Origin of the sequence: Brachyspira pulli, assembly GCF_036997785.1 — a bacterium.
In the GTDB taxonomy this organism is placed as follows: Bacteria; Spirochaetota; Brachyspiria; order Brachyspirales; family Brachyspiraceae; genus Brachyspira; species Brachyspira pulli.
On record NZ_JAWLQI010000015.1, the window covers coordinates 1 to 55883 of the forward strand.

Sequence of the window (55883 nt, forward strand, 5' to 3'; positions counted from 1 at the left end):
AGTACTTCCTTCGGTCGCTTACAGTGGGCGTTTGATAATGTTGAGCGTTTCCGTGCGGGAAGCCGATACGAAGCGGCGAGTTAAAGAACATATTATTAAATAGATTTGTAATAATAAAAATACAAATAAGAGGTTATTTTATGGAAAATAAAGAAAACATTGATATCATTAAAATGTCTGAGGAAAGTACTGTTGTAGCTAAATATATACCTGTAGAAAGAACAAGAACTAAATATCAAACAGAAGAAGAACTTGAAGAAGGTTTTATCAAACAGCTTACCGAACAAGGCTATGAATATATAAATATAAAAAATGAAAATGATTTGATTAAAAACCTTAGAAAGCAATTAGAAAAATTAAATAATTATACTTTTTTTGATACTGAATGGGAAAATTTTTTTAATACTACTATAGCGAATGGCAACGAAGATATAATAAATAAAACTGAAAGAATACAAGAGAATTATATTCAAGCTATAACTTTAGAAAACGGATACACTAAAAATATTAAACTTATAGATAAAGATGATATATATAATAATAATTTACAAGTTATTAATCAATATAAAGAAGAAAGTTCAGAGAAAAAAGCCAGATACGATGTTACTATTTTAATAAACGGCTTGCCTATGGTTCATATTGAGCTGAAAATAAGAGGCGTTAATATAAGAGAGGCATTCAATCAAATAAACAGATACGGGGAAGAAAATTTCTGGGCAGGTTTAGGGCTTTATCAATATGTACAATTATTCGTTATATCAAATGGTACTAATACAAAATATTATTCAAACACTACAAGATATAGACATATAAAGAATAGTGAACGTCAAGTAAAAACTTCAAATACTTTTGAGTTTACAAGTTTTTGGGCTGATGCTAGAAATAAAATTATTCCAGACTTGGTTGATTTTACTAAAACTTTCTTTTCAAAATTTACTCTATTAAATATATTAACTAAATATTGTGTATTTACTTCAGACAAAGCACTTTTAGTTATGCGTCCTTATCAGATTGCAGCAGCAGAGAATATTATAAACAAGATTAAAATATCAGAAAATCATAAAATAAGATCCAAAAAAGAATCAGGCGGTTATATTTGGCATACCACAGGAAGCGGAAAAACTCTTACAAGTTTTAAAACTGCAACTTTAGCTAGATCGCTTCATTTTGTAGATAAAGTGCTTTTTGTGGTTGATAGAAAAGACCTTGATTATCAAACTATGAAAGAATATGATAAATTTCAAAAAGGTGCCGCCAACAGTAACACTTCTACAAAAATATTGAAAGAGCAATTAGAAAAAGATGATGTAAAAATAATTATTACTACCATTCAGAAATTATCAAGGTTCATTCAGAAAAATGAAAATCATGAAGTTTATAAAAAGCATATTGTTATGATTTTTGATGAATGTCATCGTTCTCAATTTGGCGAGATGAATGAGAAAATAAAAAAGGCTTTTAAAAATTATAATATATTCGGATTTACCGGCACGCCTATTTTCAAAAAAGAAAAAGACGATGAAAAATATCCGAATCTAAAAACCACTGAAAATGCTTTCGGAGAAAAACTTCACACATATACTATAGTTGACGCCATTCGTGATAAAAATGTTTTGCCTTTTAGAATAGATTATATTAATACTGTGAAAGAAGCTAAAGATTTTGAAGATAAAAAAGTAAAAGGCATAAATACAGATGATGTACTTTTAAATGATGAAAGAATAAGATTAATAGTAAAATACATAATAGAACATTTTGATCAGAAAACTTACAGAAATTCCAATAATGCCGCTTATAGTCATGATATTATTGTAAATGTAGAGGATATGGCTAAATCAAAGCATAATACTGTTAAAGAAAAGAAAGAAAAAAGAGAAGTTAAAGGATTCAATTCCATTTTTGCTGTATCTTCAATAAAAGCAGCCAAGAAATATTATAAAGAGTTTCAAAAACAAATAAGAGAAACTTCAGGCAATTTAAAAGTGGCTACAATATTTAGTTTTGTACAAAATGATAACAATGATAATTATGATGACACAATTCAAGAAGAAAATTTTGAACCTAAAAATCTTGATGAAGATTCAAGAGAGTTTCTTGAAAGTGCTATAAAAGATTATAACCAAATATTCAAAACAAATTATGATACATCTGATGAGAAATTTGAAAATTATTACAAAGATGTTTCATTGCAGATGAAAAATAATCAAATCGATATTTTAATAGTAGTAAATATGTTTTTAACTGGTTTTGACGCCCCTACTTTAAATACTTTATGGGTTGATAAGAGACTACAAATGCATGGTCTTATACAAGCCTTTTCAAGAACGAACAGAATTTTGAACTCTGTTAAAACTTTCGGAAATATAGTTTCTTTCATGAACTTAGAAGAAAATACAAACAAAGCTCTTTCTGTTTTCGGTGATAAAGATGCCAACTCTATAGCATTGCTTAAAACTTATAAAGATTATTTTAACGGCTACGATGAAAATGGTGAGCATGTTTTAGGATACACAGAAATTGTTGATTTACTTAAAACTAAATTCCCTATTAATGAAGCTATTGTTACAGAAGAAGACAAAAAATTATTTATTAAATTATTTGGTGATTTATTAAAAATAAGAAACACTCTTTCTGCTTTCGATAGTTTTAGAGAAGACAGAGAAAAAATACTGTCTGATATAGATTTTCAAGATTACAGCGGAAAATATTCTGATTTATATACAGAGATAACTCAAAGCAAAAACAATGATAAAAATAATCCTGAAATAGAAAATATTCAAGATGATGTTGTATTTGAAATAGAACTCATTAAACAAGTTGAAGTAAATATTGATTATATACTTCTAATAGTGGCAAGATATAAAAATGAAAATAAAGACAAAGATACTATAATAGAACATGTTAGAAAATTAATTAATGCTGGTATTGAATTAAGAAGTAAAAGAGAATTGATTGAAAACTTCATTAATCAAATGAATGCTTCCGACACAGATATTCAAGAAGAATTCTATCAATACGTAAAAGAAGAAAAAGAAAAAGATTTAATACAAATAATTAAAGATGAAAATTTAAAAGAAAAAGAAACAAACGATTTTATAACTAGCTGTTTTGAATATGGAGAAATAAGAACTTCAGGAACAGACATTGATAAAATACTTCCTCCAATATCAAGATTCAGCAAGCAGGGAAATAAAATTGAGAAAAAACAAATTGTTGTAGAAAAATTGCTGTCTTTCTTTGAAAAGTATTCAGGTTTAATATAAATATTTTAAATACATAAAAAAATTATACTATTACAAATATATAAATATTGTAATAGTATAATTATAGTAAATATATTAACTATTTATTTTTCTGTTTATGCTCTTTTATAATATCTTCTTTCTTATCAATCAATTCTTTTAATTCATCATAATATACATTTTCAAGCTTTTTTATAAAATCTTTTAATTTTGTATATTTTATAGATTCTGTATAAACTTCATTAATATCACATTCTTCAAGCATAGATAAAAGTCTTTTTTTATGATTTCCTCTAGCAAGAAAATAAATATTAAGTATTGATTTAACATTTTTTAAAGAATAAGCATTTTCAAATATATTATCAATAAAACAAGTTTTATTTATTTTCCAATCCCCTATTGACTGATTAAAACTTTCACAGCCGGAAAACATACTTCCCATATTTTTAACATTGCACACATTCCAATTATTTAAACTCTGATTAAATTTCTTCGCATTAAAAAACATACGATTCATATATAAAACATTAGAGGTATCCCAATTATCTAAAGGCTGATTAAAACTATAAGCATTCTCAAACATAGAAAGCATATTTTCTATATTTTTTACATTCCATTTGTTAATATCCTGATTAAAATTTTCTGCCTCAAAAAACATACATCTCATATTTGTAACATTTGAAGTATCCCAATTATTTAAAGGCTGATTAAAACTTTTACATTTACAAAACATACCGCTCATATCTTTTACTTTACTTACATTCCAATTATTAATATCTTGATTAAAATTGAAATCTTCCTCAAACATATTTCGCATATTTTCAACGTTAGAAGTATTCCAATTATTTAATGGCTGATTAAAACTTTCTGCACCTTTAAACATACTATTCATATCTGTAACATTAGAAACATTCCAATCATTCAAATTTTGATTAAACTTCTTACATCCTCCAAACATACTATACATTTTATTAACATTACTTACATTCCAGTTATTCAAAGGCTGATTGAAATTTTTAGCTTCAAAAAACATACAGCTCATATTTTCAACACTAGATACATTCCAATTGTTTAAATCCTGATTAAATACCTTACATCCATTAAACATTCCATACATATTTTTAACATTGCCTACATTCCAATTATTTAATGGCTGATCAAAAGATACTGCACCATAAAACATAAAACTCATATTTTCAACATTAGATACATTCCAGTTATTTAAATCTTGATTAAACTTTTTACAACCCCAAAATATACTATTCATATCTTTAACATTAGATACATTCCAATCACCTATATACTGATTAAATTCTTCAGTATTGAAAAACATACAAGCCATATTTTCAACTTTGGATACATTCCATTTTGATACATCGTTATTAAATTTTCTGCAATTAAAAAACATATCATGCATATCTAAAACATTAGAAGTATCCCAATTTTCAATACCATTAAATTTTTTTCTTGCAGATTCTTTAAATAAAGAGCTCATATCATTTATTAAACTCGTATCTATATCGCCTAAATTAATATTTTCATCATCTGTTAATATTTTTAATTCTTCTTTTGTTCTTGGTTTATACATATTTATACCTTTTAATTAAACATACCTGTTATATTGCAGTCTTTTTTTATATTCCATCTGCTTATATTTTTATTGAATGATTTTGCACCACTAAACATATATTGCATATTTTCTGCATTAGAAACATTCCAATTTGAAATATCATGATTAAAATTTTCAGCAAAAGCAAACATTGAATTCATATATTTTACTTTAGATACATTCCATTTACTAATATCACAATTAAATTCAAATGCTTCTTCAAACATATTTGACATATCTTCAACATTTGAAACGTCCCAATTTGAAATATCATTATTAAATTCATAACAATTTCTAAACATATAACGCATGTTTCTTACTTTAATTACATTCCAATTATTTAAAGATTTATTAAATGTTTCACAATCATAAAATAAAGCATTCATATTTTCAACATTAGACACATTCCAAGAATTTAAAGATTGATTGAAGTTAATACAGCTTTCAAATATATAACTCATATCTATAACATTTGAAACATTCCATTTATTTAATGGCTGATTAAAAACTTGACAATAAGAAAATAAATGCGACATATTTTTTATATTTGAAGTATCCCAATTATTTATATTATTATTAAAATTTTCAGAAGACGAAAACATATAACTTATATCTATTACATTAGAAATATTCCAATTTTCTAAGCCTTCAAAATTTTTTCTTTTAGAACATTCAAATAAATGACTCATATCTGTTATAAGAATTGTATCTATATCGCCTAAATAAATATTGTCGTCTTGTACTAATTCTTTTAATTCTTCTTTAGTTTGAGGTTTATATTTCATTATTATGTTCCATAATTAATTTATTATATTTTATATCGTTTAAGACAATTTTAAAAGTATAATTTTAAATAAATACCAAATACTGTACCACATGAAAAGTTAATATAAAAATAAAAAATTATTTTTCTAACGCACGGTGAATGTATTTTAATAATAAACTAAATTAGAATTCATATTAAATTTATATTTTAATATCATTCTGCGTGCGGTAATAACACAATAAATTTAAACAAAATTTGGGCGGGTACTAAAATTTCTGATAAAGCAATAAGTATCATAAAACTACAATTACAAATTTAAAACAAAAAAGTATAAAGGGCGGGACTTCAAAATAATTTTGTAATATTAATTATTAAGAAAACATATCAGCGAGTCTAAAATCCCAAATCATTAAAATAAGTAATGTGTAAATAAATCTATCCTGAACTTCTTTATTATTTTCATTATAAAAATGAATATTTATTTTCACTTTATCTTTGTAATCAATTTCATTATTGGCATCTATTTTTATTTCAAAACAATCTCCATTTTTTAAATTATAACTTTCAACTACCCCATAATCTAAATAACTAGGATTCATTGAATACCTAGCACCGAAAGCCTTAAAAGTACCATAAGATATTTCAATATTTTGTAATTTATTTATTTCATTTTCCAAATTATTTTTATCTAATTTTATTATAGTTAATTGATTGATTGGCTGAACTAATTCATAATCTTCTAATTGACGCTTCCATTTATTTATAGTTTCATCGTCCATTTCTGCTGGGCTTGCTAAACTTATAAAGCCGTCATCGTTAATTTTAATTTCTTCATCATTGCAATTTGAATAACTTCCATCACCTGAATATATAAAAGTTGTTACAAACACATTATCTTTATCATACAAATTCCATATAAGAGAAGAAGAAAATTTATTCATTATAGGATTATCAATAAACACTTCTTTGAAAAAATTATAATTATATTTCTTTTCATACATCAATAATTTTGTTAAACTTAGAGAAAGTTTTTTTATTACTTTTGGTATTTCTTTTTTGATATATTTAATTTCTTCTTTTGCAGTTTCTGTAAAATCTCTAGGTACTGCTTTTAACTCCTTATTATTTTTTATATCAAATATATTTACAGAATAATCTGCATTCAAAATTAATTTATAATTATCATTAATAATTTTTTCTCCTCTTGAATCGAATCCCAAATTTGAACTAAACTTTAATTCTAAATCATCAATATCAAGTCCTATTTCCTTTGATATCTTATTTATTAAATTAAAAGCATTTTCTCTCAATTCTGATTTTTTAGTTTTTGAATAAATATCATATAATAACTTAATACTATATTCAGTTGTTTTTACTGATGATAAAATTATCAAAAAGAAATTAGAGTCTTTCTCTTTCTTGTATATTTCTCTTAAAGCTTCCTCCCCGCCATACAAACCATAAACAACAGCAGCAGCTTCTTTATATGTTTCTATATAAATATTTTTAGCAAAAGTCAAAAAACTTTCTCTGTCAAGTAAACCAATTATAGAATTAATTTCAAGCAAATAATAAATATCTCTTTTTAACTCTAAATATTTTAAGTATATATATTTTATAACTTTTATATCAACTATTCTTGATTTATCTTTTATTAATACATTACAATTTTCTATATAAGAAACTTTCTTCTCATCTTTTTTATTTAATTTAATAGTTTCTTCATATTTTTCAATACTGTCAAATATTTCATAATTAACAGCTTCTTTCAAATCATTATAATAAATATTCTCTAATTTTCTTTTAGCGAATTGAACTTTTTTATTTTTTATTTCCGAAGCTATTTTATGAATCTCTTTTATATTCTCCTCTATTTTATTAATTATAATTTTATTATCATTATCAAAAGCATATAAATATAAAATCCATTTCAGAGTTAATTTATCTATATTTTTAGAAATAACATCAGACCAATCGCCTAAATACTCAAGAGATTCAATATTCCAATCATCTAAAGAATCATAATGCTGAAAACCGCTTTTAAATAACATTCCAATCATATTTTCTACTTTATCGACTTTCCAAGTACTCAAACTCTGATTAAAACTTTCTGCATCATAAAATAAACATTGCATAGATACTACATTAGAAGTGTCCCATTTATCCAAAGGCTGATTAAATTTTTTAGCTTTATCAAAAACATAGTCCATTTCTATAATTTGAGATGTATTCCAAGTATTTAATGGCTGATTAAATTCATAGCAAAATTTAAACATACTTGATATATATTTCAAATTAGAAGTATCCCATTTATCTAAAGGCTGATTAAAACTATAACAATCTTCAAACATACTATGTGCATATTCTAATTTAGAAACATCCCAATTATTAATATTTTGATTAAAATTTATACAATGCTTAAACATACTAGCAGTACTTATTAAACTAGAAGTATTCCATTTATCTAAAGGCTGATTGAAATCCCAGCATTCTTCAAACATACTATTTGCATATTCTAATTTTGAAATATTCCAATTATTAATATTTTGATTGAAATTTCTACAATTCATAAACATACCAGTTACACTTATTACATTGGAAGTGTTCCAATTATCTAATGGCTGATTGAAATTTGAACAATGAGCAAATGTGTAAACCATTTCTTTTACTTTAGATACATTCCAAGAATTTAAATTTTGATTAAATTTTTTACAATATTTAAACATCCCTTTTATATTTTCAGCGTTAGATAGATTCCATTTAGAAATATCTTCATTAAAATTTACACACTCACTAAACATATAACTAAAATCTATAACATTGCTTACATTCCATTTATCTATACCAGAAAAATCTTCTCTTTTTGTTGATGAAAATAATCTGCTCATATCCGTTATTAAACTTGTATCTATATCACCTAAATAAATACTTTCATCTTCTACCAATTTTTTTAATTCTTCTTTTGTTTGAGGTTTATATTTCATTATTATGTTTCCTTATTGTTTTTTATTATTCTATATTCTTATATATATTTTTCAATTTAAAAAACTATATAATAAATAAATTTTGTATAAAATTTTTAATACAATGACAAAGTTTAATTATTGTATGGTATTTCAATTATAATATTTGTCTTTTTGCAACTTTGACGAAGTCGCGGAAAAAAAAGTTAATATAATTTTTTTATTTTTATAATTGTGGCTTGCCCACCGCGAAGTGTATACGTCTGTAAAAAGAACAATAAAAAATTGACAAACTTAATAAGTTTCAGTATATATAACATATTTAATAATAAACTAAATCATTTTATTTTTGATTTCTGTTTATATTCATTTAAAATATTTTTTTTATTTTCAATAAGTTCTTTTAATTCTTCATAATAAATATTTTCTAATTTCTTTATAAAATCTTTTAATTTATTATATTTTAAAACTTCTTTATACACTTCTTTTATATTGCAGTTTTCAAGCATAGAAAGCAATTGTTTTTTATAATTACCTTTAGCAATAAAATAAATTTTCAATATTGATTTCATATCATTATAAGAACTTGAAAAAATATCTTTAATATCACAATATTTATTAATATTCCAATTTTCTATTGACTGATTAAAACTTTCTGCTGCAAAAAACATATCATTCATATACTTAACTTCGCTTACATTCCAAGAATTTATATTCTGATTGAAACTCGAAGCATAATAAAACATAACTTCCATATTTATAACTTTTGAAGTATTCCAATTATTTAAAGGCTGATTAAATTTATTAGCTTTTGAAAACATACCTAACATATCGGTAACATTTGAAGTATCCCATTTCTCAATACCTTCAAAATCTTTTCTCAAACTTTCATGAAAAAGATTGCTCATATCAGTGATTAAACTTGTATCTATATCCCCTAAATAAATATTATTATCTTCTACTAATTCTTTTAATTCAGTTTTATTTTTTGGTTTATACATAAAAAATCCTATTGATAATTTATATTAAAATCTAATATCATAAACATAATTAAAGTATAAAGAAATTTATTATCTGATTTTTCTATATTTTCAAATTTCATATTTACTTTATCTTTATTATTAATTCCAGAATAAGAATCTATAACTATTTTTATACCATTATCAAATTCATAACTATCAACAACAGTATTATCCATATAATTTGCTTTCATTTTATATATAGTACCGAAAGTTTTAAAACTTCCATAAGATATTTCTGTATTTTCTAAAATTTCTATATACTTTTTTAGATTATTTTTATCTAATTCAAAAATACTAAATTGATGTATAGGCTGTACTATTTCATAATCGAATAATTGATTCTTCCATTTTTTTATTGTATCTTTGTTCATATCATATATATTTGCCAAACTAATAAAAGCATCATTATTAATTTTAACTTCTTCATCATCACAATTTGAATAACTTCCGTCACCTGAATATATAAAAGTTGTTACAAACACATTATCTTTATCATACAAATTCCATATAAATGAAGAAGCAAATTTATTCATAAAAACATTTTTAATAAATACTTCATTAAAAAAATTATAATCATATTTATATTCAAATAATAAATATTTTCTTAAAGATAAATATACACTTTGCAAAGAGGTTCCTATTTCTTTTTTTAAATAATTTATTTCTTCTTTTAACTTTTTATCTAAATTATTTGGTATTATTTTTAATCTTTTATTATCTTTTATATTAAATAAACTCAAAGAGTAATCATCATTTAAAATTAATTTATATTCTTCATTTAATATTTTTTCTCTTTTTGAGTTAAATCCAAAATTAAATAAAAATTTAAAAGCATAATCATCTATAGATAAATTATGTTCATTTGCTAAATCTTTTAATGTTTCCTCTATAGAATCATTTTTTTGTTTTATTTGTATATTATATAATTTTCTAATAACATATTTAGTTTTTTTATTTAAAAGTAATAAATTAATAAATAAATTTGAATCTCTTTTATGTATATTTTTTAATGCCTCATTTCCTCCATAAATTCCATAAACAATAGCTGTAATATTATTATTTACATTTACATATAAATCTTTAACATAACTTAAAAAGGTTTCTTTATCCAATAAATTAATAATAAAATCTATTTCTATTACATTATACAATTCATCTCTTAATTCCAAATATTTTGCATAAATATATTTTATAACTTTAATATTAACTAATCTTGATTTATCTTTTATTAAAACATTATTATCTTTAATAAAATTAAGTTTTTTATCATAGTTTTTATTATAATTTTGCAAAGCATAATTTTCTGCTTCTTCTATACTTTTAAAAATTTTATAATTGGCTATATATTTTAATTCATTATAATATATATTTTCTAATCTTCTTTTAAAGAAATTAATTTTTTTATTATTTGTTTTTATTTTATATATTTCTAAAATGTTATCTTTTATTATATTTTTAGATAAAACATTATTATTAAAAACATGCAAATATAATTTCCATTTTAAACTTAAACTATTAAAATCTATACCTTCAAAAATATTCAACATAGTTTCAACTTTATCAATATTCCAATCATCTAAAGACTGATTAAAATTTTCACAATTAGAAAACATACCAATCATATCTTTTACATTAGAAACGTCCCAATCATTTAAAGGCTGATTAAAATTTTTAGCCCTTGAAAACATATAACTCATATTTTCTACTTTAGATACATTCCAACTATTAATATTTTTATTAAATTCATAACATTGAAAAAACATACCAAACATAGTAACAACTTTAGAAGTGTTCCATTTATATAAATCCTGATTGAAAACATAAGCTCCTCTAAACATCTCATGCATATTTGTAACATTGGAAACGTCCCAATCATTCAAAGGCTGATTGAAACTTTTTGTATTGTTAAACATTTCTGCCATATTTTTAACTTTAGATACATTCCAGCAATTAATATTTTCATTGAAATACTCACAACAGAAAAACATATAGCTCATATTAATAACATTGGAAGTGTCCCATTTATCTATACCTTTAAAATTTTTTCTTTTAGTTCCATTCACAAGTCTAAATAAATCGGACATATCAGTTATTAAACTTGTATCTATATCGCCTAAATAAATACTTTCATTTTTTAATAATGTAATTAATTCTTCTTTTGTTTGAGGTTTATATTTCATTATTATGTTTCCTTATTATTTTTTATTATTCTATATTCTTTTGCATATTTTGCAATTTTATTAACAAATCCCACCCTCTATATTTAAAACTTTTATCTGTTATTTTTACTTTATATTTCTTAAAAATGAATACTGCAATTACAAAACCCACCCAAATTTTATTTAACTATATAATTACTTCACCGCACGTAGAATAAAACTATAAAATATATATTAATTATGAATTATAATTTTATTATATTTGAAATTTCGTTCACCGTGCGTAGAGTAAATTTTTAGATTTAAAAAAATCTTGGGCGGGTGCTGAAATTTATAATAAAACTATAAATATAATAACAGCTTAATTACATAAAAAACTGTAAAGAATAAAGGGCGGGAATTGTAAATAAATTTAAAAATATAACTCATAAAAAATCCCTTGATTAATATATAATTAGCTATATAATATTTGCAATAAAAAATCGGTATTGTATAAAGGTTACAAAATGACATCAGAAAACAAGCATATAATAATAAGCGGAGAATTAGCATTAATTTTAGTCGTAATTATAAATAGTTTCGGAGTTGTATTAATGCTTTATTCAGGTTCAGGAATATCTGCTATATCAAGTGTACCTTATGCTTTTTCTGAGGTTATAAAGAACATATCTCTTGGAACTTTTACTTATATTTTTCAAACTCTACTCGTATTAGTACTTATGATATTAAGAAAAAAATTTGTCGGAGAATATTTATTTAGTTTTGTTGTAGGGTTTTGTTTCGGTAAATTTGTAGATATACATGCCGCTTGGATAAATCATTTACCATTAACAATAACAAGCAGGATTATATATTTTATAATAAGCTATTTTATATTAGCATTTGGAATAGCCTTATCAAATAGATGCGGACTTCCTATAATACCTACAGATTTATTTCCAAGAGAATTATCCAACATAATAAAAGTACCTTATGCTAAAGTAAAAATAATATTTGATGTAACTTGTTTATTGACAACAGCAATACTTACATTTGTATTTTTAGGACATATAAAAGGTCTTGGAATAGGTACTGTACTTGCTGCTTTTACAATGGGTAAAGCTATTTCTTTTATAGGTAAACTTCTTGACAAAAAAATAGAATTTATACCATATATAAAAAAATTATTACATAGAAAAAATAATGCATAATTTTTATTTATATAGTGAAAATTTTTAAGTTTGTCAACCGATGCACTTTATATATAATTATCAACTTTTTTGCAGCACACGCTCTGCGGACTTCGTCAAAGTAGCAAAAAACGCAATTTCTAGAATTTTATATTTGAAAAATACTTATTAAATATAGGATATAACCTAAATTTATATTAAAAATGCAGTCTTTCGCGAAGCGTATCCGAGCCTGTCGAGGATATAAGGTTCTTTGTGCCAATAAAAGAACTTGGGTGCGGGGCAAAGCCCCAGATATAAAAATATAAATTTATTTTTGACAAAATATAGTTGTTTAGATATATATAATATTAATTAAATAAATTCTCCAAAATCAAAATACTTCCATACATAAACCTGTTCAATAAATATTTATTATTTTCATTTTCACCATTAATTGAAACTTTAATATCAATTTCATCAGTATAATTTGTATTTCTATCAAATTGAGCATCTATATATAATGATAAACCGCTGTTATTGTCAAAATACTCATAACCATTTACAAATTGATAATCATGAGAAATCTCTTTAAAAGAAAATTTATTTATAGAATTTTGTAATTTAGATAATGTTATATTAATATCATTATATTTATAAAATTCTTTTTCTAAATTATCAATAATTTGAAGCTGTTTAATAGGCTGTGATATTTCATAATCATATAAATGTTTAATCCATTTTTCTATTAAATCATTATTCATTTCTAAAGGAGAAGCCAAACTTACAAAATTATTTTCATTTAATGTTACATAATTATCATCAGAATCAATATAACTTCCATCGCCTAAATATCTAAAAGTTGTTATAAAATTATTATTTTCATCATATAGATTCCAAATCAATTCTATAGAATAACAACTCAAAAATGAATTATAAATATAAATATTTCTCCAAAATAAATAATTATATTTTCTTCCATTCATAATAAGTAATAATATTTTTTCTCTTTCTCTCTTTATTACATTCTTTATTTCTTTTTTTATAAAACTGATTTCAGATTTTAATTCCTTAGAAAAAATTTTAGGAATAGTTTTTAATATTTTATCTTTTTCAATTATATCAATATCCATATTAGAATTAACAGATATTTTATATTCTTTATCTTCTATATGTATAATTCTCTCACCATTTTTATCGAGTCCAAAATCAGGGATAAGTAAATCACTTAATTCTTCCCTGCTTACTTTCAATTTATCTGCTATTGTATCAAGAGCAAAATTTGAAGCATTTATCACACTTTCAATTTTTGATTTTCTTGACATTTCATCTAATAAACTTAATGCATATTTACCGTCATTTAAAGCAAGTATATAAATATAATAAGAACGAGGATAAAATTCTTTTCCTTGAATACTTTTGGCATAATCTTTAATAATATTTCCATTACCATATATACCGCATATTATTCTTGAAGCAATTTTACTCCTGTCGCTTTCAAATATTTTATATGCTGCCTCTCTAAAACTATCAATATCTAGTAAATTTATTATATTGTCTATAATCTTTAATCTTCTTACATTATCTTTAATTTTTAAATAACTGCCATAAATAAACCTTATAATCTTTATGTCAATTCTTTTATTTTTATCTTTTGTCAAAACATTATAATCATCTTTAATAAATTTTAAACTTTTATCAAAAGATTCTTCATAATTATTGGCAACATAATTTTCAACTTCTGCTATATTCTTAAAAATAATTTCATTATTAGATTCTATATTTTCTCTATATTCTATTAAACTTTTAAGTTCATCATAATATTCTTTTTCTAACCTTATTCTAAATGATATAATTTTTCTATTGTTAGAGGTCATTATTGATTTGTATATATCTATTATATTAATGTCTTTTATTTTATCAAAATCTTCAAAATATAAAAGAACTCTTAAATTAATAGGCATATTTTTTATATCAATATCCTTATTAAAAACATCATAAGCTTCTTTTATATTGTCAAGATTCCATTTATCAGGATATTTATTAAAATTTGAAGCTCCTAAAAACATATAATTAATTTTCTTTAAATTTTCAGTATTCCAAGAATTTAAATCATTATTGAAATATATAGCATTATTAAACATTAAACTCATATCTGTAACTTTTGAAGTATCCCAAGTTTCAATACCTTCAAAATTTTTTCTTTCACTATTTCTGAATAATTCACTCATATTTGTAATATTACTTGTATCAATATCAGATAAACAAATACTTTCATCATCTGTTAATTTTTTTAATTCTTCTTTTGTTTGAGGTTTGTATTTCATAATAATATATCCTTATGTTATTTTATATTTTTTAATATTTTCAAATTTTTATTATACTAAATAAATTATATCATTTACCTTTTGCAGCTTTGGTAAAAGCTGATATAATCTTTAATTAGTTCATTTTACTGCTATATAGGTTTCTTAATTTAATTAACCAATAACTTTATTAAAAAATTATTAGCTAATTAAAATTTAATAAAAATTAATCTTTATACCAAGAAGGCTTATTATTTTCCATTGCTGAGTTATCAAACATATCTCTCATACGATTAGGCTCTACTTTGGATACATTCCAAGATTCTAAATTCTGATTAAAACTTTCAGCTTCATAAAATACAGAATTCATATATTCCACATTAGAAACGTCCCAATTATCCAAAGGCTGATTAAATGATGAAGCATAACGAAACATTGTACTAATACTTGTAACATTAGAAACATTCCAATTATTAAGAGGCTGATTAAAACTTTTAGCATTATCAAACATCATTGACATATCTTTTACATTACTTACATTCCATTTGTCTAAATGCTGATTGAAACTAGAAAATTTAAACATACCTTCCATATCAACAACATTAGAAACATCCCAACTATTTAAAGGCTGATTCAAAGTAGTACAGCAAAACATTAATGACATATCTTTTACATTAGATACATTCCATTTATCCAAAGTACTATTAAAAAGCTTAGCACCTTCAAACATACTAGACATATTTTCAACATTAGATACATCCCAGTCATTAATATTTTGATTAAAACTTTCAGCATAATAAAACATTGATGACATATCCTTTACATTACTTACATTCCACTTGTCTAAAGGCTGATTAAAACTCTCACAATTAGCAAACATATTTTTCATATTAACAACTTTAGATACATTCCAATCATTAAGAGGAGAATTAAACTTTTTACATTTTTTAAACATAGAACTCATATTCTCAACTTTTGAAACGTCCCAACTGTTTATATTATGATCAAAACCTAATGCTTCCTCAAACATACTTTCCATATTTACTACATTAGATACGTTCCAAGTTTCTATACCATCGAATTTTTTTAATTTAGAACCTTTAAAAAGATTACTCATATCTGTTATTAAAGAAGTATCTATTTTATCAAATTTTGTTTTCTCTGCTATTAGTTTAATTAATTCATTTTTGTTTTTTGGCTGATGCATTTGTATCTGTTTACTTTCTTTAGTATCTTTTTTCTCTTTTTTAGGTGACGATTTCTTTTCTTCTTTTTCTAATTCTTTATACTCTTTTATAATATCTTCTTTACCATCAATAAGCTCTTTTAATTCATCATAACAAGTATTTTCAAGCTTTTTGAGAACTTCAGCTACTGCCTTTTTATTATATTTTAAGCCAAGTTTATAAACTTCTTTTTTATCAAATTCAGCTATAATTTTTTTAAGATTTGATATAGCAGACTTTGAGCTTTGAAAAGAATATATTTTTAAAATTAAATCTAATGAAACATCATTAAAAATATTATCAAAATCTTTAACTTTTTTGAAATTCCAATTTTTAATATTATCCTGATTAAAAGATGAGGCATTAAAAAAAGCATTATTCATATATTCTACTTTCTCTGTTTTCCAGCTGTTTAAATCCTGATTAAATGAAAAAGCATCACAAAATATATCTGCAAGACCTGTTAAATTAGAAGTATTCCACTTATCTAAAGGCTGATTAAAATTTGCAGCTCCTTTAAACATAGCATACATACTAGCAACATTAAATACGTTCCAACTATTTAAAGACTGATTAAAATTCTCACAACCTGCAAACATATGACCCATACCATCAACATTGGAAGTATTCCACTTATCTAAAGGCTGATTGAAATTCTTAGCTCCTTCAAACATAGAAATCATACAGGCAACGTTTGATACATCCCAGTTATTTATATTTTGATTAAAACTTTTAGCATCGTTAAACATCTCCATAATATGTTTTAAATTAGAAGTATTCCATTTGTCTAATGGCTGATTAAAGTTTTCAGCATTTTTAAACATACCAGCCATATTCTCAACATTAGATACATTCCAACTATTTAAAGGCTGATTAAAATTCTCACAACCCAAAAACATCTCATTCATATATTCAACATTAGATACATTCCAATTATTTATATCCTGATTAAAACTCTTGGCATTCATAAACATCTCACCCATACTCGTAACTTTAGAAATATTCCATTTGTCTAAAGGCTGATTAAAAGTTTCACACTCTTTAAACATTGCTGCCATATCTGTAACATTAGATACGTCCCAGGTTTCTATACCTGAAAAATCTTCTCTTTTACTCATTAGAAATAAATATCTCATATCTGTTATTAAACTTGTATCAATACTTCCAAGATTAATACTTTTATCTTCTACTAATTTTTTTAATTCTTCTTTAGTTTTTGGTTTAAATTGTTTTTCTGACATAATAATCTCTCCGCTTACAATCAATTCAAATTAAATATTTGTTAATGTGAAAAATAAATTTTTTAATAAAAAAATATTGTTCCTACAAAAAATCAGTAGGATTATACACTATAAAAAAAGAAATGTAAATAGATACATGTGTTTTTATGTTAGAATTTTCTAAAATTTATTTATACAGTATTTATTAATACATTTATTACATATTTTAAATCTATATATAATATAATTTATTACTTTTCAAATATTAAATAGATACTAATACAGTATAAAGCATTAATAATATTATAAACATATAATATATTCATTATATAATAACTTTTATAAAATATTTCATATATTTATATAAAGGTATTATTTTATATAAATTCTTACTAACACTTGAAAAATCTAAAAAATCAATTTTCATATTAGAAATACTTTGAGCATCTATAATTTTTTTAATTCTTATCTAGTACAAGGTTTGTATTTATTCATTAATTATCCTTTAGTAATGAAATTTAAAATTGATTTATCTCAGAAGTTTTTACAGCATATAAAAATTCTTTTGTTGCTTTATCAAACTTTAATTTATTATAATCTTCTAAATACATTTTTTCTTTTAAATAAGGTAATGCAATATTTAAATGATTTTCTCTATACCCTATTTTTTCATCAGTAAGTAAAACAAATCCTAAATCACTATATAATTTAATTGCCCTAAAACTTCCAGCCTGAGTATGCAAAAATATCGGAAAGTCTTTTTCATTTATAGAATTTAAAACATAAGAAATTAAAGCCCTTCCTATACCCTGCCCCTCTTGTTCTTTTTTACTTTAAACCAATGTATCGTAGTTATAGAATTATAAGCCTTCCAAGAAAAGCATGTTCCTATAGGAGTATCATTTTCATTGCAAATAAATAAACATTTCTCGAAAAATAAATCTTCATTACTTTCATATACATCTTTGAAATATTTCTCCATAAAACTTTTATAGCTTTTCTTATCTTCTTCATTATCAAATGGAAATTCAAGCCATAAATTTAATTCATCTCTTTTGCAATTTCTTATATGATAATCATTAGGAATATCTGACAATGCATCTTTATTAATTGATTTGCACATCATAAATAAATTACTATCTTCTATTTTTATACTCATTATTTATTACTCACTTTTATACCAAACAGGAGTATTATCCTGCATAGCAGAGCAGTAAAAAGACATATACATCTTTGCATTTTTTGCCAAAACCCAAGAATCTAAATTCTGATTAAAACTATCAGCTACCCAAAACATACCATCTATATTTTTTACTTTACTTACATTCCAATTATCTAAAGACTGATTAAAGGCTCTAGCAATTCTAAACATATTTTCCATATTAGTAACATTGGAAACGTCCCAAGTATTTAAAGGCTGATTAAATTTTTCAGCACGGCAGAACATATTGCTCATATCCTTTACTTTAGATACATTCCAATTTGATATGTCATGATTAAAACTTTTAGCACCGCAGAACATTGAGCTCATATCTTTTACATTTGAAGTATCCCAAGTTTCAATACCTTTAAAATTTCTTAGTATAGAATTTTCAAATAATCCTGACATATCAGTTATTAGGCTTGTATCTATTCTATCAAATTTTATTTTTCTTTCTATCAAATCTATTAATTCATCTTTAGTTTCTGGTTTATGTTTTTCTTTCATTTATTTCCCCCTTTAAATAGCTTTAATAATTAACATTATATGTATAAAATCTATAATATTTTTAATTATTTTTCAATTTTAAAAGAAATTTATGCACAATAAATAAAAAATGCTTTAAAATTACTATTGACAATAATACTATTTGATATATAATTTTTTCAACAAATAAAAAAAGGAGATTTATTTATGTATTCTCAAATGAACGAACAATTAGAAGCCATTTACAACAAAATAGTAAAAAGAAATCCTGGTGAAGCAGAATTTCACCAAGCAGTAAAAGAAGTATTAAGCACTTTAGAAGTTGTATTAAAGAAAAAGCCTCATTATATTGAACAAAAGATAATAGAAAGAATATGCGAACCTGAAAGACAAATTATGTTCAGAGTTCCTTGGATGGACGATAAGGGAGAAATACATGTAAATAGAGGTTTCCGTGTACAATTCTCAAGTGTAATAGGCCCATACAAAGGCGGATTACGTTTTCACCCATCTGTTTATTTAGGTATTATTAAATTCTTAAGCTTTGAACAAATATTTAAAAATGCTCTTACTGGCTTACCTATAGGCGGAGGTAAAGGCGGTTCCGATTTTGACCCTAAAGGAAAAAGCGACAATGAAGTTATGCGTTTCTGCCAAAGCTTTATGACAGAACTTCAAAGACATATAGGTTATGATATTGATGTTCCTGCTGGTGATATAGGAGTTGGTGCTAGAGAAATAGGATACTTATTCGGACAATATAAAAGACTTAAAAACAGATTCGAGCCAGGAGTATTAACTGGTAAAGGATTGGCTTATGGCGGTTCTTTAGCTCGTACTGAAGCTACTGGTTATGGACTTGTATACTTCACTGACCTTATGCTTAAAACTAATGGCAAAAATGGTTTTGAAGGTAAAAAAGTAGTAGTTTCTGGTTCTGGTAATGTTGCAATATATGCTATGCAGAAAGCTACTCAATTAGGTGCTAAAGTTATTGCTTGTTCTGACTCTAACGGAGTTATTTATGATGAAAACGGTATTAATTTAGATACTGTTAAAAGATTAAAAGAAGTAGAAAGAAAAAGAATTAAAGAATATGTTAATGCTCATTCTTCTGCTAAATATATTGAAAATGGAAACATTTGGGATATTGCATGCGACATTGCTTTGCCTTGTGCTACTCAAAATGAACTTGATGCTAAAAGTGCAGAAACATTAGTTAAAAATGGCTGTATCTCTGTTACTGAAGGAGCTAATATGCCTGCTACTCCTGAAGCTATTGAAGTATTCCAAAAAGCTGGAATTCTTTATGCTCCTGGTAAAGCTACAAATGCCGGAGGAGTTGCTACTTCTGCTTTAGAAATGCAGCAAAATGCTTCTATGGATAAATGGGAATTTGATTATACTGATAACAAACTTAAAAACATTATGACTAATATTCATAATACTTGTTATCAAACTGCTGAAGAATACGGATTCAAAGGCGATTATTTGAAAGGTGCTAATATAGCCGGATTCGTTAAAGTTGCTGACACTATGATACCTTTTGGTTTAATTTAAAATTTATTGGTTATTGAAAAGGAATGCTGTTGATATTTAATATTGACAGCATTCTTTTTTTATATACCTAAACAACTATATTTTGTCAAAAATAATTTTTTTAAATTTTAAATATCTGCAGGGCTTTGCCCTTACGAAGTACACAGCGTGCAGCACCCCACTTCTTTTGTTGCCACAAAGAAGCCTATATCCTCGATAAACTCGGATACGCTTTGCGAAGGGCTATATTTTAGCTTAAATTGATAATTTATATTACATGTAAAACAATTTTAGTATGATTTAGTACTAATTTCATACTTGCATTTTTTGTTGTTCTTTTTACCACCGCATACGCTCTGCGTGCTTAGCAGTGGGTAAAGCCACAGATATCAAAACAAAAATATAACTTTACTTTTGACAAAATATAATTGTTTAGGTATATATAGTTATATATTAGAATTTTTTAGTGGATCATAGAATAATATTTATAATTTCATTCATAATTTAATAATGAAATATAATATTATATTTATAATAATATACTTTACAATTATTTATTTACATGGTTTAATTATGTTAACAAAATAAATTAATTGGAAAAATTATTATGGGTAAAACTTCATTAAAAGATATAATAAAAGTAAGCAAAGAATTAAATTCACAATACAATAAAAATTTAGAAAATTTAAATAAAGAACTTGAAATATCAACAGACAGCAGAGATAATTTTGATGTTAATAAATTATTCCTAGCTATAAAAGGTGAAAAATTTGACGGAAATAAATTTGCATTAGAAACTTATAATAAAGGATGCAGATACTTTATATTAAGCGATAAAAGTATAGAACTTCCAAATGATGTGGTAGTTTTTTATAGTGATGATACAATACTTTTCTTTATAAAATTAGCTAGAGAATACAGAAGAAGATTCAATATACCAGTAATATCAATAACAGGAAGCTGCGGAAAAACCACTACTAAAGAATTGACTGCACTATTTCTATCAACAAAATATAAAGTATTAAAAACTGAAGGAAATCTAAATAATGAAATAGGTGTTCCTAGAACTATATTCAATTTAGATGATAATTATGAAATAGCAGTTATTGAAGCTGGAATGAATCATAAAAATGAACTTCTAAGAATATCTGAATCCATTGAAGCAAATACTGTTTTAATAAATAATGTAGAACCTGTACATATTGCCCATTTAGGTTCTATAGAAAATATAGCTTATGCAAAATCAGAACTTTTTAACAATACTAGAGAAAATGCTAATGCTGTAATAAATAAAAAAACTAATTGTGTTGATATATTAAAAAAAGAAGCAATCAGAAATAATATAAAAAATATAATAGAAGTTGATATAAAAGAAATAACAAAAAAAGATGATAATACATTTGAATATAAAGATACTATTTTCAAACATAATTTAATAGGAGATTTTAATTTAAATAATATATTATCAGCTTTAAAAGCAGCAGAAATTTATGATGTTGATCTAAAAAAATGTGCTGATATTTTAAATACTTATGAACCTCAAAAAAACAGAATGCAAATAATCAATATTAAAGGATGCAATGTAATAAATGATTGCTATAATTCCAATCCGTCAGCATTAAAAAACATGCTTAAATTTCTATCTCAAAGAAATGAAAATAAAAAAATTGCTGTTATAGGTGATATGCTTGAAACAGAAACTGAGAATTCCAGTTATCATAAAGATATAGGGCATCTTATTAATGAGTTAAAAAATATTGATGTTGTAATAGCTGTTGGAAATCATTCTAAAGATATTTACGATATTGTTAATTGTGAGAAATATCATTTTGAAAATGCTAAAAATGCCATAGAAAAGGTAAAAGAATTTTTAAATAACAATACTGCAATGTTAATAAAAGCGTCTTTAGGAATGGGTTTTGCTGCTATAATAGAGGCTATAACAAATGAATAATCAAAATAATTCTATAATATCTTTTATACTATTAGATAATAAAAGCCTTAATGATTTCACATCTCAATTAAAAATGGATTGGAATATAGACATAAATATATATAATGTTAATAATAAAAACAACTTTACTATTGATAATATAAATTTTGAATATGAATTGGCTCCATTCAATGTGCCAGATAAAGAAGCTGAAATATTAATGAATTATAATGATATAGATGATGAAACAAAACAAAAAGTATTAAGTCATAATGCATTTTTATCTATGAAAGTAAATGCTGACAATACAGATTTTAAAGATATCGCTTTAACTTTTAATAAAGTATGTTATTCCATAATAAATACAAATAATGTATCAGCAATTTTAATAGGTGAAATTAATTTACTAATCTCCACTAATAGATATTTATTTGAGATGAATGAATATAGAAAAAATGATAAATACTTCCCTACTCGTTTATGGGTTAGAATAGATGTTTTTTCTGATAATAACGGCAATCATGCATTTACTGAAGGCTTAAAAAATTTTGGTAAATATGAGATTATGACTTATAAAACAGTTAGAGAAGCTGAAAGCATTATAATGATATTAAGCATTTTATCAAGAAGTATCATAGAAAATAATTTGAATCTTGAAGACGGAAATACTATGCAGACAGATGATAATTATATAGGAATGTTTAAATTCTTTGATAATAAATTTATTATGCTTGAAAAAAACTTAAAAGACATAAAAAATAATTCATAAAAATATTTTTATTTATACATAAACAACTACATTTTGTCAGAAATAATTTTTTTGAATTTTAAATATCTGCAGGGCTTTGCCCACCGCTCTGTATACTTCGTAGCACACCAGTTCTTTTGCGACCGAAGGAAGTGCCTGCGACCATAGGAAGTCCTTTAGGGTGGTATTGGCACAAAGAACCTATATCCTCGACAGGCTTGGATACGCTTCGCGAAAGACTGCATTTTTAATATAAATTTAGGTTATATCCTATATTTAATAAGTATTTTTCAAATATAAAATTTTAGAAATTGCATTTTTTGCTACTTTGACGAAGTCCGCAGAGCGTGTGCTGCGGGAAAAAGTTGACTAAAAAAATGACAAACTTAAAAATTTTTGGTATATATTATTAATACTGTTAATTTTTTATTAAAAATAGATTAATAACTATAAAGTCATTAGAATATAAAATTCAATTTTTATTTGTATCACTTAAGAACTGTATAAAATTTATTATTTTATAATTAAAAAGAAATTTAAAAAAATAAACCGCTTTTGTGGGATGAACAAAGCGGCTTATTACAAATATAGTTATTGGGGGGTAGTCCAATCAACTAAATATATTATCGGCCGCAAGGAAATTAACTTTAGCATTTTTATAAAAAAAGAAAAAATATTATAATTTTTCATAATTTTTATTAATTGTAAATATTTACAGTATTTATAATATAATAAGACAAAAAATAATACTAGATTTACTAAAAAACATAAAATAAAAAACCGTTGGAATTCTATTAAAGAATACCAACGGTAATTTTATACATAAGTAAATATTTTTAGTTTTTCAATTAAGCAAGTGCCTTTTTAGCTACTTCAACTACAGCTTCAAATGCTTTATAATCATCAATAGCTAAATTAGATAAAGCTTTTCTGTCAATAATAACATTAGCTTTTTTAAGACCATTAATGAATTTACTATAAGATATACCTAAAGGTCTGCAAGCTGCATTAATTCTTAAAGTCCATAAACGTCTCATCATTCTTTTTTTCTGTCTTCTATCACGATAAGCGTATTTTAAACCTCTTATTACAGCTTCTTTAGCTTGTTTCATTTGTTTACTATGTGAACCATAGTAACCTTTAGCCATCTTTAATATTTTTTTAACTTTATGCTTTCTTACTGTTCCGCTAACTGCTCTCATCTTAGTCTCCTTTATTATCTGCCGTAAGGCATTAATCTTGGCATTTCTAGCATATTAGTATCATCAGCAATTCTAGCTTTACGATACTTTCTTTTAGTATCTGGTCTTTTGCATAAAAACTTGTGACTTCCAAATGCATGAGCAAATTTTACTTTACCGCTTTTAGAAAATCTAAAACGTTTTTTTGCACCGCTTTTTGTTTTTAACTTTTGTTTCATAAACTAATATCCTTTTAAAATTATATTTACTGTATGCTCAATCTATACGTATGATAAGTACGCATAGCTAGTGGGCTAATAAATTATTCTTCTGTATCTTCAGAAACTTCTTTCTTATTGGAACCTTCTGAATCGGAAGAAGTCTTTTTCATCTTCATTGGATTAAGCACTGCAGATAAATTTTTACCTTCTAATTTAGCAGGCTTTTCTGTAGTAGCTTCATTTTCCAAATCTTGTATAATTTTATTGATAAGGTCATAGCCGAATTCAGTATGTGCCATTTCCCTACCTCTAAACATTATAGTAATTTTTACCTTGTTGCCTTCATCTAAGAATTCACGAATATGCTTCATTTTAAAGTTATAATCATGTATGCTTATTTGAGGACGCATCTTGATCTCTTTAAGCTGCACTAACTTTTGCTTCTTCTTAGCTTCTTTACTTTTCTTCTGAATATCAAATTTATACTTACCATAATTGATAATCTTACAAACAGGAGGTTCTGCTGTAGGTACAATCTCTACCAAATCTGAACCTTCCTCTTTGGCTAGTGCTAGAGCATCTTTAATACTCATTACACCAAGGCTTCCTCTCTCATCATGCACAACTCTAACTTCTGGTGCAGTAATAAATTGATTAATTCTCTCTCCTTCTTTTTTTACTGTTGCCATTATTTAGCTACCTCATTTAGTAGTAAATATAGAATCATTCATTCTCTCCTTAGATTCTTTTTTGAGTTTCTCTATAAACTCATTTAAATCCATATCTTTAATTTCTTGTGAAGAACGTGTTCTAATAGATAATTTTCCGCTAGAAACTTCTTCTGCTCCTATTATAACTGTATATGGAGTTCTTTGCAAGCGGTATTTTTTAATCTTAGTACCTAAATTCTCATCGCCTTCATCAACTTCTACTCTGAAGCCTGCATCTTTTAATGCTTTAGCTACTTCGTTAGTTCTATCTATTTGAGATTGTTCATTAAGTACATTAACTACTGCAACTTGTAAAGGTGATAACCATAATGGGAATTTACCGTTATAGTGTTCAACTAATATACCTATAAAACGTTCCATAGAACCAAGTATAGCTCTGTGAAGCATTACAGGTGTATGTTTTTTACCATCTTTACCTTCGTAGCTAATCTCAAATCTCATAGGAAGTGAGAAGTCAACTTGTAAAGTACCGCATTGCCAGTTTCTATCAAGAACATCTTTAATATTGAAGTCTATCTTAGGGCCATAGAAAGCTCCGTCACCTTCATTAATTTTGTATGCTATTCCTAATTTGTCTAAAGCATTAATTAATGATTTAGTAGCAAGCTCCCAAATTTCATCGCTTCCGATTGATTTTGCTGGTCTAGTAGAAACAAATATTTCAAAGTTCTCGAAACCAAAATCTTTATATACAGATAAATAGTAGTCAATAGTATTAATAATTTCATCGCCTAATTGCTCTTCAGTACAGAATATATGAGCATCATCTTGAGTGAAAGCTCTTACTCTGAAAAGTCCATGTAAAGCTCCTGAAAGTTCATGTCTATGCACAAAACCTAATTCAGCAACTCTTAAAGGCAAATCTCTATAACTGTGTATGTTAGAATTATAAACAATCAAACCGCCGGGACAGTTCATAGGTTTTACAGCGTATTTAGTGTCATCAATTTCTGTAAAATACATATTTTCTTTATAATTATCCCAGTGTCCGCTTCTATGCCATAATTCTTCATTAAGTATAGCTGGAGTTTTTATTTCAACGTATCCGCGTTTGTCATTTTCATTTCTTATATATGATTCAACAGCTTTATAAATAACCATTCCTCTAGGGTGCCAGAAAGGAAAACCAGGGCCTTCATCATGGAAACTAAATAAATTTAATTCCTTACCTAATTTTCTATGATCTCTTTCTTTTGCCTCTTTTAATTTTTTAAGGTATTTATCTAATGATTCTTTACTTTCAAAAGCTGTACCATATATACGTGAAAGCATTTTATTATTAGAGTCGCCTCTCCAATAGCTTCCAGCAACAGACATAAGTTTATATGATTTGATATATCCTGTTGAAGGAACATGAGGTCCTCTGCAAAGATCTATAAAATCGCCTTGTTCATAGAAAGATACTTTATCAGCATCTATGCCTTCTATAATTTCAACTTTATAAGGTTCATTAGCTTTCTTGAAATATTCTATAGCTTCATCTTTTTTCATTAGTTTTCTTACTACAGGAATATTTTCTTTTATGATTTTTTTCATTTCATCTTCGATTTTTGGCAAATCTTCTTCAGTGAAAGGCTTTTCAGCATCAAAATCATAATAGAAACCGTCTTTAATAGCTGGTCCTATAGTAACTTGAGTATTAGGATAAAGTCTTCTAACTGCCTGAGCCATTAAGTGGCTTGTAGAGTGTCTTAATATTTCAAGACCTTCTTCTGAGGTGGTTAGTATCAATTCTAAATCGCCGTCTGTTTCAGGCGTATATGTAAGGTCAACTTGTGTTCCATTAAATTTAGCTGCTACTGCATCTTTGGAATCTTTTTTAGCATTTTGTTTAAGGAAGTCTAATAAAGACTCTCCGCTGGACAAATCATAAGACTGTCCTAAATAATTAATTTTTGACATTATTACACCTCTTGAATTGATACTTTATATTTACAAAATAAATTGCAAATATTTCTATATACTATAACATATTTTTATATAATAGTCAATCATCTTATATATTTAATAATTACAAAATAAAGTTTTTATGTATTAGAATATTAATTTATTAAACTATATAAAATAAAAATGATTGTATTTTATAAAAACAAAATTAATATTTTATATATGCAGCTTTGTATAGCATAATAATTTTATTGATATAATATTAATTTTTTATGAATTAAAAATTGATAGTATATAAAATACATTTATTTCAGTATATACCTAAACAATTATATTTTATCAAAAATTATTTTTATTATTTGTGGGGACTAGCCCACCGCTCTGCGTACTTCGTACCCCCCAGTTCTTTTGCGACCGCAGGGAGTGCCAGTGGTGTTGGCACAAAGAATCAAAAAGACTAAATTTTAGGTATTACCATAAATTTAATACATATTGTAATAATATAAGGTTGTAGTATTTGCGTTTTTTGCAACTTTTTTGTGCGTCAAAAAAGTTGATAATACATCTGCCAAAATATCAAAATTGACAAAATATAGTTGTTTTTGTATATATTAATATTAATACTCAAGTATTATATCTTTCAATTCATCATAGTATATATTTTCTAGCTTTTTTATGAAATCTTTATTCTTCTTATAATAAGTTTTATCATTTTTTAATTCTATATAAAGCTCTTTTATATCAAAAGTTTCTAACATTGACTGAAGTTTCTTTTTATAATTTCTACTCTTACATTTATTATAAAATTTTAAAACAGTCTTTATATGTTTGAAAGAATCAGCATTTTCAAAAATATTTTCAAAGTATTTAACATTATCAATATTCCAAGAAGTCAAATCACAGTTAAAATATTTTGTATTACTGAACATCTCACTCATATCAAGAACTTTAGAAACATTCCATTTACTTAAATCCGCATTGAAATATTCAGCATTTTTAAACATGCATTTCATATCAGTTACATTAGATACATTCCAAGTTTCTATGCCATCAAAATTTTTTCTTTTACTATCTTCAAATAAATATGACATATCAATCATATCGCTTGTATCTATATCAGCTAAATTGATACTTTCATCTTTAATATAATCCAATAATCCGAATTTATATTTTGGCTTATATTTCATCAAATTTATACCTTATTAATAATTTTTATAGGAAGAAGTCTTTCCAATTCTGTTTTTGATATTTGAGTATTTCCTGTTATAAGGCTTAATACTTTTATATTTGTTTCATCATTCAAAGCATTATAAATATATTCTAAACTATAATCTTTATTATAATTACTTAAAGGATATATAACATTAACATGATTCTCGCATACAAATTCTTTTTCTCTAACTATAGCAGATTTTATATTTACATTCTTATGAGAACCAGTTATTCTATTAACAACTATAACTTCATTTCTTATAATAAAATCTTCAGAAATATTTCTTATATACTGCAATGTTCTTTTATATGGTATAACTATTTTACCATCAACTATATTAGAAGAATATATTAAAGGTATAGAATTATTTTTATCGCCTGTTAAACTTTTCTTATAATTATTCCAAGCAATACTTCCTGTTTTTACCTCATACCCTATTTCTTTTAAACTAATTGTGTTTTTATATGCATTATTTAAAAAAGTTTTATCTTCTGTAAATATTGTTATATCATTCTTTGAAAATATATATTTTTTATTTTTATTACTATTAGTTTTTTTTAGTATTAACAGCATGACTTTTTGATTAGCCATATAGAAATTATCAGAACCTTCAACAATATGCAAATATTCAACACTGCTATTATTAATGATATATTCTCTTAATTTACTAAAAAAAGCTCCATTATTCATTGAAGGCGGAACCACATAAGCTAAATAACCTTCATCATTAAGAAATTGTAAACCTAATTTTATAAATATAGAAAATATGTTAACTCGTCCGCTTATTATATCAGAATGCTTTTTCTTCAATTCTTTATCCGGCTTAAATTCAAAATACGGAGGATTACCTATAACATAATCATATTTAATAGATTTTTCAGTATCAAGCTGTAAAGTATCAATACATTTTATATCTGCTTTATCAATTAATTTTTTAGATATATTAACTAAATTTTCATCTATTTCAAATCCATACAAATTAGGATTATTGAAATATTCATTACAAGACAAAAGGAACTCTCCGGTTCCGCTTGCAGGATCAAGTATTTTAGGATTATCTTTTTTATCTGAAATAGATGTTAATTCTTTTAAAAGTAAATCTCTTATACTTTTAGGCGTGAAGTACTGCCCTAGTTTTTTTCTTTTTTCTATATCCGTATTTATTAAATAATCAATGCTTTCTTCAGTATATTCTTGCTGCATATAACTCTCTTACAATCACAAACTATTACAAAATTCTATAACATTATTTTCGCATTTTATTCTATCTTCATGTAGAAAATAATCTATTTTTGCATTCTCATTTATAGTTTTATTCTGTTCATAAGCACGTCTGACATAAACATTAAATCCCCTATCAAATTTATATGCAAATAAATTATTCTGATTATCTTTTTTCATTTTGTTTTTGAAATTATCTTCAAGCTTTTTTATTTCTTCAAAAAAATCTATAAGTTCATTACGCTCATTCATAGGAAGCACATCATCTCCTATAAAGAAAGTAACATCTCCCCTGCCATAAGAACCAAATATATAAATAGCATTAGCCTTAGGTAAATTACTGTTCCACATAGGGCTTGATGATTTACCGCTGCTGTATTTTATTTCTATTGCTATAATTTTTTTACATGTAAATATTAAAAAATCTGGAAAATTTTGACTTCCATAAGGCTGGCATACAAAACAATTTTCCATACTTTTATCTTCTAAAGCATAAATATTATCGATTATTTTGTCGGACTTTTTATCTAATATATCATTCTTTATAGATGAAAGTATAGTTTTCATTTCTTTATCGTCATGCATACGTCTATTGAATCCATGACGCTTTAAAGAGGTTTCAAATCTATCTTCAAATTCGTCTCCCTCTTTACTTTTTAGCCACTCTTTTTTATTTCTTATTATATCTTTAAAAATATCACTAAGCATTTTATTAATATATTTATAATATAAAAAATTGTCAAGATATAAATTTATCATGTAATAAACAGATTTTATTTTATAAAATACTATATACCGAAAATTTTTAACTTTGTCAATTTTTATATTGTTCTTTTTCCCGCCGCAAAAAGAACCAAAAAGTGCAAGTATAAAATTAGTACAAAATCATACTAAAATTGTTTTACATGTAAAAATAATTAATTAGTTTAAGATAAAATATAGTCCTTTTGCTTCTTTGGGCTACCACCGAGTAGGTACCTAATCGGCAAAAGAAGTGGAGTCTGAGGCAAGCCCCATATATAAAAGCAAAATATAAATATATTTTTGACAAAATATATTTGTTTAGGTATATACTAAATTATATAAAAATATTAGCTGTAGAATTTCTTTTTCTATACATCTCATATTCTTTAAAGAAATTCTCAATACTTGGTATAATGATTTTTCCTTGTCTTGAAAATAATATTACATTTGTTTTCTTCATTTCAGATTTTATATAATCAACATCTTCAATTCCAACCATAGCACATATATCATAAACAGTATATGGAAGCTCCAAGAAATCAGTATTCTTTTCAAACAATAATTCAGTTTTTGTAAAAGAATATACTATACTATAAAATTTACCTACTACACTTTTTATGCTTATAGTATAACTTTTTATAACTGTATTGTATATTCTTCTAGTCATTACATTTATAAGATAATATTGAAGCTTCTTATTTGAGTATGCCAATCTAATAAAATCATCTTTTCCTACAACCTGCAATATAGTATCTTCTAATACAATACAAGTAGTAAGCAAATGTTTATTACCAAGTATTGGTTTATATCCTATAAGATTTCCTTTAAGGAATATTATTCTGCTTATTAGCTTTCCATTAAATACACTATATACTCCAACTTTTCCTTCTTTGATTAGATAAACATCAGTATTATTTTCTAATTCTGAAAATATACAGCTTCCTGCTTTATATTCATACAAATTGGTACTTATTTCTAAAGGAGGTTCTATATTATTATTTTTTTCTATTGCTGATATTCTTTCATTTATTTCTGTATGATCTTCATTTGGAAACATTTCTATGATTTTCTTATACATATATAATGATGCAGGATAAAATGCATGTTCTTCATAAGTTTTAGCTATTTCAAGTGCATTATTTTCTTTATAACTTCCAATGTTTAAAGCTTCAGATAACTTATAAAAATACTTTCCAAGCCATATTTCCATAAATTTTATAAGATACTTATATATATTTTCTATAATTTTTTCATCTTCAATATTGTATATATCTTTAGCATGTATTTCTATTAATTGAACATCTGTTGCTGCTATCATAGTAGAATAATAAGGTTCAGCCAATACTGCAGAAACCATTCCTATAATATCTCCAACAACAAATTCAAAATTAGTATTATCTACTACATAATTTTTATCAATTACGCTTCCCTCTTTAATTATATAAAATATATCTCTTGCTTTTTCACCTGCAACAAATATTAGAGAATCTTTTTTAAACTCAACAATATTAAAATCTACCATAATAACAAACCCTTCATTTTTATATAAATTATTATACTTCATTATTTTTATATAACAAGAATATTAATATTATTTTTTCATATTAATACTCATCATGTTTTATAGTAAATGATTTATTATTCAACATATCTTCTACTGCTATATAATCTTCTTTGAAGTACGCTTTGTAATTTGCATCAAGATTATAATTATATTTATCATATATAAATTTTCTTACATCAACTAAATTAATATATTTTTGATTATTAAATACATCTTCATAAAAATTATAAATCATATAATTGAATACTCTTTTATAAGCCCCGCTATCCTCTTTAAAAAGATAAAATCCATAAAAAAGTATTTTTCCATTTGAATATTCTAAATCTATAAAAATCCAAACACCATTTAAATGTTCAGCATTATATATAGGTTTATTATAATAAAAATTAAATTCTTTATTTTTATGATTTAAATCTAATATAGAAAAACCTGTTAAATCTCTATTAAAGAAAAAATAATCATTATTATTTGTATGCTTTATTATTTTCAATAAACGTGAATCATCACTCTTATAACTATAAACTAATTCATCATTTTTATACAAATTTCTTTCATAGCCTATAATATCTTTCTCATGAATGAAGCCAGTATACTTTTTATTGATCATATAGTAATCATTATTCAATATAACTTTTTTATCTTTTTCATAATATTTATCATCAAATAAGATACCATATTTAAGCCAATGATTTTTATAATTTTCTGTATAATATAAATTTTCTAATACCATAATACAAGTATATGAACAATGATAAGATTTGTCAAATTATATTACATTAATTTTTTATTTAATTTATGATTTTTAGATATTCGCTTTCATTATGTATTCTGTCTAATGCTGTAACATAATATATATAAGTTTTTTTGGAATCTACCGTTTTATCTTTATATGTAACTTTAGAATTTACATCAAAATTTGTTCTTCTTATTTTATCTATTAATTCTATGCCATATTCTCCGATAGTTTCTCTATATATAGCATAGTATGTAGATGTTGCTACTGCTGCATGATTATATTTATCAGTTTTATATTCGTTAGGGTCTGTAAATGTTATTTCTATTCCTCCGAAAACTTTCTTTATAGTTGGATTTTCTAATTTTAAAGGAGCTTTTCTCAAATCTTTCATTGTATTCATAGTAGGAACTATTGCTTTAAATATATAATCATTTTCTTTTACATATTTAAGTGCTTCGTTTCCAAAATCTCCGCTATCCCTATCATTTTTATACATGCTATGCATTGTAAAAAAAGTAGAACCTTTTACATAGCCTTTTCCTTTTTCTCTTATATATTCTACCTGTTTTGACATCAAATCTATATCCTGCCAAGGCTCTACATTTGTATCTCTTCCCATTTTATATAATGCATGTCCTATATATAAATCTGCAAGATTTCCGCTTCTTGATTTTTTAGCTTCATTAATCCACCAATCTGCTATAATATCAAAAGGAGCTGTTTGATGAGATGAACTCCAATATATTTGAGGTATTATTGCATCAACATACATTCTATTTAAACCGTCTTTAACAGTTGCTTTACTTAAAGTAGGCGTCTTTTCTCCATTAAACATCCATAAAAGAACATCAGCATGCAAAGCATCAAAATTAGGATTATATGATTTAGTATCGCTTCCATTTTCACAGCCTGCATATTCTGATAAAGGATTTTTATTTCTCCAAACTCCTGCTGGTGAAATTGTCCATTTTACATAAGGTTTTCTAGCTTTAATTTCTCTATATAAATCACTTACAAGCCTGTTAATATTATCTCTCCTCCAAGCATAAAGTCCGTCAACTCCATAATCATCAAGTGAAGTATTTGTTATATTATAGCCTCTTTTTTCTCCGTATTTAGATGCACTTACCTCGTCAGGCCAATCTCTGTAAGTTTTATCTCCTGCTATATTCTGATAAAAATAATCATCAAAGTGAATTCCGTCTACATCATAATTTTCAACAACTTCCATAACAGATGCTATTATATATTCAGCACTTATTGGTTCGCCAGGATCCAAATATAATTTTTTATCATACCATTGTATAGGTTTTAAATCATTAGAAACATAAGTGTGTACAAAATTTCTTTTTGAAAATTGTTCAGCATAACTTTTATTTGAATCGTAAGTTGCAGATATTCTGTATGGATTAAACCAAGCATGAACTTCTAAATTTCTTTTATGTGCTTCATCTATTATAAATTTTAACATATCAGTTTTGAAAGGATAATCATCTCTTTCATCGGTAGATTTAGAACCAAAAAAATATCTTGTTGTAGGATTCATCTTTGAAGGAAATATTACACCGGCATCCGGCTTTACCTGAACAAATACTGCATTAAAATTGTTTTTATATAATGTATCTAAATGTTTTATTGCAAGTTTTTTCTGTTCTGATTCGCTTCCGCCTCTTACAGGCCAATCTATATTTGCAACCGTAGAAAACCATGCTCCCCTAAACTCTCTATAAAGAGGATTTATATTTCTATCCTCGTCCATATCTTTCACGAGTTTCATTCTTAAATTACTTGGTACTATAATATCTAATGTTTGACATGATGATATTAATAAAATTGTTAAGGATATTAAAACAAGGATTTTCTTCATTCTTTCTTCATTATTATGATATTTTCTTAAATTACTTAAATTATATATTTAATAATAATAACAGTCAATATATAAAATAAGTTTATTATTGTATGTAAAAAATATAATGCAAAAAATAAAGGGACTTAAAAAAGCCCCTTTATTGTTAAGACAAAAGTTAATAGTTTATTATAGCATACTATCTACCATAGCTTTGATATTTTCAATAGTAGCTTCTTCTTTAGTAACTTCTTTAACTTTAGCACCATCTTTGTAAATAGCGATAGTAGGAAGTCCTAAAATTTTCTCGCGAATAGCTAATCTTCTAGCTTTAGAAGTGTTGAAAGAATAGAAAGGTACTTTACCTTCATATTGTTTAGCTAATTCATGAACATGTGGCATTAAAGCTTTACATGGTTCACAAGTATCACCAAAATAGTCAACTAAGCATAATTCTTTTGAGTTAATAACTTTCTCATCAAATGTATCTTTATCTAATTCTTGCATTATAAAACTCCAGAAATATATTTTTATAATATACATTATATAAAAAATATATTCTTAAGTCAAGTATAAAACAAATTTATTTTACTAATAAAATATAATGATTTAAAATAACTATGATTTATTAAAAATATAAAAATACATCAATGGAACAATTTATATGATTAGAAATTATTGTACTATTTAGACAACAAAATACATTCAAATTACTTATTACATATATATACTTATATTATAAAAACAAATAAATACAACAAAAATTTCAATATAATAATTAAAAAGATAGAAACATATAAACATTTAATATTTTTTAGACAAAATACAGACAGTAAAATTTAGTACCTATTTAGAATATATTAATACTATTTAAATTTATAAAAAGAATCATATTAGTTTTATATATCAAACATATTTAGAATAATGTTCTTAATATTTATTTTATTATATATAAATAAATAAACGCTATACACCTACTTCATTATAGAAAAAAAATTAAAATATTAAGAATAAAGCAGATATTTACAAAACATATCAAACATAATTAATAGTAATTTATAAATTTTAATTTTTATACTGCCATACTTAAGTATAGTAACTACAAATTTAAATATAACATACTATATACAAGTAAATAGTATATAATAATTAGCTATAATTATACAAAAATAAATATTTCAGATTATATAACAAATATATTTAGTATGATTCAAGACTATTTTTAACTAAAAGAGAATAATAACAAAAAAATAATAATATATAATACATTATAATTAATAAAAATTTTAGTAAATTAGTTAATTATTTCTTGTTAATAATTTTTTTCTATTGACATAATTATTCTTTATATTATAATGCTGGTCGTAATAGTGTGTTTATTTAAAATAGTGTATGGGAGTTTTATGGAACAATATGATATTATTAAGTTCAATAAAAACGATATTATTATAAAGTCCGGAGAAAAACCTGTAGAATATTTCTATATAATTGTAAAAGGAAAAGCTAAAAGTCACAATGACTTCTATGAAAACTACAAATATCAAAGTAAAAAAGGAAGTATCATAGGTTTAATTTCATCTCTAATAGATGAACCTTATTTTTCTACAGTTGAAGCATTAGAAGAAACTGAGGTTCTTAAAATCAAAATAGACAGCATAATTAATATTAAAAACGAAGATTTATTAGATAAGATATATAATTATTTATATCTTATATTAGAAACTTGGCTTAGCAAATATTATACTATACTAGCCAAAAAGAAAGTAGATTTGTACAATAAAGATGATATTCTCACTATGGCATATATATACAAAAATAATGGGCATGAAGACGCAGTATATAAAATGTGCCATGAATATTTGAATCTATTTCCAGACAACAATTATGTTGATGAAATAAACAACATATTAAAAACTGTAAAACCAATAAGAGAAGAACCAGAGCTTATAGAAGAAAATGTTTATAAGTTTAAAAAAGGATATTGTCTGTATTCTGAAGTACGCTCAAGAAATCATATATATATTATAAAATCAGGTAAAGTTGGTGTATATAGCGTATTAAACAGCAAACAAACTATGAGATGCGTTTACACTGATGGTTATATGATAAACGGATACCACCCTATTCTTGACTATAAACCTTTACTTACAACTGCAATAGTTTTAGAAGAATCCGTAATAACTATCATAAACAAAAAAGAATTGGTGCAAATGATAGAGCAAAACAAAGAATTAAGAATAAACTTCATAAAAATGGTGGCAGTAAAAGTTAATAATGCTATATTAAAAATAAAAGCTATAAAGACAGAAGAATTATATAAAAAGCTTATAATTATAATATATTCTATATTAAAAATGGAATTCTTATTTAATAATCAAAAGAAATTAAAATTACCATATAAAATAAATGATATAAAAAATATGCTTGATATAAACAATTCTAACAAAGAAGTGATATCAGAATTAAAAAAGATAAAATACATAGAAGTTGATTCATTTGATAATATAACTATATCAGAAGTTGAAAATTATTTTAATGAATATAAAAGTTATACTTTTTAATATGATACAAAGATTTTTTAGTTGACATAATTTTTTGAAACATTATAATTAATAAGATTATATTAATAAACATATATTAGGTATGGAACAATACAAATTAATTAAATATCCAAAAGGAACTACAATATTTAAAAATGGCGATAAGGCAAAAGACTATTTCTATATAATAACTCGGGGAAAAATTGCATCTTATAATGCATTTTGTGAAGGTTATACCATTATGTACAATGATGGAAATATAGTTGGTTTAATGCAGGCCATTACGGGTGAATCGTATTACTCGAATATGGAAACTGTTGAAAATACGGAACTGTGGCAGATACAAATAGAAAACATAAGTAAAATAAATAACAAACATCTAATAAGAAAAATATCAAATCACCTATCTTTCATATTAGAAACTTGGCTCAGTAAATATTATTCTATTATCACAAAAAACAAAATTAATTTATACAATAAAGAAGATATATTAACTCTCGCTAAAATATATAAAAAGAATGATTTTGAAGATGCTAGCTATAAACTTTGTTCAAACTATATAAAATTATATGAGGAAGCCTACGATATTAAAGCGGTTAAAAAATTCATGCAAAATATAGGGCATGCCAAAAAACCTACTCTTGTAGAAGAAAACTGTTATAAAATGAACAAAGGTTATTGTCTATATTCTGAATTAGAGGGCACTGGAAAAATATATTATATAAAATCTGGAAAAGTTGGAATATACACTGTACTAGACTCTAAACTTATTGCCAGAGCTATTTATCCTGCTGGATATATTCTTAATGGAGGGAATCCTGTACTTGAGTATAAGCCGTTACTTACAACTGCAATAGCAATAGAAGATTCTGTTATAGAAATTCTAAATCCGGAAGATTTAATAAAAAGACTATATAATGATGTAGAAAATAGGATACAATATATCAAAATGAGTTCTATAAAAATCATTAATGTAGTACTGAAAATTAAAGCTTTAAATAAAATATCAATAAAAGATAAACTAATAGTACTAATATATGCAATTCTAAAAATAGAAACCTTATTCACAAAACAAGAATCAGTAAAATCATCATATAAAATAGAAGATATAACCAATATGCTGCATGTGGAAATAGATCCAAAAGAAGTATATCTAATATTAGAAAAGATAAAATATGTAGAATTGGATAATTACAAGAATATAACCATATATAATGTAGAAAAATTCTTTAAAGAATATGAAAGCTACACATTATAATGAATGAAAAAATTGATTTTGTATATATTTTATAGTTGACATAATTATATTGTACATTATAATTATAATATATCATCAATAATAGAATATTATGGAACAATACGCAAAAGTCAAATTTAATAAAGGTACCATTATCTTTAAAGCTGGTGAAATGTCTAAAGAGTATTTTTATATAATACTTAGCGGAAAAGTATTAGCCCGTAATCATTTTTGTGAAAATTACACAAATACTTACAAAGAAGGCGATATTATAGGATTAATTTCATCTATAACTTATGAGTCTTACTATTCTACTGTTGAAGTATTAGAGGATGTTGAATTATTACAAATCAAAATAGCAAACATAAACAAAATAGATAATTATAATCTTATCAATAAAATCTCTAATTATTTATCATTTATACTAGAAAATTGGCTAAGCAGATATTATGCAAAAATAACAAAAAATAAAGTAGATTTATATAATAAAGAAGATATATTAACTATGGCCAATATTTATAAAGACAATAATTTTAAAGATGCTACTTATAAAATATGTAGTACTTGTATAAAATCATTTAAAGATGATACCAATATAGATAAGGCTAAAAAATTAATTATACATATAAGACCAGTAGAAAAACCTGAAAAAATTTCAGATAATGTATATAGAATAAAAAAAGGATATTGTCTATATTCTGAGATTGATCCGAATGATTATATCTATATTATAAAATCTGGTAAAATAGGTATTTATAGTATAGTAAATTCAAAACAAACAGTAAGATTAATTTATCCTGCCGGATATGTCATTAATTGTTATCAGCCAGTTTTGGAATATAAGTCGCTTCTTACAACAGCAATAATACTTGAAGATTCTGTAATAGAAATAATTAATAAAAAAACTCTAATAAATATAATCAATACAGATCCTGAATTTAGAGTTAATTATATAAAAATAACAGCAACAAAAATAAATAATGCTACTTTAAAAATTAAAGCAATTAATACAGATAAACTAGATATAAAACTGATAATATTATTATATTCTATTCTGAAAATAGAAACATTATTTAATAAATCTAAAGTAGTAAAACTATCTTATACAATAGATGATTTAAAAAATACACTTAATTTAGATATAAAAAATGATAAAATAATATTAACATTAAATAAAATAAAATATGTAGAAGTAGATGCTTCTAATAATATAAAAATCACTAATTTCCAAAGCTATTTCGATGAATACAAAAAATATATAATATAATAAAAAATATTTGATTAAAAACCAATAAAAATTGAAAAATAATAATATGCTAAAATAATTGATTGTATTTTTTCAAAAAATTATTATAATAAATCGTGAAAAGATAATTATATAATGATTTACTAGAGATGAACAATTACAGAACGATACGATTTCCAAAAGACTCTTTGATATATGAAGAAGGCAATTATCCGCTTGATGTATTTTACATAATAACAAAAGGAAAAGTCATATCATACTCAAACCATTCAAAAAATTATAATAGAGAATATAATATTGGTTTTATTATCGGTTTAGTAAATTTAGCTATTAATGAACCTTATTTCGTTACATTAAAAGCCGTTGAAGATGTTGAAGTTATTGAACTAAATATATCAGATATAAAAAATTTAACAAATATTGATTTAATAAAAAAGATATATGATTATTTTAACACAACTTTAGAAACATGGCTATCAAGGTATTATATTATGGTAGTAAAAAACAAAGTAGATTTATACTATAAAGAAAGTTTATTTACTATGGCAAATATATATTTAGAAAATGGCTTTCATGATGCAGCATATAAATTATATGATGAATACATAAAAGATTTCATGAATTATGCTGAAAACATAGAAGAAGCAAAAAAAGAATTCTCAAAATTAACTCCAATGCCTCTTCCAAAAAAATTTAGTGATAATATTTTTTTATACAGAAAAGGTGCATGTCTTTATACTGAATTAAAACCAAGTAATAATTTATATATTATAATGTCTGGTAAAGTAGGAATATATAATATAATAAATGGAGAACTTCTATTAAAAGATGTATATAAAAAAAATTACATATTAAATGGGTATGAGCCAAAATTAGAATATAAACCGTTATCAACTTCAGCTATAGCTATAGATACTACTTATGTAAAAGTCATAAGTAAAGAAGAATTTTTAGAAATGCTAATAAAAGATAAGCAATTAAGAGCATATAATATAAAAATGATGGCTGTAAAGGTTGTTACTATACTTTTAAAAATGAAATCAATGGAAGAAGAAAATATAGTACTTAAAATTTTTATGGTAATATATTCTATATTAAGAATCGAAATATTATTTGAAGAACCTGAAAGTATTTTATTATCTCATACAGTTAAAGACATAAAAAAATCTATTAATTTAACAGAAGAAGATATCATAAACAATATAAGAAAAATCAACTCTATAGAATTAATAAAAAATCAAAACATAAAAATCACAAATATTAATAATTTCTTTAAAGAATATCATGAATATCAAAAAAATAATTATTGACATAGTTTATAAATGTATTAAAATATTTATAAGCTACTCAATGGATTATTTATGCTAAAATACAATACTATTAAATTTAATAAAGATGCAACTATATTTATAGAAGGTCAAGAGCCAAAATACACATTCTATATAATTAAAAAAGGAAGTGTAATCGTTTACAGTTACTTTGCTGATAATTTTATTATAAAATATAATGAAGGAGAAATCATAGGCTTATTCAATGCTGTATTAAATGAACCATATTTCTCTACAGTAAAGGCTTTAGAAGATGTTGAAGTCATTGAATTAAATATCAATGAAATAGAAAAAATTGATAATCTAAGTCTTATAAATAAAATATATGATTATCTAATGATTAATATAGAAAGATGGCTAAAAAGATATTATTATTTCCTACACAAGGAAAATAAAATTTATTATGGAAATCATAGCCATAAACATAATATATTAGAAATGTTAAAAATATATTTTAAAAGCGGCTATGATGATGTAGTATACAAAACATATAATAAATATAAAGAATTACACCCTGAGAAATATATTGAAAATGAAGAAATTGATGATATATTAAAAAAAGTAAAGCCTGCTGAAGAACCTGAAAAGCTAGATAACAATATTTATAAATATAAAAAAGGTTTTTGTCTTTATACAGAACTTCAGGGAACTGATAATTTATATGTTATAAAACATGGACAAGTTGGGATATACAATATATTCGATTCAAAACTTGTAACTAGAAGAATTTTATCAACTAACGATGTTGTTAATGGATATACTCCTGTTACAAAAAATAAATCACTTTCAACAACGGCTATAATTCTTCAAGACTCAATTATAGAATTAATAAAAAAAGAAGATGCTATGAATTTAGTACAATACGATAAAACTTTAAGACTCTATTATGTAAAAATGATGAGTATGCGTATATATAGTACAATATCAAGAATAAGAGCATTCAATGCCAATAATATTGTAAGTAAATTTGTTATTATAATAGAAGCACTAATAAAAAATGAGTTATTGTTTAAAACACTAAATAAAATTCAATTCCCTTACAATATAAATGATATATGCACTATGATAGGAGTAGAATATAATCCTAATATAGAAAATGAAATATCAAAAATAAAAGGATTGACTATATTAGATGGAGAGTATATTGCCATTAATAATATAGATGACTTTTATAAAGAATATGAAATATATAAACAAAGAAACTCATACAAAATAGAAAATAATTAAATAATAAAGTGTGATAAATACTCTATATTTCCTTTAGAGCCTTTTATTGGGGATACTGTTCTGTGAAGTTCAGTAAACCCCAAAGAAACAATTCGCTCTACAGCAGTATTTACTATTTTCTCTCTTAGATTATCATCTTTAATAACACCGCCTTTTGAAACATCGCCTTTTTCTGCTTCAAATTGCGGTTTTATTAAACTAACCCAGAATTCCAAATCATATAATTCTTTATATATTACAGGAGCTATTTTTGATATTGATATAAAAGAAACATCACTGACTATAACACTTGGAATAATATCATTAAACATTTCTCTTTTAATATCTTTGGCATTAAAATCTTCTATAGATACTACCCTACTATCATTACGTAATTTATATACAAGCTGATTATGTCCAACATCTAAAGCATATACTTTTTTAGCTCCGTATCGAAGCAGGCAATCTGTAAAACCGCCTGTAGAAGCTCCGATATCTAAGCATATTTTATTTTCTACAGAAATACCAAATTCTGTAAAAGCTTTCTCCAATTTATCACCTGCTCTGGATACATATTTGATATTTTGCACAACTTCTACAGTATCAGTATCTTTTATTTTCTGTGCTTTAGAAGTAACTTTAACTCCATTAACAAATACGCACCCTGCAAGTATTATATCTTGTGCTTTAGATCTGCTTTCTGTATATCCTTCTTGGTGAACATACTCATCTAATCTCATTTGCAACTAATTACTCAAGTCCGAAAAATGATTTCATAACAGCAAGAGAATTTCTTTCTTTATCTCTTGTAGTAACTTTTAAAATCATCTGTGTATGATTAGCTTCTAATATATTAGATGTAAAGTACATTGATTCAAAAGCCTCAGTATACTCATCACCAACACCATATAAAGATAAATTAGGACTAAACTCTAAATATATAGACATAGTGTTATTTTTTGCTAAATTAAGTTTATTTTCATCTAATTTAGTAGCTGGAGCTTCGCCATTTATTATTGAATTAATAACATCTTCACTATCTGAAGCATATAATATAGAGTCTTTTATATAACATACATAACCATCAACAATATAAATATCATTATTAATACTATCAGATAAAGCTTTTAATATTATTTTAGCCATATCAACATCAGCTATTGATGCTGAAAATAATAAAGCAGGCATATTTTCATCGCCTTCGCCATTATCCCAAACTGAGAAGAATATATCTCCTCCAAATATCTCTATAAATTTATAAACATCTACACCATATTTTTCTAAAGTTTTCAAATCTTCAGCTAAACTAAAACCTCTCATATTTGAAAAAACATTTTTCATATGAGTTGCTAATTCCTTAGTATTTAAAGATAAAGATAAGAAACCATAATTATTTTCACCGTTAACAAATCCATATATATTATCAGCTAATTGTTTTTTCAATAATGTTATATCATAAGGATAATTAGGTGCATAACTATCAAATATCATTTCAGCTTCGCCATTAGTGAAATTTATTTTTGTAGTTATAATAGAATCTTTATAACTTTCTTTTGGTATGCTGTCATAACTTCTTCCCAATAAGAATTTAGAAAAGCTGGCATTTTCATCAGCCAATATAGACAAATTAACCCAAGCATAACTATCATTAGTTTCATTTTCTAATGAAAGAAATTTTTCATCTTCTAAAGGAGTATTATTAACAAATATATAATTAGCTATAGAAGTTATATCTTCTTTATTTAATTCTTCATCATACCAATAACTGCCTTTTAATTTCAAAGTAACAGTAAAAACTTCATCATTCCAAGAAATTAAATTGTATTCATCTAACATTATGTATCTGTATTCAGCATTCTCTGAAAAAGCTACAAGCTTATCTTCTTGGCTAGCTATTTTTATCATTACTCTATCTAACTCAGTAATATTTTTAACATCTAATATTACAGACATTTGCTGATAACCATTGAAAGAAACTACTTTAGCAGGTTTAGAAAAATCAATGTATTCATTCAATTTATTTGTCATAACTTCTGCAACAAATGGATCATCTCTATACTCTAAGAAATTATCAGCATATTTTTGCATAAATAATTGATTTAGAATTTGTTGTAAATCAATTTCAGCTTTTTGCGATAATAATTCAGCATTAAGAGAAACAACACTATCAACATTATTAGGAATATATTTTTTATCTACAGCGTATGTAAAAGTGCTCAATGTCAATAAAAATAATAATGCTACTAATACAACCCTTTTCATCAATGGCTCCTTAAATTTATAATTATTACATATTATATTAGACTGTAATTAAATGTCAAGTATATTAACAAAATCTGTTAATAAATTTGGAAATAAAAAATCATAATATTACATAAAAAAATCTTGCAAATATCATTAAATTATTTATAATCGAATATATTTTTATTAGATTATAGGAAATAATATGAGATATTTGATATTGCACGGACATTTCTACCAGCCTCCTAGAGAAAATCCCTTTTTAGGAGAAATTCAAAAAGAAGCTAGTGCATCTCCGGCTCATGATTGGAATGAAAGAATTACTAATGAATGTTACAGTCCTAATGCTTACTCAAGAATATTAGACGGATACGGCAGAATACTTGATATGTCTAATAATTATGAATATATTAGTTTTAACTTCGGCCCCACTCTGCTTGATTATATAGCAAGAACTAGAACCGATTTATTAGGCAGAATAATAGAAGCTGATAAAAAAAGTAGAGAAAGACTTGGATATGGTAATGCCATAGCTCAAGTATATAATCATATAATACTTCCATTAGCAAAAAAAGAAGATATGAGAGTTCAAATAAAATGGGGACTCTATAATTTTGAAAAATATTTTGGAAGGAAATCCAGCGGAATATGGCTTTCAGAAACGGCTATCAATTTAGATGTAGTTGATGCTTTATACGACTGCGGAGTCAAATTTACTATATTATCTCCTTATCAAGCTCATTATGTAAAAAATATCACAACTGAAGATGTTTCAGGCGGAAAAATAGATACTTCAAAACCTTATTGGTTATACGGACATAATGGAAAAAGAGTTGCAGTATTTTTCTATGATCCTTATATTTCTCAAGCTATAGCATTTGAACATTTATTAACATCTTCTGATAAACTTGCTGAAAGAATAAGAAATGCTTATGGAGAAAGAAGACTTGTTAATATAGCAACTGACGGAGAAAGCTACGGACACCATGAACCATTTGCTGATATGTGTCTTGCAAGATATTTTAAAGAAAATGTTTATTATGATAATATTACTCCGACAAACTATGAACATTATTTAAGTATGTATCCTCCTATGGAAGAAGTTATACTTCATCATGGTGAAGGCGGAAGAGGAACTTCTTGGAGCTGTTCACATGGTGTGGAAAGATGGAGAAGTAATTGCGGCTGCGGCGGTTGGGACGGATGCGATTTATCTTGGAGAGGCCCTTTACGTGAAGCATTTGATATCTTGAGAAAAATGCAGGATAAACTATTTAAAACATTCTTAGACTTTACAGATGAAACTAGAAATTCTTTAAGAGAAGAATATGTACGTGCTATGTATAATGATTTAGATGCTAAAGATTTATACGAAATATGCAGTAAATATATATCATTCAAAGAATTTGTATTTTTAATGGAATCATATAAATATTCTTTATTTGCTTATACTTCCTGCGGTTGGTTCTTTGAAGATGTATCAAGATTAGAACCTATAAAAAATATGCAGTATGCAGAACAGTCTTTCCACTATGCAAGACTATTAGTAAAAGATAAAAATGTAGACTTTGTTAATGAAGCTCATAAGGAATTTTTATCAGCTTTAGAAAGATCTATAAGCAATAAACCAGAACATCATACTGCAAGATATTTTTATGAAAAAGAAGCAAAAGTAGATGTATTTACTAAACTATACGTAATAAACTATTTTATATTTAATCTCATATCAAGCAATTATAAAGATAGTGATATAAATATTTTTAAACATGAAATAAAATCAACAAAAATAGATCAGCATTATGTTGAAGGTATATTAATAGATAATATAGATGCTAATATATACTTTAGAGTTAACATGCTTCATGAAAATCATGAATTTAAAAACCAAATTCAAATTTCTGAATCTTATGAAACTTTAGATAAAAGCACAGCATATACAATGTATTTAAAAGATTTAACTTCTGATATAAGAGATAAATTGGCTGATAGTTTATTTGAAGAAGACATAAAAAAACTTGATATGTTAATGCATCAAATATATCCTGAGTATAGAAAATTATTCACATATTTCAATTTAAACAGCATAACACCAGATTATGACTATAGAAGAATAATGGGTGCTATGGCATCTCCTATACTTAGAGAAAAAATAACTGATAGAGGCAGAGATGCTTACGATGAAGTATCTGAAAATTTAAAAGATGCTAGAAATGCTGGTATATTTATTTCAAACAGCGGTATATCTAGTTTGATAGGTGATAATATCAAAAATGCCTTGAATGATTTATATGAAACAGGAAATGCTAAAATCATATATGATCTTCTTAGAGATATTAAATTCTTATCTAATAACGATATGCCTATAGACAGAAATACATTTGAAAATATATTCTATAAAATACTTCTAAAATATAGAAGCGGTTACATAAAATTCAATAACGACGAAGAAAAACAGTCATTTAAAGAATTAGGTGCATGGCTTAACTTCAATATGGATAATATTTAAATTTCATATATAACTAATGAGTAATAATAAATAAAAAAATTATTACTCATTAGTATTTCTAATCATTAAACTTCCATTAATTAAACTTATAACAACAGAAAAAGAATCATTAGTATAACAATCAACATTTATTCTAATAACTCTGCCTTTATCTGCAGAATTTTTTGCAAGCTCTATTTTTCCATCAGGCGACTTTCCAAAATTATAATTAGTTGTAATGTAATAGCCTTCATTTTTCCATAAGTAGTTTGCATATTTCACACTATAACTCATAACATCATCTACATTATGAAAAGTTAATATTTTTATATCACCGCCTTCTGAAATATCTTCTCTAGGATGCACTTTTAAACCTGTAACCTTATTAACTGAAGATACAGCATCAACTCCTATAGTATAAAGCTCATCGTATGGCTTTTCCTTAGCAACAAAAAGGTATGTTACAACTGCCGCAATTACAATTATAATCGTAGTAGGTATTATTCTTTTCATAATATAAAAAACCTTTATTAAAAAACTTGTACAAAATTATTCTTTATTATCTTTTATAACGTCATTCTTACAAATAATATTAGCTATTATTTTATTGTCTTTCTTCAATTTTTGTATTCCCCAAATAACATATATAAAAAAGACAATGAATGAAAATATAGGCCCAAGATTGTGTGAAATATTAATAAGTTTTGATACTAACTCCCCTATAAAATAACCTGCTATAAGACATATCAAAGGAATAACATAAACAAAGAAATTAGTACCCCTTTTCAATTCTTCAACTTCAATTACTACACTATCTCCTTTATTAGCGTTTATTTTATTAAAAGCCCTTAATACAATAGGTTTTCCTCTTGAACATATAGTGCATCCATCACAACTAGAACCTCTTTGTAATTCAACTTTGGCTATATTATTATTATATGTTTCTAATACTAAAGCAAATTCTCTTTTCATTATTTATTATCCTACTAATATTTTAATCATAATTTTTTAAAACTTTTACAAAATAAAAATACTTCTCTGCTTTCATCTCTTGAACTCTTAGGCTTAAATACATTTACAGACTCAAAATATTCAGAAAGCTCTTTTTTGAACATCTGCAAATCTTTACCATCAAAAACCTTTATAAAAAAATGTCCTTCATTTTTTAAGACGTCTTTAGCCAAATTAAATATAGCTCTGCATAAAGCAATTGACCTAAAATGATTAGTTTCTCTATCAGAAGTTGTATTAGGCATGGCATCACTTACAACAACATCAAATTCAACATTGTCAAAAGTAGAACTATCCATATCCTTTATATCACCTAATATGAAAGTAAATCTTTGATGAGCAAAAGAATTAGGAAGTATATCAACTCCTACAACTGAACCGCTTTTCAAAATTTTATTAAGCATATATTGACTGAATGATCCCGGAGAACAGCCCACATCAAGAACTCTATCAGATGATTTTATAAACTTAAACTTATTTTGTGCTTCTTCCAATTTGAAAACACTTCTAGCTTTATAATTTTCTTCTTTAGCTTTTTTAAAATAAAAATCTTGTACCTTTTTCATTAAGTTCAAACCTAAATATTTTATTATGATTAGTTTTAGATATTATAATATATAAAAAATAAAAGCAATAGACTTTATTCAAGCCTATTGCTTTTTTATCAATCAAAAATTAAATATTATTTTTTATAATACCCAATTTAATTTTTCCTCTGTCCTTGTAACACCTACAGGCAAATTAGTGAGAGCTGCTTTCTCTACTAAATTTTCTAATCTTTTAATACCAACTATATCTATTCTTGACATAGCAGCATATCTTATAGCATCAGGGCTAACCATAGCACAAGTTATAAGTATAGAATTAGGAATATTAGCACTTACAGAATATTCATATAAACATACAAGCTCATCATTAAATATAGGGCTGTAAGACGTTCTAAAATACACTACCTTTTTTGGAGCATGTGCACTATTGCTTTCTTTAGCAAATACTATCAAATACTTTTTATCTGTAGTTTTTAATGAATAAGGTATAAGACCTATACTTGCTACAACTTTTAAAGCAACATTGATAAATTCTTCTCCCTCCAATTTGAAAAACTTTTTAATGTTTTCACTATATCTTGAATCTTTATAATTATTAAGTTTCTCATTAGCATCTCTATAATTAGGGTCTAATACAATAATACATTCTAATATCTCAATAGATTTATTAACATTTCCAACTATATCATAACATTCAGAAAGAGTATAAAGTATTGCTAAATTTAAGTCTTTATCATAACTCTCATAACTTATAGCTTTTTCTAAACTTTTTATAGCTGATTCAATGCTCTCAAGTTTAATATAACAAAGACCCATTTCATATAATGATTTTACAGAATATTCTTTATCTTTATATGAAATAGCATAATGTTTAATAGCTGTTTTATAATCCTCTCTGCCTTTATAAGCTCTTCCCAAATTATAATTTAATGCAGCATCATCTGGGAATTTTTTAGCTATTGTATTCATCATGGATATAGCTTCATTATAGTTACCTAAATTAACAAAACAAAAAGCCTTGTATTTTAAAGCTTCCGAATTATTAGGCTGAATATCTAATGCATCAGAAAAATATTTTACTGCTGTATCATACTGCCTATTTTCATAATATATAGCACCTACCTCAGTATCAACTATTAATCTATAATCTTCTATTTTTAATAAAGTAAGATATTGAGCTAAAGCTTCAGCTTTTTTATCTATTTTACATAAAGCTCTGGCTAATGCCAAAATGGTTTCCGGATCCTTATCTCCATCATCTATAGCATGTCTATATTCAACTATAGCAAATGAATATTCTTCCATTCTAGCATAACAATTAGCTATCATAGTATGTATTTTAGCTCTCTTTACTCCAGACTTATCTTTTGCTAAAACTTCTTTTAGCTTTAATAAAGCAAGATCATTTTTTCCTTCTGCAATAAGGTCATCAACCCTATCCATATCAGAACCTTTATAATGCTTATTGCCAAATAATACTTTCCTTAAGATAAGCAATAGTGTAACAAATACACATATAAATACTATAATATAAATACTATAATTCATACTCTATTCTTTACTTTTTTAATTTCTATACTATATATAAATTCGGAATTATTTTCAATATTTTAATATAAATTTATCCAAATTATTTTTTTAATAATCTCATAAATATTTTAAAAACCTCAGCAACAGCAATAACAATTAGAGAAACTCCAATAATTTTTAACCAAGTATTTACACTTAAAGGTACAGTATTGAAGAATCCGCCGGCATATTGAGTTGCCAATATTTGTAATATAAAAGTAACTCCCATACTTAAAAGTATTAACTTATTATTCAAAAAATATTTAAATACACTATCGAATCCTAATTCTCTGCTATTAAATGAATTGAATATCTGGAACATTACAAACATAGCAAATAGTACAGTAGACTGTTCTGCTTCAGCAACATTAAGTATATTTAATTTACTTTGAAGCATAAATAATGTAATCATAACAGTAGCTGAAAATACTATTTTGAATATCATCTTTTTAGATACAATGCTTGCATTTCTTTTTGTAGGCATTCTTTTCATCAAGTTATCTCTAATAGGCTCAAGTCCTAAAGCAATAGCTGGAGGTCCGTCCATAATAATGTTTATCCATAACAACTGTATAGCAGAAAATGGAGATTTTAATCCTGTTAATGTAGAGATAAGAACAACTACTACAGAAGCTAAGTTAACTGTAAGCTGGAACTGTATAAATCTTTGGAAGTTGTCATATATTCCTCTGCCCCACTGAACAGCTTTTACTATAGTAGCAAATGAGTCATCAAGAAGAACTATATCGCTAGCCTCTTTTGATACTTCAGTTCCTGTTATACCCATAGCAACACCAACATCGGCATTCTTAATAGCAGGAGCATCATTAATACCGTCACCAGTAACAGCAACAACATTACCCATTTCTTTTATAGCATTAACTACACGCATTTTTACTGTAGGGGTACTTCTAGCTATAACTGATATCTTACTTAAATTCTGTTTTAGTGTATTATCGTCCATAGCATCAATGTCTTTTGCTTCAAGAACAATGCTGTTTTCATTAAGTATCTTTAACTCTCTAGCTATAGCAGTAGCAGTTACAATATTATCACCTGTAAGCATTTTTATGTTTATTCCTGCACTTCTGCATTGATCAACCGCATCATAAACCTCTTTTCTTACTGGGTCAGATATAGCAACAAATCCGTCATATATCATATCGCTTTCAAGTTTTTCTCTGATATTTTCAACATTATCAGAAACAACTTTATGAGCAAATGCTATTACTCTTTTAGCTTCATTTTGGAATTGTTCTATAGCTTTTTCAATTCCTTTTTTTTCATCATCACTGATACTGCACATAGCCATTATTTTTTCTGGGCTTCCTTTAGTAAATACTATAGTTTCATTTTCAACTTTAGCAACTGTAGTCATATTTTTAGTATCTGATGAGAAAGGATATTCATATATAATTTTTGATTTTTCTCTTATTTCTTTATAATTAAAACCTGATTTACTAGCAGCAACAAGTAATGCACATTCTGTAGGGTTTCCTAAGAACTTAGCAACACCATCTTTATAATCAACATCTGCTGTAGAGTTAATAGCAAAGTTTTTTATAATCTTTTCATTCTTTATATTTTCAGGCTCTATGTATTCACCATTAGCAAATAATTTATTTAATGTCATTTTGTTTTCTGTAAGAGTACCTGTTTTATCTGAACAAATAACATTAACGCTTCCTATAGTCTCACAAGCTACCATCTTCTTTACTAATGCATTTTGTCTAGCCATTTTTATAATATTAATAGACAAAGAAACAGCAACTATTGTTGGAAGTCCCTCTGGTACTGAAGCTACAATCAATACTATACTTGTAATGAATGCCTCTGAAATAGTATCAAAACTAGCATTTCCTGTTCTTATAAAATTAACTACCTGTATAATAAATACTATTACAGCAGCAGTTATACCGAACATGGCTATTCTTTTACCTAACTGAGCAAGTTTTTCTTGTAAAGGTGTAGAAGTCTTTTTAGTTTTTGAAAGCTCTCTAGCTATTTTACCAAACTCTGTAGTATCTCCTACAGATGTAACTACCATTTTACCATTACCTGTAGTAACAAATGATCCGGAATAAGCCATATTTATTCTTTCAGCTACTGGAGTTTTAACATCAGATAATAAAGCTTCAGCATCTTTTTCTACGGGTTCACTTTCACCTGTTAAAGCTGATTCATCAATATTTAATGATACGCTTTCAAGAAGTCTTCCGTCAGCAGGAAGTTTATTTCCTGTTTCTATAAAAGCAATATCACCTACTAATAAATCTTTCTGATTAATTATTTCTATATTACCGTCTCTTATAACTTTTACTCTAATATCTTCATTAATACTATTTAATGCCTCAAATGCTTTGGCACTTTTACCTTCCATCACTATAGTAATAGTAATTGATAAACTTATAGCCAAAAATATACCTAAGCATTCTAAAAAGTCAGCATGACCTCCATTAAAATAAGCAACAGTATTCACACCTATAGCTATAATACCTGCAAATATAAGCATTAATATCATAGGTTCTTTTAATGCTTCTAATATTTTTTGAAGTAATGTGGCACCTTTTTCTTTTGTAAAACTGTTGGCACCATATTTTTCTAAACTTTTCTTTCTGCCGTCTTCTGTTAAACCTACTTTAGGATCAACATTCAGGGTCTTTAGAATATCATCTTTACTTCCTAAAAAACTGTCCATAAAAAACTACCTCTCATTTAATTATTTTTTTAAAAAGTGCATAAAAAAAGACTCATGCATAAATAAATCATTAAAGAATATTAAACTAATCCTTAAAGATTTATTTATACTTGAGTCTCATTAATTAAGGCTTGCCAAACTCTACCAATTAAGAGCTGCGATGTTGACTTTGCCGCGTAAGATACGCCAATTACTCCCTCATGAGTATTTGATTATGTATGAAAGTATTATAACAAATAAAAAAATAATGTCAATATATTGTAAAGAAAAAAACATATATTTTTTAATATCTTTACACTAAATAATACAATATAAAATAGTTAAATATATAAATAAACCTATTATAGTTCATAAAAAATAAATATTAAATATTGACTTTTAATGTACTTTATATATCCTTTTAAATATATAATAAAAGGTAAATTAATATAATAATATGAAATCTCAAAATAATACCTCTATTAAATTTTTAAAAAATACTGTAATACTTAATCTTTTAGCTAATCTTTTTATAACAAAAATAGTATATTTATTCATGTTAGGAGTATAATTATGAATACTAAAAATTTGTTAATAACTTTAATAATAATTGCTTTTTCATTTATATCATGTTCCTCTGATATAGTATCTCCAATAATACAAGAACAAGAACCAGATATAGGGGACGGAAGTTTTATAGATCCAACACCAAAACCTAATCCAGATCCTAATCCACAACCTGACCCAAAGCCTGAAGAAGTTATAATAACAGATGAAAAACAAATATCTGAATATATAAAAAAACATAATGGAGTTTATTATTCAAAATATGAAGATGACAGCCTTGACATTAGATATGTAATAGATAGTGATTTAATATACAATGGATACGGTACAAAAGTTGAACCAACAATGAAAACTTTATTAGGAAATAAGCTTCAAATATACATAGAGGGTAAAAAAGAAGGTTCCAGTCCAAATTTAGGATATGAAATGAATGATGAAATGTATACTTTCAATTTCGGCAGTGACGGAAATATATATCTTTTTGCTAATGCAATATTCCACAAAGATAATGAAGCAAAACCAGCTGTAGGATATGAAACAAAAATTGGAGAACCTATAACAGAATTAATAACTTATCAAGGAAACTATTATTATTATGATTATGATAATACTAAAAAATATTATATACTTATAGATACAACAGGACAAGTATATATAGATGAGAATTTAAAAATAAATTACTCAAAAGTTGAATTAAGCAATAATGTATTAATAATAACATATACACAAACAGGCGGTAAAACTACAAAAGAGGAATTGCATTTTTATGATAAAGCTGGAGGTTCAGACTATAAATTAATATTCGGTAATACTTGGATTAATAATCAATTACAGTATGAAACATTGAAAAGATATGATTCTTTTAGTACATATAGCGGTACATATACTTCTGCAGACGGATCTACAACTTTAAATGTTAAAGTTGAAAAAATAGAAATAACTACACTTGGAAGATATGATAATTATACTCCTGTAATGGTAGGAAATACATTAACTATATATCAATATTCTTCAAGAAATGGCAATAAAGAACATAAAATAGTATTCAGCAATGATAAGACAAAAGCAACATATACTAAACCAGATGGAACTACAATTGAATTAATTAAACAATAATTAAATTAAATAAAAGCCTATTCATAATAATTATGTATAGGCTTTTTTCAAATTATAATTACAACTATTTAAAAATTTACCATTGAAAAAAAATAATTATATGATATTATAATATGCGATATTGTTTTGGAGAAAATAATGAAAAGAGGTAAAAAAAATCCATTCCAAAAAGAGATAGAGAGAAAATTTGGCACTTCTGGCTTTGAACTTAATTCTTTTTTGTATGGCGGTAAAAAAATGAAAGTCACAAAAAAAGAAATAGAAGACAGATATGATGTAACTCTTGACCAATTTGCATATTTTGCTCAAGTAGCTGGTTATAAAGTTCTTGCTGATAGCGAATCTCTAATAATTTTTAAATAAAAATGTATAATAAAAATTTAAATGTACTTCTTCTTAATGATTTATGTTCGTATGGTAAAGCTTCTATAACCGTTAATATACCTGTATTGTCACATTTTGGTATAAAAGTTTCTCCTCTTGTAAGTGTTATACTTTCAAATCATACTGCTTTTGATTCATTTTGTGCTTTTGATCTTACAAATGAATTAGAAAAAATTGTTGATGAATTAAAAAGAAAAAATCCAAAATTCGATGCTTTTTATGTTGGCTGGATATCTTCTGGAAAGCAGCCTTCTATAGTAATAGATATAATAAAGCATTTTAATATTAATACTATTTTAGTAGATCCTATACTTGGTGATAATGGAAAGCTCTACCCTTCTATGTCAAATGAACATGTTAACTCTATGAAAGATATTATCAAATATGCTAATATAGTAACTCCAAATATAACTGAATTAGCTGTATTATTAGATAAAGATCCTTCAAAAAGTTATACAGAAAAAGAAGTTGAAGAAATGGCTAAACAACTTTCTACATTAGGGCCAAAAACTGTAATAGTAACAAGCGTTTCAAAAGAAGATAAAGTCGGCTGTTTATGTTATGATAATAATGAGTTTATAACAAGCTACTATCCTAAAATAGATATAAGCATACCCGGTACAGGAGATGCTTTCGGTTCTTCTTTGTTAGGTTATATATTACATGGTCATTCTATAAAAGATGCTTTAGAAAAAGCTACTAAATTCATATATAAATCTGTAGAATTATCTGTAAAAGAAAATGATGACAGAGTATATGGAATATCTATAGAAAAAAGACTTCATTTACTTTAACATTTAAACATACTATTTTTTA

The 55883-nt window shown here is 25.1% G+C and carries 40 protein-coding genes and 1 pseudogene; 14 read left to right on the forward strand and 27 right to left on the reverse strand.

Translation table 11 applies throughout. The features are described from left to right. Positions 1–140 precede the first annotated feature (140 nt). Complete coding sequence (locus R4K56_RS04960) at positions 141–3263, forward strand: type I restriction endonuclease subunit R (RefSeq protein ID WP_335772024.1); 3123 nt, start codon at positions 141–143, stop codon at positions 3261–3263. 91 nt (positions 3264–3354) lie between these two features. Here the strand turns inward: R4K56_RS04960 and R4K56_RS14745 are convergent. The 4 genes and pseudogenes from R4K56_RS14745 to R4K56_RS04985 form a co-directional block, all read right to left on the reverse strand. Then, positions 3355–5636: pseudogene (locus R4K56_RS14745) on the reverse strand (BspA family leucine-rich repeat surface protein); the annotation flags it as partial. A gap of 352 nt (positions 5637–5988) precedes the next feature. Further along, positions 5989–8604 (reverse strand): BspA family leucine-rich repeat surface protein, encoded by a 2616-nt coding sequence (locus tag R4K56_RS04975; RefSeq protein ID WP_335772028.1) that lies wholly within the window; start codon positions 8602–8604, stop codon positions 5989–5991. Positions 8605–8918: 314 nt separating this feature from the next. After that, complete coding sequence (locus R4K56_RS04980) at positions 8919–9581, reverse strand: BspA family leucine-rich repeat surface protein (protein WP_335772023.1); 663 nt, start codon at positions 9579–9581, stop codon at positions 8919–8921. 8 nt (positions 9582–9589) lie between these two features. Continuing rightward, positions 9590–11782 carry a BspA family leucine-rich repeat surface protein gene (locus R4K56_RS04985; RefSeq protein WP_418233753.1) on the reverse strand — a complete coding sequence of 731 codons (2193 nt, stop codon included), beginning with the start codon at positions 11780–11782 and terminating at the stop codon, positions 9590–9592. A 485-nt stretch (positions 11783–12267) separates the two neighbouring features. Between R4K56_RS04985 and R4K56_RS04990 the strand changes: the two genes are divergently transcribed. Next, on the forward strand, positions 12268–12951 hold the full coding sequence (locus tag R4K56_RS04990) for a DUF6198 family protein (RefSeq protein WP_335772022.1): 684 nt from the start codon (positions 12268–12270) through the stop codon (positions 12949–12951). Positions 12952–13280: 329 nt separating this feature from the next. Here R4K56_RS04990 and R4K56_RS04995 read toward each other — a convergent pair whose 3' ends face one another. The 5 genes from R4K56_RS04995 to R4K56_RS05015 form a co-directional block, all read right to left on the reverse strand. Beyond that, positions 13281–15236 carry a BspA family leucine-rich repeat surface protein gene (locus R4K56_RS04995; RefSeq protein ID WP_335772021.1) on the reverse strand — a complete coding sequence of 652 codons (1956 nt, stop codon included), beginning with the start codon at positions 15234–15236 and terminating at the stop codon, positions 13281–13283. Positions 15237–15441: 205 nt separating this feature from the next. Then, on the reverse strand, positions 15442–17682 hold the full coding sequence (locus R4K56_RS05000) for a BspA family leucine-rich repeat surface protein (protein WP_335772020.1): 2241 nt from the start codon (positions 17680–17682) through the stop codon (positions 15442–15444). 497 nt (positions 17683–18179) lie between these two features. After that, the gene (locus R4K56_RS05005) at positions 18180–18467 is read right to left on the reverse strand and encodes an N-acetyltransferase (RefSeq protein ID WP_335786887.1); all 288 of its coding nucleotides are present in this window, start codon (positions 18465–18467) and stop codon (positions 18180–18182) included. Beyond that, positions 18464–18820 (reverse strand): hypothetical protein, encoded by a 357-nt coding sequence (locus R4K56_RS05010; RefSeq protein WP_335772019.1) that lies wholly within the window; start codon positions 18818–18820, stop codon positions 18464–18466. The genes R4K56_RS05005 and R4K56_RS05010 overlap by 4 nt, the downstream gene beginning before the upstream one ends. Positions 18821–18826: 6 nt before the next feature. Then, positions 18827–19369: a BspA family leucine-rich repeat surface protein gene (locus tag R4K56_RS05015; protein WP_335760369.1), complete on the reverse strand. Its 543-nt coding sequence runs from the start codon at positions 19367–19369 to the stop codon at positions 18827–18829. A gap of 198 nt (positions 19370–19567) precedes the next feature. On the opposite strand from R4K56_RS05015, the gene gdhA reads away from it, so the two are divergent. The 3 genes from gdhA (at position 19568) to R4K56_RS05030 (ending at position 23589) form a co-directional block, all read left to right on the forward strand. Beyond that, entirely contained in the window at positions 19568–20908 is a 1341-nt protein-coding gene (gdhA, locus tag R4K56_RS05020; RefSeq protein ID WP_418233754.1) for an NADP-specific glutamate dehydrogenase, read from the forward strand. 586 nt (positions 20909–21494) lie between these two features. Further along, positions 21495–22841, forward strand: a complete 1347-nt coding sequence (locus R4K56_RS05025; RefSeq protein ID WP_335772017.1) for a UDP-N-acetylmuramoyl-tripeptide--D-alanyl-D-alanine ligase — start codon at positions 21495–21497, stop codon at positions 22839–22841. Further along, entirely contained in the window at positions 22834–23589 is a 756-nt protein-coding gene (locus R4K56_RS05030; RefSeq protein WP_335772016.1) for a hypothetical protein, read from the forward strand. Before R4K56_RS05025 ends, R4K56_RS05030 begins: the two co-directional genes overlap by 8 nt. A gap of 827 nt (positions 23590–24416) precedes the next feature. Here the strand turns inward: R4K56_RS05030 and rplT are convergent. The 11 genes from rplT to trxA form a co-directional block, all read right to left on the reverse strand. Beyond that, positions 24417–24770, reverse strand: a complete 354-nt coding sequence (gene rplT / locus R4K56_RS05035; protein ID WP_297297106.1) for a 50S ribosomal protein L20 — start codon at positions 24768–24770, stop codon at positions 24417–24419. A gap of 14 nt (positions 24771–24784) precedes the next feature. After that, positions 24785–24988 (reverse strand): 50S ribosomal protein L35, encoded by a 204-nt coding sequence (gene rpmI, locus R4K56_RS05040; protein ID WP_297297108.1) that lies wholly within the window; start codon positions 24986–24988, stop codon positions 24785–24787. Between the two features lie 83 nt (positions 24989–25071). Next, complete coding sequence (gene infC / locus R4K56_RS05045; RefSeq protein ID WP_335756976.1) at positions 25072–25659, reverse strand: translation initiation factor IF-3; 588 nt, start codon at positions 25657–25659, stop codon at positions 25072–25074. A 12-nt stretch (positions 25660–25671) separates the two neighbouring features. Continuing rightward, the gene (gene thrS, locus R4K56_RS05050; RefSeq protein WP_335772015.1) at positions 25672–27603 is read right to left on the reverse strand and encodes a threonine--tRNA ligase; all 1932 of its coding nucleotides are present in this window, start codon (positions 27601–27603) and stop codon (positions 25672–25674) included. Positions 27604–28205: 602 nt separating this feature from the next. After that, on the reverse strand, positions 28206–28775 hold the full coding sequence (locus R4K56_RS05055) for a BspA family leucine-rich repeat surface protein (protein WP_335772025.1): 570 nt from the start codon (positions 28773–28775) through the stop codon (positions 28206–28208). Positions 28776–28780: 5 nt separating this feature from the next. Beyond that, positions 28781–30004 (reverse strand): HsdM family class I SAM-dependent methyltransferase, encoded by a 1224-nt coding sequence (locus R4K56_RS05060; protein ID WP_335772014.1) that lies wholly within the window; start codon positions 30002–30004, stop codon positions 28781–28783. Positions 30005–30019: 15 nt separating this feature from the next. After that, positions 30020–30730 carry a type II restriction endonuclease gene (locus R4K56_RS05065; protein WP_335761143.1) on the reverse strand — a complete coding sequence of 237 codons (711 nt, stop codon included), beginning with the start codon at positions 30728–30730 and terminating at the stop codon, positions 30020–30022. Positions 30731–31100: 370 nt separating this feature from the next. Next, on the reverse strand, positions 31101–32288 hold the full coding sequence (locus R4K56_RS05070; protein WP_335756972.1) for a Crp/Fnr family transcriptional regulator: 1188 nt from the start codon (positions 32286–32288) through the stop codon (positions 31101–31103). An 82-nt stretch (positions 32289–32370) separates the two neighbouring features. Then, entirely contained in the window at positions 32371–33060 is a 690-nt protein-coding gene (locus R4K56_RS05075; RefSeq protein ID WP_335772013.1) for a hypothetical protein, read from the reverse strand. 58 nt (positions 33061–33118) lie between these two features. Next, on the reverse strand, positions 33119–34933 hold the full coding sequence (locus R4K56_RS05080; RefSeq protein ID WP_335756970.1) for a glycoside hydrolase family 10-like protein: 1815 nt from the start codon (positions 34931–34933) through the stop codon (positions 33119–33121). A gap of 168 nt (positions 34934–35101) precedes the next feature. Further along, entirely contained in the window at positions 35102–35419 is a 318-nt protein-coding gene (gene trxA / locus R4K56_RS05085) for a thioredoxin TrxA (RefSeq protein WP_297297126.1), read from the reverse strand. Between the two features lie 896 nt (positions 35420–36315). Here trxA and R4K56_RS05090 point away from each other — a divergent pair. From R4K56_RS05090 to R4K56_RS05110, 5 genes are all read left to right on the forward strand, one after another. After that, positions 36316–37473, forward strand: coding sequence for a cyclic nucleotide-binding domain-containing protein (locus tag R4K56_RS05090; protein ID WP_335758889.1), 1158 nt, complete (start codon positions 36316–36318; stop codon positions 37471–37473). A gap of 82 nt (positions 37474–37555) precedes the next feature. Continuing rightward, on the forward strand, positions 37556–38710 hold the full coding sequence (locus R4K56_RS05095) for a cyclic nucleotide-binding domain-containing protein (RefSeq protein WP_335772012.1): 1155 nt from the start codon (positions 37556–37558) through the stop codon (positions 38708–38710). Between the two features lie 91 nt (positions 38711–38801). Then, positions 38802–39956, forward strand: a complete 1155-nt coding sequence (locus R4K56_RS05100) for a cyclic nucleotide-binding domain-containing protein (protein WP_335772011.1) — start codon at positions 38802–38804, stop codon at positions 39954–39956. Positions 39957–40084: 128 nt separating this feature from the next. Next, entirely contained in the window at positions 40085–41245 is a 1161-nt protein-coding gene (locus R4K56_RS05105) for a cyclic nucleotide-binding domain-containing protein (protein WP_335760296.1), read from the forward strand. Positions 41246–41296: 51 nt separating this feature from the next. Beyond that, complete coding sequence (locus tag R4K56_RS05110) at positions 41297–42490, forward strand: cyclic nucleotide-binding domain-containing protein (protein ID WP_335770340.1); 1194 nt, start codon at positions 41297–41299, stop codon at positions 42488–42490. On the opposite strand, the gene R4K56_RS05115 is transcribed toward R4K56_RS05110, so the two are convergent. Both R4K56_RS05115 and R4K56_RS05120 read right to left on the reverse strand, forming a co-directional pair. Further along, positions 42487–43209 carry a TlyA family RNA methyltransferase gene (locus R4K56_RS05115; protein WP_335770341.1) on the reverse strand — a complete coding sequence of 241 codons (723 nt, stop codon included), beginning with the start codon at positions 43207–43209 and terminating at the stop codon, positions 42487–42489. The genes R4K56_RS05110 and R4K56_RS05115 overlap by 4 nt on opposite strands. A 10-nt stretch (positions 43210–43219) precedes the next feature. Continuing rightward, positions 43220–44731, reverse strand: coding sequence for a DUF4836 domain-containing protein (locus R4K56_RS05120; protein ID WP_335772010.1), 1512 nt, complete (start codon positions 44729–44731; stop codon positions 43220–43222). Between the two features lie 184 nt (positions 44732–44915). On the opposite strand from R4K56_RS05120, the gene R4K56_RS05125 reads away from it, so the two are divergent. After that, positions 44916–47216, forward strand: coding sequence for a DUF3536 domain-containing protein (locus R4K56_RS05125; RefSeq protein WP_335772009.1), 2301 nt, complete (start codon positions 44916–44918; stop codon positions 47214–47216). A gap of 42 nt (positions 47217–47258) precedes the next feature. Here the strand turns inward: R4K56_RS05125 and R4K56_RS05130 are convergent, their stop codons facing one another. From R4K56_RS05130 to R4K56_RS05150, 5 genes are all read right to left on the reverse strand, one after another. Next, complete coding sequence (locus R4K56_RS05130) at positions 47259–47708, reverse strand: hypothetical protein (RefSeq protein WP_335772008.1); 450 nt, start codon at positions 47706–47708, stop codon at positions 47259–47261. Positions 47709–47744: 36 nt separating this feature from the next. Next, positions 47745–48167, reverse strand: a complete 423-nt coding sequence (locus R4K56_RS05135; RefSeq protein WP_335756668.1) for a SoxR reducing system RseC family protein — start codon at positions 48165–48167, stop codon at positions 47745–47747. 26 nt (positions 48168–48193) lie between these two features. Continuing rightward, a complete protein-coding gene (locus R4K56_RS05140; protein ID WP_335756669.1) occupies positions 48194–48772 on the reverse strand; it encodes an RlmE family RNA methyltransferase in 579 nt (192 codons plus the stop codon). Positions 48773–48895: 123 nt separating this feature from the next. Beyond that, the gene (locus tag R4K56_RS05145; RefSeq protein ID WP_335772007.1) at positions 48896–50302 is read right to left on the reverse strand and encodes a tetratricopeptide repeat protein; all 1407 of its coding nucleotides are present in this window, start codon (positions 50300–50302) and stop codon (positions 48896–48898) included. Positions 50303–50384: 82 nt separating this feature from the next. Beyond that, the gene (locus R4K56_RS05150) at positions 50385–53021 is read right to left on the reverse strand and encodes a calcium-translocating P-type ATPase, PMCA-type (protein ID WP_335772006.1); all 2637 of its coding nucleotides are present in this window, start codon (positions 53019–53021) and stop codon (positions 50385–50387) included. A 552-nt stretch (positions 53022–53573) separates the two neighbouring features. Between R4K56_RS05150 and R4K56_RS05155 the strand changes: the two genes are divergently transcribed. The 3 genes from R4K56_RS05155 (at position 53574) to R4K56_RS05165 (ending at position 55861) form a co-directional block, all read left to right on the forward strand. Continuing rightward, the gene (locus tag R4K56_RS05155) at positions 53574–54683 is read left to right on the forward strand and encodes a hypothetical protein (protein WP_335772005.1); all 1110 of its coding nucleotides are present in this window, start codon (positions 53574–53576) and stop codon (positions 54681–54683) included. Positions 54684–54821: 138 nt separating this feature from the next. Next, positions 54822–55046 (forward strand): hypothetical protein, encoded by a 225-nt coding sequence (locus tag R4K56_RS05160; protein ID WP_297297154.1) that lies wholly within the window; start codon positions 54822–54824, stop codon positions 55044–55046. Between the two features lie 2 nt (positions 55047–55048). After that, positions 55049–55861: a pyridoxamine kinase gene (locus R4K56_RS05165; RefSeq protein WP_335772004.1), complete on the forward strand. Its 813-nt coding sequence runs from the start codon at positions 55049–55051 to the stop codon at positions 55859–55861. Positions 55862–55883 lie beyond the last annotated feature (22 nt).

What these genes read in the sequence shown, in the direction of transcription:
- R4K56_RS05000 (WP_335772020.1), bottom strand. Translation starts at nt 17,682, where the DNA reads ATGTCAGAAAAACAATTTAAACCAAAAACTAAAGAAGAATTAAAAAAA.
- R4K56_RS05145 (WP_335772007.1), bottom strand. Translation starts at nt 50,302, where the DNA reads ATGAATTATAGTATTTATATTATAGTATTTATATGTGTATTTGTTACA.
- R4K56_RS05125 (WP_335772009.1), top strand. Translation starts at nt 44,916, where the DNA reads ATGAGATATTTGATATTGCACGGACATTTCTACCAGCCTCCTAGAGAA.
- R4K56_RS05070 (WP_335756972.1), bottom strand. Translation starts at nt 32,288, where the DNA reads ATGGTAGATTTTAATATTGTTGAGTTTAAAAAAGATTCTCTAATATTT.
- R4K56_RS05110 (WP_335770340.1), top strand. Translation starts at nt 41,297, where the DNA reads ATGCTAAAATACAATACTATTAAATTTAATAAAGATGCAACTATATTT.
- R4K56_RS05080 (WP_335756970.1), bottom strand. Translation starts at nt 34,933, where the DNA reads ATGAAGAAAATCCTTGTTTTAATATCCTTAACAATTTTATTAATATCA.
- R4K56_RS05025 (WP_335772017.1), top strand. Translation starts at nt 21,495, where the DNA reads ATGGGTAAAACTTCATTAAAAGATATAATAAAAGTAAGCAAAGAATTA.
- R4K56_RS04990 (WP_335772022.1), top strand. Translation starts at nt 12,268, where the DNA reads ATGACATCAGAAAACAAGCATATAATAATAAGCGGAGAATTAGCATTA.
- R4K56_RS05015 (WP_335760369.1), bottom strand. Translation starts at nt 19,369, where the DNA reads ATGAAAGAAAAACATAAACCAGAAACTAAAGATGAATTAATAGATTTG.
- infC (WP_335756976.1), bottom strand. Translation starts at nt 25,659, where the DNA reads ATGGCAACAGTAAAAAAAGAAGGAGAGAGAATTAATCAATTTATTACT.
- gdhA (WP_418233754.1), top strand. Translation starts at nt 19,568, where the DNA reads ATGAACGAACAATTAGAAGCCATTTACAACAAAATAGTAAAAAGAAAT.
- R4K56_RS05090 (WP_335758889.1), top strand. Translation starts at nt 36,316, where the DNA reads ATGGAACAATATGATATTATTAAGTTCAATAAAAACGATATTATTATA.
- R4K56_RS05055 (WP_335772025.1), bottom strand. Translation starts at nt 28,775, where the DNA reads ATGAAATATAAGCCAAAATATAAATTCGGATTATTGGATTATATTAAA.
- R4K56_RS05140 (WP_335756669.1), bottom strand. Translation starts at nt 48,772, where the DNA reads ATGAAAAAGGTACAAGATTTTTATTTTAAAAAAGCTAAAGAAGAAAAT.
- trxA (WP_297297126.1), bottom strand. Translation starts at nt 35,419, where the DNA reads ATGCAAGAATTAGATAAAGATACATTTGATGAGAAAGTTATTAACTCA.
- R4K56_RS05160 (WP_297297154.1), top strand. Translation starts at nt 54,822, where the DNA reads ATGAAAAGAGGTAAAAAAAATCCATTCCAAAAAGAGATAGAGAGAAAA.
- R4K56_RS04980 (WP_335772023.1), bottom strand. Translation starts at nt 9,581, where the DNA reads ATGTATAAACCAAAAAATAAAACTGAATTAAAAGAATTAGTAGAAGAT.
- rpmI (WP_297297108.1), bottom strand. Translation starts at nt 24,988, where the DNA reads ATGAAACAAAAGTTAAAAACAAAAAGCGGTGCAAAAAAACGTTTTAGA.
- R4K56_RS05150 (WP_335772006.1), bottom strand. Translation starts at nt 53,021, where the DNA reads ATGGACAGTTTTTTAGGAAGTAAAGATGATATTCTAAAGACCCTGAAT.
- R4K56_RS05115 (WP_335770341.1), bottom strand. Translation starts at nt 43,209, where the DNA reads ATGAGATTAGATGAGTATGTTCACCAAGAAGGATATACAGAAAGCAGA.
- R4K56_RS05075 (WP_335772013.1), bottom strand. Translation starts at nt 33,060, where the DNA reads ATGGTATTAGAAAATTTATATTATACAGAAAATTATAAAAATCATTGG.
- R4K56_RS05165 (WP_335772004.1), top strand. Translation starts at nt 55,049, where the DNA reads ATGTATAATAAAAATTTAAATGTACTTCTTCTTAATGATTTATGTTCG.
- R4K56_RS05060 (WP_335772014.1), bottom strand. Translation starts at nt 30,004, where the DNA reads ATGCAGCAAGAATATACTGAAGAAAGCATTGATTATTTAATAAATACG.
- R4K56_RS05135 (WP_335756668.1), bottom strand. Translation starts at nt 48,167, where the DNA reads ATGAAAAGAGAATTTGCTTTAGTATTAGAAACATATAATAATAATATA.
- R4K56_RS04995 (WP_335772021.1), bottom strand. Translation starts at nt 15,236, where the DNA reads ATGAAATACAAACCTCAAACAAAAGAAGAATTAAAAAAATTAACAGAT.
- thrS (WP_335772015.1), bottom strand. Translation starts at nt 27,603, where the DNA reads ATGTCAAAAATTAATTATTTAGGACAGTCTTATGATTTGTCCAGCGGA.
- R4K56_RS05030 (WP_335772016.1), top strand. Translation starts at nt 22,834, where the DNA reads ATGAATAATCAAAATAATTCTATAATATCTTTTATACTATTAGATAAT.
- R4K56_RS04985 (WP_418233753.1), bottom strand. Translation starts at nt 11,782, where the DNA reads ATGAAATATAAACCTCAAACAAAAGAAGAATTAATTACATTATTAAAA.
- R4K56_RS04960 (WP_335772024.1), top strand. Translation starts at nt 141, where the DNA reads ATGGAAAATAAAGAAAACATTGATATCATTAAAATGTCTGAGGAAAGT.
- R4K56_RS05120 (WP_335772010.1), bottom strand. Translation starts at nt 44,731, where the DNA reads ATGAAAAGGGTTGTATTAGTAGCATTATTATTTTTATTGACATTGAGC.
- R4K56_RS05155 (WP_335772005.1), top strand. Translation starts at nt 53,574, where the DNA reads ATGAATACTAAAAATTTGTTAATAACTTTAATAATAATTGCTTTTTCA.
- R4K56_RS05095 (WP_335772012.1), top strand. Translation starts at nt 37,556, where the DNA reads ATGGAACAATACAAATTAATTAAATATCCAAAAGGAACTACAATATTT.
- rplT (WP_297297106.1), bottom strand. Translation starts at nt 24,770, where the DNA reads ATGAGAGCAGTTAGCGGAACAGTAAGAAAGCATAAAGTTAAAAAAATA.
- R4K56_RS05010 (WP_335772019.1), bottom strand. Translation starts at nt 18,820, where the DNA reads ATGAGTATAAAAATAGAAGATAGTAATTTATTTATGATGTGCAAATCA.
- R4K56_RS05105 (WP_335760296.1), top strand. Translation starts at nt 40,085, where the DNA reads ATGAACAATTACAGAACGATACGATTTCCAAAAGACTCTTTGATATAT.
- R4K56_RS05130 (WP_335772008.1), bottom strand. Translation starts at nt 47,708, where the DNA reads ATGAAAAGAATAATACCTACTACGATTATAATTGTAATTGCGGCAGTT.
- R4K56_RS05100 (WP_335772011.1), top strand. Translation starts at nt 38,802, where the DNA reads ATGGAACAATACGCAAAAGTCAAATTTAATAAAGGTACCATTATCTTT.
- R4K56_RS05065 (WP_335761143.1), bottom strand. Translation starts at nt 30,730, where the DNA reads ATGCTTAGTGATATTTTTAAAGATATAATAAGAAATAAAAAAGAGTGG.